Below are 56,101 nucleotides of genomic sequence, written 5' to 3'. Positions count from 1 at the left end.
CTGACGGACGTAGGCCCGCACCCGGGGCATGTGATCCAGGTAGTGGTGCTTGCCGTCGCGGTGCGACAGACGGGCAAATACGCCCAGGATGCGCAGGTTGCGCTGCAGCCCCATCCATTCGTAGTCGACGTGGAATCGGGCGAAGTCCTCCGGAACGGGCAGCCCTGCCGCCCGGGCGTATTCCCAGTAGCGGATGGCCCAGTCGAGCTGATGGGACTCGTCCCAGGAGGTGCGGGCGTCCATGGCCAGCGAGGCGATGTCATAGCTGATGGGGCCGGACAGGGCATCCTGGAAGTCGAGGACGCCGGGCGCGGGTGTCGGCCCGTCGGGACCGAGCATCAGGTTGGGCGAATGGAAGTCCCGGTGCACGAGGACGCGTGGCTGCGCAGTCGCCCGCTGAGTCAGCTGATCGAAGATGACCGCCAGCGCAGCCTCGGCCTTGACGTCGGGTTCGTAGCCCAGATGGGTGCGCAGATACCATTGGGGAAAGACCGCCAGTTCTTCGAGCAACCGGGCCTCGTCGTAGCACGGCAGGCCGTCGGCCGGGCATTGTTGCAGCGAGACCAGGGCACGCAGTGCGCCCCGGTAGTGCTGTTGCAGGGCGGCTTCGTCCTGTTTCAACCCGTCGAGCAAGGCATCGTAGAACGTGTGGGTCCCCAGATCGGACAGCACCAGAAAGCCCTGGTCGAGGTCCTGGGCCAGGATCCCGGGGACGCGCAGCCCGCCTTTGGCCAGCAGGCCGGCGATGCGGACGAACGGCTCGCAGTTCTCGTGGGGCGGCGGCGCGTCCATGACGATTCGCGTGCCCTCGGCGGCATTCAGTCGGAAATAGCGGCGAAAACTGGCGTCGCCCGAGACGGGGACGAGGCTGTCCAGGTTCAGGCGCAGCTGGTCGGCGTGGGCGCTCAGCCAGTGGCGCAGGGCCTCCAGGCGAAGATCTGGCGTAGGGGTAGGGGTCATGCGCGGAATTCGGGGTGGTTTTGGGTAAAAAAAGGTCAATCGGCCGGCGGAGCGAACGAGCGGACACGATAGGGCCCGGCTTCTCTATAATACTGGGTTGCTGATCGTCGCGGGTGGGCTGATCGGCCGTCTTCTCTTTCAACCAGTCTCTTTCAACCATTTCGGGGATCCGGGTCTTGGCGTATTGGATCGGTCGCATCATCTTTCTGGGTTTGTGCCTGTCGGCGCCGGCTTTCGCGGCACAGCCCTCGACGGATGCGGACGCACAGCCCTCGACGGATGGGGATGGTCTGCGGATGGTCGGCAGCCTGCGGCTGCATCCGGGCCTGAAAGACGACGCCCTGCCTTCGTTCCTGATCGGCGACGACCTGACCCGCGATGCTCAGGGACGCGTGATCCTGCGCGGCAACGCCCAGATCCGCCGGCTGGATTCCGTGATCAAGGGCGATCGCATTGATTATCTGCAGTCCACCGGCGAGGCCGACGTGCGCGGCAATGGCCTGATGATCCGCGGCGGCAACATCGTGCGCGGCCCGCACCTGCGCTACAACGTCGACACCGAGCAGGGGCTGATCGAGCAGCCGCGATTCTGGCTGGGCGGGACGGCCGGGGCAGGGCAGGCCGACGAGGCGGAAATCCTCACTCGCCAGCACATGCGTCTCAAGAACGTGCACTACAGCGGCTGGACGGGGCCCGATCCGGCCTGGTACATCGATTCCAGCAAGGTCGATCTGTACCTGGACGAGAACGAGGGGGTGGCGCGTCACGGCGTGCTGTATTTCAAGGGCACGCCGATTCTGTATTCGCCCTATCTGACGTTCCCGCTCAGCAAGGATCGCAAGAGCGGCTTTCTGCTGCCGACCTATGGCACCTCCAGCAACGGCGGCATCGAGATCACCACCCCTTATTACCTGAATCTGGCGCCGGACTATGACGCCACGCTGTATCCCCGTTTGCTGAGCAAGCGTGGCCTGCTGCTGGGCGCCGAGCTCCGTCACCTGGGCACCCGTTCCCATTCCGAACTGTTCGGCTCCTACATCATGCGCGACCGTGAGACGGGCAACAAGCGCTGGATGTATTCGGTCCAGCATACCCGGAACCTGGGCATGGGCTTCACCGCCTACCTGGATGCGCGCAAGGTTTCCGACGACAATTATTTCCGGGATTTCACCTCGTTCGGATTGACGGACACGGCCATCACCTACATGCCCAGCCAGGCGACGCTGTCGTGGTCGGACAACCGCTATCTGTCGGGCTATCTGCAGTACTACCACTACCAGACCCTGCAGGATCGCACCGGGTCCTTCCTGGCGCCGCCCTACGACACGCTGCCCAAGCTCAATTTCACCGCCCAGCGCTATGGCTGGCATGGCCTGGACGTCGTATCGGCGAACACGGTCGCGCGGTTCATGGCGCCGATCTACCGGGGCGACGCCTTTCCGGAACAGTCCGGCCGGCGCCTGATGCCCAATGGCACGCGCATGACCTCGTACACCACGATTGCGCGCCCCTTCGTGCTGCCCAGCGCCTATCTGACCCCCAAGGTCGGCCTGCACATGACCCGTTACGATACGGAGTGGTTTTCCGATACGCCGGGCATGGAGCAATTCGCGGGCCGGCCCCGCACGCAGTCGCGGATCCTGCCGATCGCCTCGGTGGACGCCGGCCTGACCATGGAACGCAATACGTCGCTGTTCGGCAATGCGGCCATCCAGACGCTGGAGCCGCGTGTGTACTACCTGTACGTGCCCTACCGGGATCAGTCGGATCTGCCCGTGTTCGACACGGGGCTGGCGACATTCAACTACCAGCAGGCCTTCGACGAGAATCTCTTCAGCGGCGGCTGGGACCGGATTGCCAACGCCAATCAGTTGACCGTGGGGCTGACCAGCCGCTGGCTGGATGCCGATACCGGGTTCGAGCGCCTGTCCCTGTCGTTCGCCCAGCGGTTCTATTTCGATGACCAGAAGGTCACGCTGCCCAGCGAAACCCCTCGTGCCGATACGGAATCGGATTACCTGATCGGGGTCAGGGCGGCGTTGACCGACAGGTTCTCGGTGTATTTCGACGGGATGTTCGACAACAAGACCCTGAACCGCAACCGGATCAGCAGCGGTGTGCGCTGGACCCCGAAGCGTCTGGCGACCGTGTCGCTGTCCTACCGCTACGAGCGGGACGTCAACAGCTACACCGATCCCTATGGCGTGCTGCCCTCGGGCGCCATCCCGGAGTCCCGCGAACAGGTCAGCCTGAGCACCCAGTGGCCGCTTTCCTCGCGCTGGTACGGGGTGGGACGGTATGATTATTCCCTGGCAGAAAGACGCAACACGCAGTCCATCCTGGGGCTGGAGTACCGGGGCGACGGCGGTTGGGCCGCGCGCGCGGTGTTGCAGCATTACGCCGTATCGACCGAAGAATCCAACACGGCACTCTTCCTGCAGCTGGAACTCACTGGCCTGGGCTCTCTGGGGACCGACCCCATGTCCATGCTGACCGATCGCGTCATCGGCTACCAGCCCGTGACGCCTCCCACGTCTGAAAAAACCGTTTTCGAGAGGTACGAATGATGTCTGGCTTGCGTCATCCCGCCCGCATCCTGTCGCTGGCCATCGCGCTCAGCGTCTGGATGTCCGCGTCCGTCCTGGCGGCCGGCAAGTCGTCGCGGCCGGCCCCCGCCGCTGGCCCGTCCGAACAATTCGTCGACGGCATTGCCGCCATCGTCGACAAGGAAGTCATCACCCTGGCCCAGGTCAAGGCCAAGGCCGTTCAGGTCCGGCGCCAGATGGAGCAGCAGCGCATCCCGGTGCCCGAGGCCCCCATCCTGCAGCGCCAGGTATTGCAGCAGATGATCAACGCCGCGCTGCAGAATCACGAGGCTCAGCGGGTCGGCGTCCGGGTGTCGGATGCCCAGGTCGAGCGGGCCGTGCAGTCCGTCGCCCAGCGCAACCGGATCACGGTCGAGCAGTTGCAGCGCGAGATCGGCCACGCCGGCATGAAATGGGAAGATTACCGCGCCGATCTGCGCAACCAGATCCAGGACGACATGTTGCGCCAGCGTTTTGTCGAGGATCGCATCCGGATCAGTGATAGCGACGTTGATGCCTTCCTGTCCATGAACGCCGGCAAGCCGATCGCCCTGCCGCCCACCGCGGCCCCCGCGCCCGCGCCTGAGCCGGCTCCCGCGCCGCGGCCGACCGGTCCCGAGCTGATCGAACTGGCGCAGATCCTGATCGAGGTCCCCGACTACGCGGCGGAAAGCGTCGTCGAGGAAAAACGCAAGAAGGCCGAGTCGATTCTGCGCAAGCTCAAGTCCGGTGCCAATTTCGCCGGAGTGGCCGCCGCCTCGTCGAACGGACCTCAGGCCCTGGAAGGGGGCAATATGGGCATCAGGCCGCTGAAGGACTGGCCCGACCTGTTCGCGAAGGCCATCGCGCGCACACCGCCCGGCGGTGTCAGCGGCATCCTGCAAAGCGGTCGTGGCTTCCACATTCTGAAGGTCCTGCGCCGGGGCTATGCCCAGCGCCCGGCGCCCAGGGCCGCCAAACGCCCCAAACCCGCGCCGGCCCCGGCGCCCACCCAGGTTCCCGCAGGGCCCATGATGGTCACGCAGATCCATGCGCGGCACATCCTGATCAAGACCTCCAAGATCGTGGACGATGCCAAGGCTCGCGCCACGCTCGAGGGGCTGCGCAACCGCATCGAGCACGGTGAGTCCTTTGCCGAACTGGCCAGGCGTTACTCCGAGGATGCTTCCGCGCCTCAGGGCGGCGATCTGGGCTGGCTCAATCCTGGCGAGACTGTGCCGGCCTTCGAGCAGGCCATGAATGCCTTGCAGGACGGTCAGGTGAGTCAACCGGTCAAGTCGCCGTTCGGCTGGCACCTGATCCAGGTCGAGGAGCGCAGGACCAAGGACATGGAAGACGAATTCCGCCGTATCCAGGCGCGCCGCGTGCTGATGGAACGCCGCATCGGGCCGGCTTACGAGGACTGGCTGGACCAGTTGCGCAGCCAGGCCTATATCGACAACCGCCTGGAAAAGGCGGCTGAGGGCGATCGCTGATGGCGCATCAGGCGCGCAAGCGTTTCGGCCAGCATTTTCTGGCCGATGCGGCCGTGGTGGATGCCATCGTGCGCGCCATCGATCCGCAGCCTGACGACCTCATGGTCGAGATCGGCCCGGGGCTGTCGGCGCTGACCGGACCGCTGCTGGACCGGCTGAACCGGTTGACCGCGGTCGAGCTCGATCGCGACCTGGCCGGCCGGTTGCGCGCCCGCTGGACGCCGGATCGTTTGCAGGTGGTCGAGGCTGATGCGCTGACGGTGGATTTCGGCGAATTGGCGTGCGCTGCCGACGCCGATCCGGGCCGGCCGGCGGATGCCGTCCGGCTGCGCGTGGTGGGTAATCTGCCCTACAACATTTCCAGTCCGTTGCTGTTCCATCTGCTGAGCTGGGCCAGCCGGATTCGTGATCAGCATTTCATGCTGCAACGTGAGATCATCGACCGCATGGTGGCCCGGCCCGGTGACAGCCAGTATGGGCGCCTGTCCGTCATGCTTCAGGCGCGCTACCGGATGACGCATTTGTTCGATGTGCCGCCCGAGGCGTTCGATCCGCCGCCCCGGGTGATGTCGGCCGTGGTGCGCATGCGCCCGCTGGCGCCCGAGAAACTGCGTCAGCCTCGGGATGCGCAGGTGTTCGAGCGGCTGGTGGCGCGGGTGTTCGAGCAGCGCCGCAAGATGATCCGGGGAAGCCTGGGCGCCTGGTCCGAATGGCTCGACTGGGACGCTCTGGGCGTGGTGCCGACGGCGCGCCCCCAGGAATTGTCGGTCGCGCAGTTCATGGACATGGCCGACGCCCTGTCGGCCGCCGGGGTGATACCCACCCCGTGAGCCATGGGACGAGGGCCCGCCGGCCTTGAACGCGCGCGCCGGCCGGGCGGGTTTCAGTCCTCGCGTCCGGCGCGCTGGATCAGTTCGATCTTGTAGCCGTCGGGATCCTGGACGAAAGCAATCACGGTGGAGCCGTGTTTCATGGGGCCGGCCTCGCGCACGACCAGGCCGCCGCGCGACTTGATGTTGGCGCAGGTGTCATAGGCGTCCTCGACTTCGATGGCGATGTGGCCGTAGCCGGTGCCGATCTCGTATTGGTCGGTGTCCCAGTTGTGGGTCAGTTCGATGACGGCGCCCTCGGCCTCATCCTGGTAACCGACGAAGGCCAGCGTGAATCCGCCTTCCGGGTAGTCTTTGCGGCGCAGCAGCCGCATGCCCAGCGTCTCTGTGTAGAACATCAGGGAACGGTCCAGGTTGCCGACGCGCAGCATGGTGTGTAGCAGGCGCATGATGAAATCCTCCGATCGCGCATTTGACCTACCATCATACGCATTTTTCAACGCCTGGCTGCGCCGGGAAGCAAAACAGCCGGCCGGGGCGGGAGCCCGGGAGGCGATGCCCGCGCGGCTGGCCGGCTCAGATCAGCGGCAGGGTGTCCGGCGGCTGTCGGCGCAGGGTATCCCGCGCCTCGCGGAAATCCGGACACAGGCGTTCGACCTCGCGCCAGAAGGCCGGACTGTGGTTCATTTCCTTCAGGTGGGCGATTTCGTGGGCGACCACATAGTCGATCAGTGCCGGCGCGAAATGAATCAGTCGCCAGTTCAGCCGGATGCGTTTCTGGCTGTTGCATGAGCCCCAGCGGCCCTGAGCGGAAGACAGGCTCCAGCCGAGGATGGATTGTCTCGCGCGCGCCAGGCAGTGGCGCAGGCGCCGGTCGAAATCGATCCGGGCCCGCTCTTGCAGCCAGGCCTGGGCGCGTTCCTGGATGCGGCCGGGGTCGGCGCTGTCGGGCAGGGGCAGGAACAGGCAGTCGCCCTCGGCCGGACTGCCCGGGTCGCCGGCGTAGCGGACGGGCCGGGCGCCATCCAGGCGCAGCTCGACGGCAATCCCCAGATAGGGGATGCGGCCGCCCGGACGCCACTGGCCTGCCTGCAGGGCCAGTTGTTCCAGGCGCCGGTCGCGGTCCTGGATCTTGTCCTGGATCCAGGCGGCCTTTTCCCGGATGGCGTCCTCAATCTGCGTGTAGGTGGCCCAGGCCGGTGCCCGGATCGTCAGCCCGGTATCCTGGATGTGCAATCCGATGGTCTTGCGGCGCACTCGGCGCAGCACATAGCCCAGCATCCCGCCGTCCAGTTCCAGCGTCCGCCAGCGCGCACCGGGCGGCAGGTCGGTGGGCGGGGCGGGAGGGAGCAGCGGTTTGGCAGCAGGGTGCGCGGGCTTCGAAGGAGCGTGAAGGGGGGATGGCGGACGCTCTGGCCGGGGGGTGGGCGCGGCGTCGCCGGCTTGTCCGGGGCGGCTCGCCGGAGCGGCGGTCGGCCAGTCGTCGGTGCTGAACAGATCGAGCTGATGGCGGTCAGCGGTTGGCATAGCGTTCGGGATTGAGACGTCGCATTTCGGCCTCGATCCAGTCGCGGACTGCATCGTTCAGGGAGGTCGGCGTATGGCCGTTCGGGTCGATGGCCGGGCCGAAGGACACCGTCACCAGCCCGGGGGTCTTCAGAAAGGCATTGCGTGGCCAGCATTCGCCGGCGTTGTGGGCGACCGGGATCACCGGTGTGCCAGTACGGCAGGCCAGCAGGGTGCCACCCTGCTTGTAGCGACCCACCTGCCCGGGCGCCACGCGCGTGCCTTCCGGAAACAGCACCGGCCAGCGGCCCTCCTCGAGGCGCCGGGTGCCGATTTTCACGACCTGATCAAAGGATTCCTTGCCCTTGGTGCGGTCGATGGGGATCATGCTGAGCAAGGCCAGGCTCCAGCCGAAAAAGGGCACCCGATGCAGTTCCTTTTTATAGACGAAAACCACATCGCGCGGCAGCTTGACCGCGAAATACAGGGTTTCCCAGGCGGACTGGTGCTTGGACAGGATGATGGCGGGCCCTGATGTCGGCAGGTGTTCCCAGCCTTGCGCCTGGTAGCGCATGCCGAGGATCCAGCGGGCGCCCCACAGCGCCATCCGGGGCCAGCCCAGGGTCAGCCGGTAGCGCCAGGCCAGGGGCAGGGGCGCCCACAGGACACAGCACAGGGCATAGGGGATCACGGTGACCACCAGGTAGACCATGTAGAGCGTGGAGCGCAGATAAGTCATGGCACGGCCTTGAGCAGAGTATCGGCCACGGTGGCCAGATCGTCGCGGACCTGCGTGCCGGCGGGGAGTTCACCGCTGGTGCCGGAGGTCTCCCAGGTCTTGCGGCCCTTGCCGGTCAGGACCAGCCAGGGCGCGCAGTGGCCGGCGGCCGCCGCGCGCAGGTCACGCAGGCTGTCCCCAACCAGCGGCACCCCGTCCAGATCCACGTCCAGCCGTTGGGCGATATCGCGCAGCATGCCGGGCAGCGGCTTGCGGCAGGCGCAGCCATCGTCCGGTCCGTGAGGACAGCAGAAGATGGCATCGATGCGCCCGCCCGCATCGGCCACCACCTGGCGCATCCGGGCATGGATCGCGCCCAGGGTCTCCATGGTGAACAGGCCCCGGGCGATGCCGGACTGGTTGGTCGCCACGACCACGCGCCAGCCGGCCTGGCTGAGGCGGCCGATGGCTTCGGGACTGCCCGGGATCGGCACCCACTCTTCAGGCGACTTGATGAACCGGTCGCTGTCATGGTTGATGACCCCGTCGCGGTCCAGGATGATGAGTTTCACCGGGCGAGCCTCGACAGATCGGCGACCTGATTCATCAGGCCGTGCAGGGATCGCAGCAGGGCCAGACGGTTGGCGCGGACGCGGGCGTCCTCGGCCATGACCATGACGTCGGTGAAGAACGCATCGACTGCGACCCTCGCCTGGGCCAGGGTGGCCATGCTGGTCGTGAAGTCGCCGCGATGCAACTGGGCGGTGGCCTCGGGCGCCAGGCGGGCGATGGTGTCGGCCAACTGGCGTTCGGCCGGTTCGGCCAGAAGCGCCGGGTCGAAATCCGGTTGCGTGTCGTCGGCTTTTTTCAGCAGGTTGCTGACGCGTTTGTTGGCGGCGGCCAGGGACTCGGCCTCGGGCAGCCGGGAGAACTGTTCGCAGGCCTGGACGCGCGCGGCGACCTGATGCAGCGGCGGGCGCAAGGCCAGGACCGCATCGATGGCCGAGCGGTCGAAGTCGGCCGCCAGCTGATTGCGGTAGCGCTCGTAGACGAAATCCAGCACGGCCTCGACCGTGCCTTCAGCCAGCGTGTCCGGGGGAAAGCCCGCGACGGCCTGCGCCAGCAGGGCCGCCAGACGCGCCGGCGTGTCCTGGCTGGGCTGCAGCTGACCGCCGGCCGTGAGCTGTTCGTAGGCGCTGATCAGGCCCAGGGCGGCGCGCCGCAGGCCATAGGGATCGCGTTCGCCCGTCGGCGCCAGGCCGATGCCCCAGATGCCGACCAGGGTCTCGGCGCGTTCGGCCATGAACAGGACGGCGGCCGTGAGCGTCGCGTCGGTGACGGGCTCGTCCAGACGGATGCGGTACTGGTCGCGCAGGGCGCGCACGACGTCGGGGGCCTCGCCGTCGTGGGCGGCGTAATAGGCGCCCATGATGCCTTGCAGTTCGGGGAATTCGCCCACCATCTGGGTGCCCAGATCGGCATGGGCCAGCTGGGCGGCGCGCGCGGCCGGTTCCGCCTGTCCGCCCAGCAGCGGCGCCAGCCAGCCGGCCAGCGCGCGCACTCGTTCGGTGCGCTGCCATTGAGAACCGAGTTTATTGTGATAGACGCTGTTGGCCAGGCCGGCCACCCGGTCGGCCAGCGGGGTCTTCAGGTCGGTCTGGTAGAAGAACTGCGCGTCGGCCAGGCGCGGGCGTACCACGCGCTGATTGCCCTGGATGATGTGGGCCGGATCGGCGGGCTGCATGTTGCTGACGATCAGGAAACGATGCGTCAGCGCGCCGGTCGCCGGATCGAACAGGGGGAAGTATTTCTGGTTCAGCCGCATCGTCAGGATCAGGCATTCGGGCGGCACGGCCAGAAAGCTTTCCTCGAAAGCGCCGACGTAGACGGTCGGATATTCGACCAGCGCGGTGACCTCATCGAGCAGGGCGTCGACCTCGGGATCCTGGCCGATGGTCGCGCCCAGCGTGGCGGAGGTCCCGGCCAGTTGCCGGGCGATCAGTGCGCGCCGCTCGGCAAAGGAAGGCACCACGCCGCCGTCGCCGGCCAGGCGGTCTGCCCAGGCGTCGGCGGATTCGACCGACAGGGGGCCGCTTTCGAGGAACCGATGCCCCCGCGTGATCCGGTCCGCTTGCAGTCCCAGCGTGGAGACCGGCACGATATCCGCGCCCCACAGGGCCAGCAGATGCTGGGCCGGGCGCACGAACTTGACGCTGGTGCGGCCATCGGCCAGCTGGTATTGCATGACTTTGGGAATGGGCAGGTGCGTGACGGCGTAGTCCAGGGCCTGTTGCAGGCCGTCGGTCAGCTGCGCGCCGGGCGCCGTGCCTTCGGCGTAGAGCACGTCCTGTTTGCCGTCGTGGCGGCGGGTCAGGTCTGCCGCGCCCAGGTGTCCCAGGCCCTTGGTCTGGAGCTTTTTCAGCAGGGCCGGTGTGGGCGCGCCCTGGGCATCCAGGCCGATGGCGGCGGGCATGAGCTTTTCGGCATAGGCCTGGTCCGGTGCCTGGCCCAGGACGGCGTCCAGCCGCACGGCCAGCCGCCGGGGCGTGGCGTAGGGGGTGCAGGGGCAGGGCTCGTCGAGCAGCCCGAGGGTGTCGAGCGTCTTGCGGATGCCTTCGGCGAAGGCCTGTCCCAGAGCGTCCAGCGCCTTGGGCGGGAGTTCCTCGGTGACCAGTTCGATGACCAGCGGACGTGCGTTCGGATTCATGCGCATGATCACGCGACCTCCCGCAGCATGGGGAAGCCCAGGCGTTCGCGCGCGTCGTAATAGGCCTGCGCCACGGCGCGCGACAGCGTGCGGATGCGGCCGATGTAGGTGGCGCGTTCGGTGACGCTGATGGCGCCGCGCGCATCAAGCAGGTTGAAGGTATGTGCGGCCTTGAGCGTGGCCTCGTAGGCGGGCAGGGCGAGCGGGACTTCGATCAGGCGCTTGGCTTCGGCCTCGTAATCGTTGAAATGAGCAAACAGCATGGCGGTGGAGGCGATTTCGAAGTTGTAGGCGGACTGCTCGACTTCGTTCTGGTGGAATACGTCCCGATAGTACACGGGCGTGCCGTCGGGGCCCCGGGTCCAGACGAGGTCGTAGACGGATTCCACGCCTTGCAGGTACATGGCCAGACGTTCCAGGCCGTAGGTGATCTCGCCCATGGTCGGGTTGCAATCCAGTCCGCCGACTTGCTGGAAGTAGGTGAACTGGGTGACTTCCATGCCGTTGAGCCAGACCTCCCAGCCCAGGCCCCAGGCGCCCAGGGTGGGGTTTTCCCAGTCGTCTTCGACGAAGCGGATGTCGTGCTGTCCGGGATCGATCCCCAGCGCGCGCAGGGAGCCGATATAAAGATCCAGGATGTCCAGCGGCGCCGGTTTGAGCACGACCTGGAACTGATAGTAGTGTTGCAGCCGGTTGGGGTTCTCGCCGTAGCGGCCGTCTTTGGGACGGCGCGAAGGCTGGACGTAGGCCGCGCGCCAGGGCTCGGGACCGATGGCGCGCAGGAAGGTAGCGGTATGGGAGGTGCCGGCCCCGACTTCCATGTCGTAAGGTTGCAGCAGGGCGCACCCCTGGCGATCCCAATATTGCTGGAGCGATAAAATCAGTTGTTGGAATGTGAGCATGACGTGGCGGGCTGTGCCCGCGATGGGTTTCTGTCGTCCGGGGGGACACGGTCTGGACCGTATCCGGAACGGCCATTTTATCCACTTCTCTTTTTTCGGAGAAAACATGAGTGATTGCCTCGATGTGCAGCGCCTGGACGGGGTGCTGGTCATACAGCTGAATCGGCCTCAGGCGCGCAATGCGATCAACCTGGAGACCGCTCAGGCACTGGCGGCGGCGCTGGACATGCTGGACAACGATCCGGAACTGCGTCTGGGCATCCTGACGGGATCGGGCGGGAACTTCTGCGCCGGCATGGATCTGAAGGCCTTTGCCGCAACCGGCCAGCGTCCCTATGTGGGCAAGCGCGGCTTTGCCGGGCTGTGCGAGCAGCCGCCCGCCAAACCGCTGATCGCTGCCGTCGAGGGCTACGCGCTGGCGGGCGGGTGCGAGCTGGTGCTGGCCTGCGATCTGGTCGTTGCCGCGCGTGACGCCCGGTTCGGGCTGCCCGAAGTCCGGCGCGGTCTGGTGCCGGGATCGGGCGGCATGCTGCGCCTGCCGTCGCGCATCCCCTATCACGTCGCCATGGAGGCCGTGCTGACGGGTGACATGTTCGATGCCGGGCGTCTGCATCAGCTGGGGATGGTCAACCGGCTGGCCGAGCCCGGCGCGGCTCTGGACGAGGCGCTGGCCCTGGCGCGCACCATCGCCGCCAATGGTCCGCTGGCGGTGCGCACGGCCAAGTCCATCGTCTCGCAATCGCGCAACTGGCGTCCGGAAGAAATGTTCGAGCGCCAGCGCCCGCTGGTGGCGCATATCTTCACCTCCGAAGACGCGCGCGAGGGCGCGACAGCCTTCGCCGAAAAGCGTCCGCCCGTCTGGAAAGGAAAATGATGGTCACAATCGCCGAGGACGACCTGATTCAGTCGATCGAGGATGCCGTTCAGTTCATCAGCATCTACCATCCGCTGGATTACATCCGGCATCTGGCGCGGGCCTACGACGTCGAGGAAAGCCCCGCGGCGCGCGACGCCATCGCCCAGATCCTGACCAATTCGCGCCTGTGCGCCGAGGGGCATCGCCCGATCTGTCAGGACACCGGCATCGTCAATGTCTTTCTCAAGGTCGGCATGGACGTGCGTTTCGACACGCGTCGCAGTCTTCAGGAACTGTGTGACGAAGGCGTGCGCCGGGGCTACACCAATCCCGATAATCCGCTGCGCGCTTCGGTGCTGGACGATCCGCTGTTCACGCGCCGCAATACACGCGACAACACGCCCTGTGTGCTGCACGTCGAACTGGTCCCCGGGAATACCGTGGATGCGCAGGTCGCGGCCAAGGGCGGCGGTTCGGAAAACAAGACCAAGTTCGCCATGCTCAACCCCAGCGAATCGCTGGTGGACTGGGTGCTCGAGACTGTGCCGCACATGGGCGCGGGCTGGTGTCCGCCCGGCATGTTGGGGATCGGTGTGGGCGGCACGGCGGAAAAGGCCATGCTCATGGCCAAGCAGTCGCTGATGCAGGACATCGACATGTACGAGCTGTTGCAGCGCGGCCCGCAGAACAGGCTCGAGGAACTGCGCATCGAGCTGTACCGCAAGGTCAATGCCCTGGGTATCGGCGCGCAGGGCCTGGGCGGGCTGACCACGGTGCTCGACATCAAGATCCTCACCTGTGCGACGCATGCCGCCTCCAAGCCGGTCGCCATGATCCCGAACTGTGCCGCCACGCGCCACGTGCATTTCACGCTGGATGGCCAAGGCCCGGCGGCGTTGCAGCCGCCCGCGCTGTCCGAATGGCCCGAAGTCCACTGGAAGCCCGACTACAAGGCCTCGCGCCAGGTGAACCTGGACACCCTGAGCCGCGAAGAGGTCGCTTCCTGGAAGCCTGGCGAGCGCCTGCTGCTGTCGGGGCGCATGCTGACGGGACGCGACGCGGCGCACAAGCGCATCCAGGACATGCTGGCGCGCGGAGAGTCCCTGCCGGTGGATTTCCGGGGGCGGGTCATCTACTACGTCGGTCCGGTCGATCCGGTGCGCGACGAGGTCGTCGGTCCGGCCGGGCCCACCACTTCCACGCGGATGGATGCGTTTACCGATATGATGTTGGGACAGACAGGTCTGTTGGCCATGATCGGCAAGGCCGAGCGCGGTCCCAAGGCGATCGAGGCCATCCGCCGTCACGGCTCGGCCTATCTGATGGCGGTGGGCGGCTCGGCGTACCTCGTGTCCAAGGCCATCCGTTCCGCCCGGGTGCTGGGGTTCGAGGATCTGGGCATGGAGGCCATCTATGAATTCGAGGTGCGTGACATGCCGGTGACGGTGGCTGTCGATGCCCAGGGCGTCTCGGTCCATCAGACCGGTCCACGCGAATGGCGCGAGCGGATTGCCGCGCGCGCCGTTCCGGCACAGGCTTGAGCGTCAGCTTGAAAACAAGGGGGTTCCATGCATGACACATTGATGCGTACCGCACTGTTCGTGCCGGCCAGCCGGGCGGACCGCATACCCAAGGCCGTTGCCAGCGGCGCCGATGCCGTGGTCGTCGATCTGGAGGATGCGGTTGCGCCCGAGGACAAGGCCGGCGCGCGCGACGCGCTGGCGCAGTATGCGGCGGCGCATCCCGGGGATCGCCTGTGGGTGCGCATCAACGACGGCTCGACCCCCTGGTTCGATGAGGATCTGGCCGTGTGCCGTTCACTGCCTTCGGTGGCCGGCATCCTGCTGCCCAAGGCCGAGGCGCCGGATCATGTCTATCGTGTCTCGGGCGCGGGCAAACCGTTGATTCCCGTGATCGAGTCGGCAGCGGGGCTGCAGGCGCTGGAGCGCATCGCCGAGGCGCATGGCGTGGTGCGGCTGTCTTTCGGCATCCTGGACCTGATGGTCGAATTCGGTACCCGGCCGGGGACCGATGCGGCCCGTTTCGTGCTGGACCAGACCCGGTTGCGGATCCTCGTGGCCAGCCGCATGCATGGGCTCAGGCCGCCGCTCGATTGTGTCCATCCGGACTTCACCGACCTGGAGGCCCTGGAACGATCGGCCGCTTTCGCGCGGGACATGGGGTTCGGCGGGATGCTGTGCATTCACCCCGCGCAGATTCCCGTGGTGCTGCGCGCCTACCAGCCGCTGCCCCAGGAAACCGACTGGGCGCGCCGGGTGATCGATCATGCCGATTCGACCGGTGAATACGCATTCCGCCTGGACGGCCGCATGGTCGATCTGCCTCTGATCGAACGGGCCCGGCGCATTCTCGAAGGCTCCACGTGAAGGCCTATCTGGATCTGGTCCGCTCGATTTTCGAGCAGGGTGCCTGGCGGGAAAACCGCACGGGCGTGCGCACCTTGAGCCTGCCGGGCGCCTGCCTGCGCTTCGATCTGCGCCAGGGCTTTCCCGCAGTCACCACCAAACGGCTGGCCTTCAAGTCGGCCATGGGCGAACTGGTCGGCTTTCTGCGCGCGGCCGACAGCGCGGCGGATTTTCGCGCGCTGGGCTGCCGGGTGTGGGATCAGAACGCCAACGAGAATCGCGCCTGGCTGGACAGTCCGTGGCGCGACGGGCCCGATGACCTGGGGCCCGTCTATGGGGTGCAATGGCGTCAGTGGCCGGCCTACAAGCTGCTGCCGGTCGAGGCCGCCGCGCGCATCGAGGCCGCGCAGGGTCAGGGCTATCGCATGATCGGCCAGGTCCTGGATCAGGACCGGCCGCACGTGCTGCTCTACAAGGCCGTGGATCAGTTGCGCGCCTGCCTGGACACCTTGATCCGCGATCCGGGCAGTCGGCGCATCCTGTTCCATGGCTGGAACTGGGCCCAGCTCGAAGAGATGGCCTTGCCGCCTTGCCATCTGCTCTACCAGTTCCTGGCCAATCCGACGACGCGCGAGCTGTCGCTGTGCCTGTACATTCGCAGCAACGATGTGGGGCTGGGCACGCCGTTCAATCTGGCCGAAGGCGCGGCACTGACGCATCTGGTGGCGCGGCTGACAGGCTATGAGCCGCGCTGGTTCACGTATTTTATTGGCGACGCGCATATCTACGAGACGCATGTGGACATGCTGCGCGAACAGCTCGATCGCGATCCCTTGCCGGCTCCCCGGCTGTGCCTGTCGGACCGCATTCCGGCGCATGCCGACACCGGCCGCTACGAGCCCGAATGGCTGGAGCGTCTGGAACCGGAGGATTTTGCGCTCGAAGACTACCGTCACCACCCGCCGTTGACGGCGCCGATGGCCGTCTGAATCGCGGCGCGGCGTTCAGCATCACGACGCAGCGGCCCGCATCGCGGCGTTCGGCATCGCGGCGCGGCAGCCTGCGTCACGACTCAGCGGTCAGCGATACGGCGTCCAGCGATGCGGCGGTCAGGCTGCGACGATCTCGATCGAGTGCGTGATCTCGGCCGTCTTTTCGAGCATGGCGATGGCCGAGCAGTATTTTGTGTGCGACAGCTCCACCGCGCGTTCCACGGCGGCGGCGGGCAGGTCGCGGCCCGTCACACGGAATGCGTAGTGGATCTTGGTGAAGACCTTGGGTTCGGTGTCGGCCCGCTCGGCCGTCAGGACAGCCTGGCAGCCCGTCACGGCATGGCGGCCGCGTTTCAGGATCAGCACCACATCATAGGCGGCGCAGCCACCGGCGCCGGCCAGCACGACTTCCATGGGCCGGGGCGCCAGATTGAGGCCGCCGCCATCCGGAGCGCCGTCCATCGCCAGGATGTGGCCGCTGCCGGTGCGGGTGATGAACAGCATGCCTTCGGGGCCTTGCCAGTCGAGGGTGCATTCCATGGAGGGTCTTTCCTGAGGATGAACACGGAAACCGGCGTGTTGCCTGTGCTGTGCGGACCAGATGTCCGCATTGCAACCAGGGGAATTTGAGCCTGATCTCCGGTCGTGGATTTATCATAGATCAAATCTGAGTCTACAATAACGGCCGCCAGAGCCCTGTTTCACGGGCTTTGCGCGTCTTTGACTTGCATCGGAAGCGCTGTGGATACCATTACCGTACTACTCCTGACCTTCATATTATCCGTCACCGGACTGGGTGTGTTCATCTGGTCGCTCAGGCGGAACATGTTCGACGACAATCCCGAAGCGGCCTCCGTGATTTTCTCGACTGGCGAAATCGGCCATGTCGAGGATCCCTCCGCCACGCCGGCGCAGCGGGCAGGGCTGCAGCAGGTCGTCACCGAAGGCGGCAAGGCCGTCGTCGATCCCTCCCTGGCGAGCAAGCTGAAAGCGGAACTCGCCGATCGTCTGGAGGCAGACCGGTCGACCGCCTACATCACTTTCACCTTTCTGTGCTGTGCCATTGTCTGGCTGGTGCTGGCCTCGGTCTTCGGCCTGATCAGTTCGATCAAGCTGCACAATCCCGAATTCCTGACGCAGTATGCCTGGCTCACGTTCGGCCGCACGCGCACGCTGCATCTGAACATGGTGGCCTACGGCTGGTGCCCGATGGCGGCCTTTGGCGTGGCCATCTGGATGCTGCCGCGCCTGCTCAAGACGCGTCTGTATGGCGGGCGTTTCGCGCTGCTCGGGTGCATGCTGTGGAATGCCGGCCTGATCGCCGGGCTGGGCAGTGTCGCCGTGGGCATCAACGCTGGCCTGGAATGGCTGGAGATCCCCTGGCAGATCAGCATCCTGCTGGTGCTGGGCGGCGCCCTGATCGCCCTGCCGCTGGTGTTCACGCTGCGCAACCGCAAGGCCAAGCATCTGTACGTATCGATCTGGTACATGGGCGCGGCGCTGTTCTGGTTCCCGGTACTGTATCTGGTGGGCAAGGCGCCCGGCGTGCACTTCGGCGTCGAGCAGGCCACCATGAACTGGTGGTTCGGCCATAACGTGCTGGGCCTGTACTACACCCCGATCGCGCTGGCCTCGGTATACTACTTCCTGCCCAAGATCATTGGCCGCCCGATCCAGTCCTACAATCTGTCGCTGATCGGTTTCTGGGCGCTGGCCTTTTTCTACGGTCAGGTCGGCGGCCACCACTTGGTGGGCGGCCCAGTGCCGCATTGGCTGATCACGCTGTCGATCGTCCAGTCGATGATGATGATCATCCCTGTGATGGCCTTCTCGGTGAACCAGCACCTGACGATGCGCGGCCAGTTCAGGACCATGTACTACTCGCCCACGCTGCGCTTCATCGTGGTGGGCGCCATGATGTACACCCTCAGTTCCATCGAGGGATCGTTCGAAGCCCTGCGCAGCATCAGCACGGTGGCGCACTTCACGCATTTCACCGTGGCCCATGCCCACCTCGGCCTGTACGCCTTTTTCTCCATCGTGATGTTCGGCGCCATTTATTTCGTGATGCCGCGCGTCATGTCCTGGGAATGGCCGCATCCGAAGCTCATCGTCCTGCACTTCTGGCTGGTGACGCTGGGCATCGGCATCTATTTTGTCAGCCTGACCATCGGCGGCTGGCTGCAGGGTCTGACGATGCTGGATGCGACCAGACCGTTCATGGATTCGGTGCGGATCACGATGCCCTATCTCGAGGGCCGCACGCTGGGCGGCGCCATGATGACCCTGGGCCATCTGGTATTCGCCGTGCACTTCGTGCTGATGGCGCTGCGCTATGGCACGAGCCGCGTCGGCCCCGCCTTGTTGCACAACCGGAAATCTATGCCTGAGCATCAGGCGATTGCAGGTGCCTGATCATGGAAAACGAATACAAACTCCTCAGCGGCGCGATGGTCACGCTCGCGCTGGCGACCGCCACGCTGGTCGTGCTGCCTTACATGCAGCTGTCCAGCGTGCAACCTTCCGAGGGTCTGAAGCCCTATACCGAGCAGCAACTGCGCGGGCGTCAGGTCTACATCTCGATGGGCTGCGTCTACTGTCATTCACAACAGCCGCGCAGCCAGTCCCAGGCGCCGGATTTTCAGCGTGGCTGGGGCCGCGCGCCGGTCGCGGGCGACTATTACTATGACAGTCCCCACCTGCTGGGCACCATGCGCACCGGGCCGGATCTGTTCAACATCGGCGCACGCCAGCCCAGCGTGGACTGGAACCTGGGCCACTTGTACGAGCCGCGCGCCTATACGCCCGGCAGCAACATGCCGTCCTTCCCCTTCATGTTCAAGCTCAAGGACAAGGCCGAAGCGGGCGACAAGGTCGTCAACCTGCCGCCGAGTTTCGCGCCGGCCGGCAAGGTCGTGGTCGCCACGCCCGATGCCCTGGATCTGGTGGCCTACCTGATCGGTCTGGATCACACCTATCCGGTCAAGCCCGGCGCCAAGCTGCCGGAACTGCCCCAGCAAGCCGGCGGCGAAGGAGCGAAGCAATGAGCGATCCCCAATTCAATCAGCAGAGCCGCGAGCAGCCCGAACCTCACGAGGGCAGCCGCCCGGTGCCCAAGATCGTGCTGACGGTCATCAGCCTGCTGCTGCTGTGGGCGGTGTACCACCTGTATTCCAGCTATAACCCGATGCCTGCTGATGTCGGGGACAACCGGGTCTCGGCGGATTTTGTCGTGCCGGCAACGGCGGATGGGGGGCAGCTCTACACGGCCAACTGCGTGGCCTGTCACCAGGCCGGCGGTGCCGGCGTGCCGGGGGTGTTCCCGCCGCTGTCCAAGTCCGAATGGGTGGATGCGGGCGATCCCGGTGTCATGATCCGCATCCTGCTGCATGGCATCCAGGGGCCGCTGACGGTCGAAGGCAACAAATACAACGGCGAAATGCCCAATTTCTCCAAGTTCTCCGATGAGGAGATTGCCGCCCTGGTGACCCATGTGCGTGCCAGTTTCGGCAACACCGCCTCGGCGACGGACGCCAAGAAGGTCGCGCAGGTCCGTGAGGAGACCAAGGGTCAGCAAGGCCCCTGGAAGGGCGACGAGGATCTGCGTCCTCTGCTGGCCAAGTAGTCGAGTCGGCCGGCGTGCGCTGGATTCTCGCGCTGGTGCTGGCCCTGGCGGCCGGCGTTGGATCGTTGTATGGCCTGACCGATGGCTTCACCGTCCTGACGGCCGAGGCCGCGCGACGGCAGGATGTCGCCCGATCCCCCCGGGCGATTCCCGCCGTCAGTGTGCTGGCTGGGGAGGATCGGGTCCTGGATCTGAGACGGGACCTGCGCCGTGACGGACGCGTCGCCATCGTCAATTTCTTCTATACGCGCTGCCTGTCGCTGTGCCTGGCGCAGGGATCCCTGACGGAGCGCCTGCAGCAGGCGATCGAGGCCAGCGGGCTGCAGCATCGCATCCGGCTGATCAGCATCAGCTTTGATCCGCGCGACCGCGCGCCGGATCTGAGCCGCTATGCCGCGCGCATGGGGGCCGATCCGGCGGTCTGGCAATTCATGTCCTTTGCCGAGCCTGCGCAGCGCGATGCCGCGCTGGCCCTGTTCGGCATCACGGTCGTGCCGGCGCCGCTGGGTGAATTCGAGCACAATGCGGCCTTTCATATTGTGACCGCCGATGGCCGTCTCGCCCGCGTCCTGAATCTGGATGAGCCCGGTCTGGCGCTCAAGGCGGCCGAGTCGCTGGCGCCGCCCGCTGTGCCCGGTCCGGCTACCGTGGCGCCGCCGCGTGAAAAGGGCGCGACATGAGCGCGGCGCCTCTCAAGCCGGCCTCGTCGGCCAGCCGGCTGTCGGACCGCCCTCTGGCAGGGCAGGACGCATGGCGGATGGCGCATTGGGGCGGGTGGCTTGCCGCCCTGGCGTGCCTGGGGCTGGCCGTGGTGCCGCGCGCTCAGCTGACGGCACTGATGAGCCTGCACATGCTGGTCCAGATTCCCCTGCTGGTGCTGGCGGGACTGTTTGCCGAACAGGCCTGGCGCGCACGGGACCGGACGGCGGACGTCGCTCCAGGGCCGCGTCCGGCCTGGTCCTATAATGAATATGGTGTTCCCGGTCTGCTGCTGGTCAGCCTGATCGGCGCGGGCTGGATGATTCCCAAGGCGCTGGATGATGCCTTGACGGACTGGCGCGTGGCGATGTTCAAATATCTGGGCCTGCCGCTGTGCGGCTGGATATTGCGGACGTCTCTGCGGCGCTCCAATCAGGTCATCAAGATTTTCTTTCTGGGTAATTTTTGCTGGATGAGCGCGATCGTGGGCATGACGTATCTGGATCAGCCCATCCGCCTGTGCAACGCCTATCTGCAGGACGACCAGGACTGGACGGGGCGGGGGCTGATCGCGCTGGCCATCATCCTGCCATCGTGCTGGCTGCTGGCCGAGCTCAAGCCGGTCTGGCATTTTCTCAATCGTTGAAAAAGGAGCTTCTCATGGAACAGGCGGCGGTGTATGCGGTGAGCGGCACGGGCCCGGCAGGCAGCAGGCAGGGCGGGCGCGCCGCGGCGCCCGCCTGGCGTCGCCGCGCCGGCCGCCTGGATGCGCTCCTGACCGAGGCGGGTCGCGCGCTGCGGGTGCTGGACGGCACGGTGTCCCACGAGCGGGCGAACCCGGCGGGGCCGGCCGCGGCTGATGATCCGGTGCTGTCCGATACGGCGGCCCGGCATGCCGCCGGCCTGATGCGGGTCAACCATGTGGGTGAAATCTGCGCCCAGGCGCTGTACCGGGGCCAGGCGCTGCTGTGCCGGGACGAGGGGATCCGCCGTGTCCTGTTGCAGGCCGCCGAGGAAGAAGTCGATCATCTGGCCTGGTGCCGGCAGCGGCTGGATGAGTTGCACAGCCACCCGAGTCTGCTCAATCCCCTGTGGTATGCCGGCTCCTTTGGCCTCGGCCTGGTGGCCAGCCGCGCCGGGATTCCCTACAACCTGGGCTTCATGGCCGAGACCGAGCGCCAGGTCGAGGAGCACCTGGAGGGGCACTTGAATACCCTGCCGGAGCAGGACAGCCGTTCGCGGAAGATCGTGACGCAGATGCGCGACGACGAGATCGGACACAGGACGACGGCCGAGGATCATGGCGCTGCGCCCTTGCCGGCTCCGGTGCGGGGCGCCATGCGCTTCATGTCCAGGGTCATGACCACCACGGCCTACCGGATCTGAGCGATCACGGATAGGGGGTTACCCTGGATTGATGCTCAAAAACAACGAAACAATGGGTATTGTCTATTGACAATAAATTTATCTTGCATTGCAGCAAGTCTTTTCTATATAATTTACTTATCGGATGTCGAAACACGATTGCAGAGGGAAAACCCTAGATCGTGATGGCTCGAAACCCTGGTTTCTCGCAGCCCGACATGCCCAGGTTGTCTCCTCCACCCTCCTCCTTTGGTGGATTTAGCCCAGGATCTTCGGATCTTGGGCTTTTTTTTTCCCGCGTCCGGCCATTTGAGTGTGTGACGTGGTCAGACGAACTTGCGAAAGGCCAGCACAGCATTGTTGCCGCCCATGCCAAAGGAATTGCTGATCGCCACCGACAGCGTCGGCACGCGACGGGCCTGGCCCGGCACATAATCCAGATCGCAATCCGGATCGCCCGCTTCATGGAACAGGGTGGGTGCGATGAGGCCCTGCTGCACGCTCAGCGCGGTCACTGCAGCCTCGACGGCCCCCGCCGCACCGATCATGTGGCCGACCGCGCCCTTGATGCTGCTCACGGGCAGACTGCGGGCGTGAGCGCCGAACACCTGCTTGATGGCCAGGGTCTCGATGCGGTCGCCGACATGGGTGCCGGTCGCGTGCGCATTGATATAGCCGACCTGGGCGGGGACCAGGCCGGCGTCATCCAGGCAGCGCTGCATGGCCAGGGCCTGGCCGATATGGTCCGGTCTCAAGGGATGGGTGCCGTCGTTGCTGACGCCGTAGCCGCAGATTTCGGCAATCGGCGTAGCGCCGCGCGCCAGGGCATGGCTGAGGGTTTCGAGCACCATCATGGCGGCGCCTTCGGAAAGCGCGAAACCGGCCCTGCGACGGCTGAACGGTCGGCAATTCCCCGTGTCCGGATCAGCCGGATCGGGGCTCAGGACGCGCAATTGTTCCCAGGCGGCGATGATGCTGGGGATCAAGATGGACTCTGCGCCACCGGCGATGGCCACGTCCAGATAGCCGTCACGGAGGCGGCGGAACGCCTCGCCGATGGCGACCGCGCCGGCCGAGCAGGCCGTTGCGTAGGTTTGCGCCTCGGCCATGGATTTCAACGTCTGGGCGATCAAGGCCGCGGCCGCATTGGGCATGGTGGCGGGGACCGCCAGAATGGGGCGTTTGGGGGTCAGGTGATGAAAGGCCTCGATGGCTTCGGTGAAGGTCGAGACGCCGCCGATGCCTGTGCCGTAGAACACGCCGGTACGGGTTTGCTGCCCGGCCGTCAGGTCCGCCTGGCCAAGGGCCTGGGTGGCGGCGTGTCTGGCCAGCAGCGTCGTCCGGTCCATCTGCCGTACCTGCATGGGATGCTCGCCGAAGGTCAGGTCCGCGTCGATATGGCCCACGCGCCGGCCCAGCGCCAGTCTGGGGTGATCCTTGATCCCGCATTGGCCCGCCATCAGTGCGTCGAATGCGGCCTGGGTCGAAAGCCCCACCGGGGTCGTCAGGCCCAGGCCTGTCACGACGACTCTTCTGTGCTTCATGATGATGATCCTGTAGTGTATCCCGGGACGGTGGCGTGGTGCCCGCCGTTTATGCCTGCCGCTGCTTCTGGCGCGCCTGCTGAGCCTCGACGGGATCCAGACCGGCCAACGCAGCCTCGCGCTGCTGCACACGGCTTGCCACGACTTGGGTATAGCTCACCAGTTCAGAGAGATTCTGCGGGAAGATGCCCAGGATTTCCTGCGCGCCGACTTCCGGATCCACGGGTACCATGTCGTCGGTTTCGATGTGGTAGCGGGATTCGATTTCCAGCAGAGTCTCGAGCACGGCGAGGGAGTCGAATTCGCTGGCGACGGCCGTGAACGGTTCGTCCTGGAGCAGGGGCTCCGGATCGCAGCGGCACACACTGGCAATGATCTCGGCCAGCTCGGTTCGCAAGACGGACGGGTCGGGCAGGGAAGGCATCTTGGAGGCGGGATTCGTCATCGGAAGCGTCGGTTCAAGGCCAGGGGTCAAAGAAGCAGCATACCAGTGAGGGCGGCTGCTCTCTATAGAGTGGAAGCGGCGGCGGGTGAATGGGGCGGCAGACGGATTCAGTGATAGGTGAACGTGACCGTGGCGGTGGCGCGGACCTTGCCTGCTTTCAGTTCTGAAGGCGCGCCCAGCCGGATGAATTGGGCGCCCAGCCGGAAGGACCACTGATCGGTCGGCAAGGCCCCCATGGGAATGCCCACGTCGCTGGTGGCAACGGCATGTTCGAAAGGCACGGTTTCACCGGATGGCATCTCGTACAGCACCTGGACGCCCACGCCCTTGGCGGCCGTATTGTCCGTGATCTGGTTGTTCAGTGTGCCGGGTGTCTGTGTTGCCAGGTTTGTCGTCGTCAGCGTGATGGACGGGGCCTCGTTGCGCACGGCATTGCAGCCGACCAGCAGGGTGGTCGAGATCATGCGCCCGACGTTGGTTGCCGCCAGTTGCCGGGTCGAGACGTCTGGCAGCGTCACGGTCAGTGCGTTGGGATTGGTGATGCCGCAGGTCGGTTGCGACACGGTGATGTCGTTGCGCAGACTGACCCTGTAGTACGTGGTGTTGGCGCCGCTTCCGCCACCGACGACCGCGCTTTGACCGAATACCTGGCCAGCGGAAATGGTGCCGGGCTGGATCGTTTCTCCTGTCGCGACGAGCTCGATCCGGGTACGCATGTTGCTGCCGTACGGGTTGGACGAATTGTTCATCGGATAGGACATCACGCCCGAGGAATACGTATTGGTGAATTGAGCCGGCGCAGTGACCTGACCGTCGCTGCTGATGTAATAGAAGACCCGGTAGCCGATTCCGGAAACCTGGGTCGGGTAGACATCGTTCATGCCCTGGACCGTGTTCCCATTGCCCCGAAAGAGCTCGATCACGCCCGAGGGACAGGCAATCAGCGGCGCTCCAGCGCCTACCTGCCCGCCTTCGAGGGTCGGCAGGGACACCTCGCCGGACAAGAGGATTTCGCCGGCAGCGGGTTGTGATGGAATGATGAAGGCGCTGTTGATCGGAATCTTGATCTGATATTTTGAGGGATCGTAACGCGAGTAGGAGGTGCCGGTCGTCGGACCGTTTCCCCCCGGGTTGACCTGACATGTCGTGGCGCGCGTGTCCAGCGGACCGGCCTGAACCACGCCGGCGCCGGTCAGGGCCAGGCCGAACGTGATGCCCAGGCCGGCCGCGGCCATGCCGATCCAGTGGCGCGCGCCGCTGTGTTTCTTTATCTGCATGTCAGTTCCTTGCCTGCCGCGAGGGCAGTGTTTTCACCGACGATGGTGTCGATGGTGAAGCTGCACTGGCGGCCCTCGCCCCATTTCACGGTAAAGCGCTCCTCGCCCTTGAGCCCGGTGAGCCAGACCCGTCCGACGGGACCGACGATGCCTCGCTGCTCGTCTTCGGTGTCGAATACGGCGGCGCCAAAGGGCAGTTCGGCGCGATCGGCACCGCGCAACACCACCAGTCGCGAGTAGCCCAGTTGCGTCTCGAATGTGGCCACCACGATGGCGCCGCGGGTGGGGACGACAGTCTGCACGTTGTTTTCCAGCGTGGCGTCCTGCCGATCGGGATCGGCGCGCAAGGATACCCGGTTCTCACGATAGGGCTGGGCATAAGGGATCAAGGCGCGTCCCTGGCCATTGGTGCGCACACCTGGGTAGTTCTCGACTTCGACGTTCTTGGCACCCGGCGCCTCCACGACGATGGCCGTCTCCCCAATGGATTGCCCCAACAGCACCCCTTCGTCATCCACGAAAAGCGCGCCGCTGAAATCCAGACTGGTGCTCGATGAATTCTTGGCATAGGCATGGCTCAGGTTGGCAACGCCGATGGGCGATGAATACCCGATCGAGCCGAACCCATGGCTGCCGTTGTTCTGTTCGCTGCCGGTCGTGACGCCTGCCTGCAAGGCATAGGTGACCGCGTAGTCGTCGGTCAATGCGCCGCTCAGGCTGACGTCCTGGCTGGTGCCCTGACTGTTGGTGCGGTTGACGCTGTAGCTGGCGCTGTGCGTGCCGCCCAGGGGGATGCTGAAGGTCAGCATCACGGCATGGTCGCGCGCCCCCCAGGGGCTGCGGTCCAGACTGTAGTTCAATGAGTAACCGATGCGTCCGATCGAGCTGGAAAAGGAAACCCGGGCATAGGTGGCGTTCTGCGGGGCATTCCGATACGAGATGCCGTAATAATTGAGCGACAGCGAGCCAAGGTCGCCCAGGCGTTGGGACATCGACAGCTGGTATTCGTGCTTGCGCGAGAACTCCGGCATGATGAGGATTTCATGATTGCGCTCACGCAGCGAGTCGTCTAGGCTGCGGTAGCCTTCGGAGTTGTAGCGATAGCCGGCCAGCGTGAAATCCGTGCCGCTGCTGAGGAAGGACTTGGCATACTGCACCCGCGCAGCCGCCCCTCGATGGGAAATGCCCTCTCTGTCTTTCGACCTCGAGGCGGTCACATCCAGCGAGATGGCTCCCAGGCTTTTCATATTGAAAGCCAGCCCGATGGCGCCGGCCTGATATGAATTCTGGGCGATGCTCAGCCCGCCATAAGCGGTCAGGCCCCATGGCAGCCCGTAGGCGAAGGTCGCTTGTCCCATCCAGGGAGATTCCGAATAGTCGTTGCGCCGGTATTCGCCAAAGGAGATGTTGTATTTCCAGATGCCTTCGCGCATCATCGTCGGCAGCGCGGAGTAGGGCTGGAAAAAGCGGGTCTTGCGGCCGTTCAGTTCCTCGACGACGACTTCGAGGTCGCCGCCGCCAGGGGTGGAATAGAGATCGTCGAATTCGAAGGGGCCCGCCGGCACGTAGGCGGTGTAGAGGACTCGTCCCGCCTGGCGTACGGTCACCTTGGCGTTGTCGGAGGCGATGCCGCGCACGATCGGGGCGTAGCCTCGCTGGCTGTCGGGCAACATGCCCATGTCGGATTGCAGCTGGATGCCCCGGATGCGCGAGGCATCGAAGATATTGCCGGGCGTGACCGAGTCCCCCAGCCGCAATTGCGCGCGCCATGGGTCGATGCTGCGTTCGGCGTAGAGTTCGGACCAGTCCCAGGTGGATTCGTTGCCGCTGTCGTAGTAGCTCGCGTTGCCGCGCAGCCGCCATGAGCCGATATTCAGGCCATTGCGTAAACTGATGAACGTCGTGGTGTTGCGCTCCGGACCGAGCCCGTCCGAGTGACGCGTGTGGTTGTAAGAAATGCGGTATGAGGACCAGAACCCGGCTTCCCCCGCGTTCCAGCGGTCTTGGGACACAAACCCGCGCGCCCGGCGGGTCATGGCCGCCTGCGGGATGGAGAGGTGGACGATGTTGCGGTCCTGGTCATAGGTGACGCGGCTCATGGGAATCTGAGCCAGGGCCTGGGTGCAGTCGCCCGCCTCCAGCGCCATCAGTTTGGGAAAAGCCTGGATGTTCACGCCCAGGTCTTCCAGCAGCGCACGCGTGATGCAGGGCTGCGCGTCGGGCTTGCCGAGGGCGGCGACGAACGACAGGTCATGCATGCCGATGGGGCTGCGGTTGAGCTGGATCTGCACGGATTTCATGCCGGGAAGCACACGGTCGGACATCGCGAAAACCGCCAGATCCACGCGTTCCTGGCCGTCCACCTGGTGCAGGAAACCGCTGTCGAACGAGGCCAGGGTTTGCGCTTCGGCGGACGAGACCAGCACGGCCGCGACCGACAGGCGCGACAGGTGGCCAAGCAGTTCCTGCGAGCGGATGCCGGCAGCAAGGCTCATTGGACCGTCCCGGTCACAGCCTGGCCTTCCTTCAGCAGAATGGCCGGCCATGATTCCGTGGCGCCATAGTCGTTGACCACGTGTGGTTGTGCTTCCAGGGAACCGCCCGCGGGACATCTGGCCAGGGGCACCCGGGTGCTTTCCAGCGGCATGGCGATCACGCCATTGGCGAACGACTTGGACCCGCCGGGTGTTTCGATCCAGGCAAAATTGACAGTGTAGGGGGAGGCATTGGCGATGTGGATCTCACAGCCCGCCAGGCTGTGCGTCAGTTGCCATGTCAGCTGGTCGCCGCCTCGTGCAGCGTCCTTGATCGCAGTGGGGCGATAGAACAGCTTGATGCGGGTGCGCATGGCCAGGGCGAGGCTGTTGGCCGTTGTTTCCGCCTTTTGCGGGATTTCGAGGATGTTGACCCAGTAATAAGACTCGCGATCCGGCGGGAAATCGGTGTCGACCCGGCTGATGTTCAGGCTGCGCTCCACGCCGCCGTCGAACCGGCTCAGTGGCGGCGTGATGAAGAACGGCGTCTTCATCTCTCCGGCCGGTCCCTCGATCCAGGCCTGGACCACGATCGGCTGAGACTCGATATTCCTGGCAAAGACGGAGACGTTGCGATCCTTTTCGTTCATGATGACGCGCGTCGAGGACAGCTGGACGGCAGCCTGAGAAATCGAGCAGGTCAGTGCGCCGGCCAGGGCGACGGGCAGCAGAAGTCGGATGAGAGGTCTCATGATTCGTTCGTACGTGCGGATAGGGCAGGGGCCATGAGAGGCCCTTGCGGAGATGCCGGAAGCATGGGCGGGCCAGGCAATCCTGCGCCTGGCCCGGAGGGAAGCCGTGTCGGCCTTCCCGGGAGAAAATTACGGATAGGTGACTTCGAAGATCGCCTTGCCGTTGGCCGGACCGGCCGTGACGGTGTCGAGGATGGCTTCGTAGTACGCCTTGAAGTTGAACTGGTTGGTGCCGGGTTGCAGGTTGTAGGTCACCCCCGTGCCGCCCACCGCGATGTTGTTGTTCGCGCTGTCGACCAGCGCAATGGCCACGCCCGAGGCGCCGGCGAGGTTCTCCAGGCTCAGCATGCGGTTGCTGACCACGGTGCCCGCGCCCGCCTTGAATGCAATGTTGGCCTTGGAGGCGACGGAGATGTCGCACTCGAGCAGCGAGATCGAGAAATCGGAACCGACGGAGTTCCGATCCCCGACAGCCGAGAATTCGTTTTTGGTGATGCTGCCCATCGGGACCGTCATGCTTGTGTTGGCGCCGGAGATCGAGCACGCGGATTCAGTGATAGAGCCCTGGAACGTGATCGTGCCAGAGTCGGCGGCCGAGGCGGAGCCAGCGGACATCACCAGGCCCACGGCCATCAGCGCACTACCGAGAACTTTATTCATTTGTAATTACCTTGTAAAAAATAAGTGTGGATTGAGGTGCCAACCCGCGAAATCGCAATCGAGCGAATGTGCTGAACGAGGCGCGCCATCCGCCTGCCAGAGGCGCCAAGCCTCCGGGCGGAGTGTCCGAGCAATCTGTTTCCGGGCCAGAAGATCATTCGGTGGACCAGAAAGCCGGGCAGGTGTGGACGCTGTCGGGCGCCATGCTGGTACTGAATGTCGGCCGCCATCCAGCGGACGAGAACCGACAGGGACCGTGCCAGTGCGGGATGCTTGCGCATCATGCGCAGGCAGGGAAGCGCCCACAGGCAGTAGCCGTGATACGTGGTGGAATCGAAACGTCTGGCGCAATAATTCGCGTCGTGAATCCAGTCCGTGACGGACATCAATCCTTGTCGGCGCAATTCATTGCATACGATCTTTTCGTCGTAATTGCCCCAGAAGCCTGGCTTGTTCATTGCATTTACTCGTTGAGTCGGCAGCCGCAGGCGTGGGTACGCTTGCGGTCCTTCCCAGGGGTGGAAAGACAGGCAGACTGTAGCAGCCTGTAAGGTATATGAGGAAATTTTTATGACAAGAGGTTTAATCCAAATCAATTCATTGATTTGGATCTTTATAAAACATCGATTTATGGCGTGCTGATTGTGGTTTTTCAGCAACCTCGAGGTCTCTGTGGTAGGGCTGAATCCTTTTGTGCCAATGCGCATTTGATTGGATGAAAGCGCAATAGACGAGGGTGCGCCGAGGGTGGGCAGGCCGGGTTGGAAGTCTGCCGATTCAAGGAGATAAATGCGCGGAGCGGGGTTGCATATACGCATGCAAAATCATGTAACATTCAGAAAATAATGGTTCTGCGGATATTTTGAATAGATCTTCGGATAACGTCTTTTTCATCGATTTGGAAAATGACGAAAGTTTCAAAATGTATTTTTAAGTATGGAATCGATTTTTGCATTCAGTCATTTTTAAAAAAATTAACTAAAACCATTTGGAGCGGGCTGGATTGAATCTCGCGGTTCCTGGTGGTATTTTCCTTGCCTTTCTTGCGTGGCTGGTTTCTCCTGTCACAAACGGCGGGACAGGCGGATCGGCGCTTTTTCCTGTTTTGTCCCATGTCCCTGGTGCCTATGCTCCCTCTCACCCCATCCGCCCCGGAATCCCGTCTGCCGCGCGTCTTGAGTCTCGGGCAGCTGTCCATGGTCGGCTTCGGCGCGGTGATCAGCTTTGGCCTGGTCTCGGGCACGGTCTTTCCGCTCGCGTTCTCGGGGCCCGCCGCCGTGTGGGCCTACCTGGCCGCCGTCATCGTGCTGATGCTGCTGGTCAGCTGCATGGCCGCGCTCACCATGGCCGGCCCGCGCCCCAGCTCGTTCAGTGAGGCGGTTGCGTGCCGGCTGGGCCGGGGGGCGGGCAGTTTCACGCGCGGGGCCTATTTCCTGACAGTGACCGCGATCATCGGTACCGAAATCGCCTTTCTGCCGTCTGTCCTCAGAGCCTGGATGCCGGGACTGCCGAACTGGCTGATCGGTCTTGGCGGCCTCAGCCTGCTGGCGCTGGTGGTCGGCCATGGCGCGCGGTCGTTTGCCCGGGTGGAGGCCGCGCTGTCCGTGATCAAGATCGGCGCGTTGCTCGGCCTGCTGGTGATGAGTGTGCGGGTCATCGGGGGCGAGGCGGATCTGGCGGGGTTGAGCGCAAGCTGGCTTCAGAGCATGCCGCTCGCGGATGCCGGCTCGCTGTGGGCCTCGTTCATCCTGGCGACGCTCGGTATCGTGGGGATCGAGTCCTTGTCGCTGGCCGCCCGCGAGACCGCCGCCGAGCCGGCGGTGCTGCGCGCGCGTCTGGTGACCGTGTCCCGATGGCTGGCCGTGCTGGTCTGGGTGACGGTTGCCCTCACCAGTCTGCTGATTCACACAGGGAACGTGTCGTTGCGGCTGTCGCCGGCGGAGTACCTGCTGACGTTTGTGTCGGTCCCGCACGCCCGGTCGTTGTTCAGTGTGCTGGTGGCCGTCACGGTGCTTTCCGTCGTCAATAGCCAGCTTTTCAGCGCGGCGCGCACGCTCTACGAGGCGGCCAGGGCGGGAGAGCTGCCCAGGCGTCTCGGCCGTCTCGATGCGGGCAGCCCCCGGGTGGCGACGCTGGCGGCTTTCCTGTGTTCGGCTGTCGTATTCATGGCAGCCGCGCACGACCTGCTCGATGTCTTCCGGCTCGCCACGGCGATCGCGACGACAGGCGCCTTGGCTGTCTGGGCGATGATTTTCATGGCGACCTGGCGCGGTCCCCGGGGTGATGAGGCCGGAGGATGTCAGCCGCTGGTGCGTGGCCAGGCGCTTCTGGGCCTGTTGGTTACGCTGCTGATGATGGTTTCGCTGCCGTTCATGGATTTTTTCGGTCCCGTGCAATGGATGTCCGGGGTGCCGGTGCTGCTGGTCCTGGGGGTCGGCGCGGCTCTGCTCGCTGCTTATCGGCGCCGGAAAACCGCCGTGGCTGCCTAGATCGCGCGGGTTTTATGTCACCGCGCGGGTGCTGGGTTCCCCGCCTCACTCATTGAGGGCGCCATGCGCCCAGGCGTTCGGACAGGCGGTCGGCGAGCTTGCGGATGGCATGTCCGGCGCGTTCTTCGAGTGCGGGATTGGCTTCCAGGGAGCGGATGCTGACGGCCACCCCGGCCACGGCTTCGGGATGATGCGAGTCGAAAACCGGCGCGCCAAAACAGTACATGCCGTCGCGTACCCCTTCGCGGTCGGTGGAATACTGCTGCCGCCGGATCTGTTGCAGTTCTGCGATGGCCGAGGCCGTGTCGCGCAGACCGTGGCGGGTCAGGGGCGCGGGCCAGCCGCCGGGCTGGTGGTCCAGCAGTTGCCGCGCACTGGCATCCGGCAGGGTGCTGAGCATGGCCAGCCCCGTGGCGGTATAGACAGCCGGCAGGCGCATGCCGGCGTGGAACCGCAGTCCCAGCGGATGTTTGCCATTACGGCAGGCGATATACACGACCTCGGTGCCGTCGCGCACCGACAAGGTGATGGTTTCTTCCGGCAGGACGCGCATGTCGTCCCAGGAGGCAAAGAATTCCTGGGTGATGTCCAGTCGCGTCAGAAAGGCATTGGCCCACATCATGACATGCGGGCCGAGCGTCATCTGGCCGCCGTCCAGCCGCGTGATCAGATTCAGGTGCTCCAGGGTGGTGCACAGACCATGCAGACTGCTTTTGGGCAGTTGCAGAGTTCTGGCCAGCTCGGCCAGCGTGACGGGATGGCCGGTGCGGGCCAGAAGATCCAGCACGGAGGAGGCGCGGGCAACGGCGGGTGCGAGGATTTTTTGAGCTTGCATGCAACAGACCATGAGAGGGGAGGCGCGTCGACCCGTCGCGGACGGGCGTCGCCCGGAGGACGGCGGGGGCCGAATCGTCACGAGTCGGTTCAGCGCGTGACAGGGGAGGCAGGGCGTCACAGCGGATTGACGCCTGACGCGACGGCCCGTTATGATCAAGGCGTTCATTCCATAAAACAGCGTTCATTATATTGAACGATTAACCGGGGCGCAAGGATGTTGAAACTGAATAAACCCGATCTGCTGCGTCAGCAGGCCTATCTCAATGGCCGCTGGTGCGATGCGGATTCCGCTGAAACCATCGCCGTCACCAATCCGGCAACCGGGGAACTGCTGGGGACGGTCCCCCGCATGGGCGCGGCGGAAACGCGCCGGGCCATCGAGGGGGCGCAGGCGGCCTGGGCCGCCTGGCGGGCGATGACCGCCAAGGAGCGCGCCGCCATCCTGCGGCGCTGGTTCGATCTGATGACTGCGCATACGCAGGACCTGGCCCTGATCATGACGGCCGAACAGGGCAAGCCCTTGAGCGAGTCGCGGGGCGAGATCGCCTACGGCGCCGCGTTCCTGGAGTGGTTCGCCGAAGAAGGCAAGCGGGCCTATGGCGATGTGATCCCCTCGTTCGCCAAGGATCGCCGGATCGTGGTCACCAAAGAGCCCATCGGCGTCTGCGCCGCCATCACCCCCTGGAATTTCCCTTCCTCCATGATCACCCGCAAGGCCGGCGCCGCACTGGCGGCGGGCTGCCCGCTGGTGGTCAAGCCGGCGGAACAGACGCCGTTCTCCGCGCTGGCACTGGCCGTGCTGGCCGAGGAAGCCGGGGTGCCGGCGGGCGTGTTCTCCGTGCTGACCGGAGATGCCCCGGCCATCGGCGGCGAGATGACATCGAGCCCGCTCGTGCGCAAGGTCTCCTTCACCGGCTCGACCGAGGTCGGGCGTTTGCTGATGGGCCAGTGCGCCCCCTCGATCAAGAAACTCTCCCTGGAACTGGGCGGCAATGCGCCTTTCATCGTGTTCGACGATGCCGACCTGGATGCCGCCGTGGAGGGCGCCATCGCCAGCAAATACCGCAACGCAGGGCAGACCTGCGTGTGCACCAACCGATTCTACGTTCAGGACGCGGTCTATGACGCCTTCAGCCGCAAGCTGGTGCAGGCGGTCGGCAAGCTGCGGGTCGGCAACGGGATGGAGGACGGCGTCACGCAGGGACCGCTGATCGATGAGGCGGCCGTGACCAAGGTCAAGGAGCACATTGCCGATGCCGTCGCGCAGGGGGGGCGCATTCTGGTCGGGGGGCAGCCTCACGCATTGGGGCACACTTTTTTCGAGCCGACGGTGGTGGCCGATGCGCTGCCCACGATGAAATTCGCCCGGGAGGAAACCTTTGGTCCCCTGGCACCTCTGTTCCGTTTCAGCGACGATGCCGACGTCATCCGCATGGCAAACGAGACGGAATATGGTCTGGCCGCCTATTTCTACAGCCGTGACATCGGTCGCGTCTGGCGGGTCGCCGAGGCACTGGAATATGGCATGGTGGGCATCAACACCGGACTGATTTCCAATGAGGCCGTGCCCTTTGGCGGGGTCAAGCAGTCCGGTCTGGGGCGCGAGGGGTCTCATTACGGCCTGGACGACTATCTGGTCGTCAAGTATCTGTGCATGGGCGGGCTGTGAGCCGTTGGCCGTCCAGGGCGGCGGCCTTGCTCGTCCACCGCGCCGCCCTTTTGTTGCATTTGTATCCGCTGCGCCGCACCACGAGTTACAAAATTGGTCGATAATCTCGTTTTGCCTGAACGGGGTTTAATTGAACGCCTCCAACTTGTCCGCAACGCTGAGCTGGCCCCTCATCGGGATCGTGGCTTTCATGGTCGGTGGCCTGATCGTGGTGTCGGAGCGCTGGCACGTTCGCCTGACGGGCGATACGGACATGCACAAGCCACAGGCCATGCACGCCCGTGCGGCTCCGCGTGTCGGCGGGCTGGCGGTGGTGGCCGGCAGTCTGGCCGGCCTGCTGGTTCTGGGGCCCAGCAACATGACGCTGACCTGGCTGTGGCCGGCCTTGTTCGTTTCCGCGCTGCCGGTGTTCGTGGCCGGTCTGCTCGAGGACATCACCAAGGACATCGGTTCCGGCAAACGCCTGCTGGCGGCTTTCGTCTCGGCCGCGATCGCCTGGTGGCTGCTCGGCGGCGTATCGCGCGTGGGCGTGTCGTGGGCCGACACCCTGTTGTCGACCTGGCCGATCATCTCGCTGCTGTTCACCATGGTGGCGGTCGGTGGCTGCACACACGCGCTGAACATCATCGATGGCATGAATGGTCTGGCGGGCATGATCGCCACCCTCATGGCGGTGTCGCTCGCCCTGGTCGCTTGGCAGGTCCAGGACATTCCCATTTTCCTCATCGCCACGTCGCTGGCCTCGGCAACCCTCGGTTTCCTGGTCTGGAACTTCCCCTTTGGCCGCGTTTTCCTGGGTGATGGCGGGGCGTATTTCGTCGGCTTCATGCTGGCCGAGCTGGCCGTGCAACTGGTCGTGCGCAATCCCGGCGTGTCGCCCTTCTATGCGCTGGCCGTGCTGTTCTACCCTGTCTTCGAGACGATGTTTTCCATCTGGCGGCGCAAATTCAAGCGCGGTGTGCCGGTCGATCAGCCGGACGCGCTGCATCTGCATCAACTGGTCTTCCGCCGCCTGGTGCGCATCACGTTCAGCCGCGACAGCCGCCATGCGCTGCCGGCGCTGTGCAATGCGATGACTTCGCCCTATCTGTGGGTGCTGGCCCTGATCGGGCTGGTGCCGGCCACGCTCTGGTGGGACAACGCCTGGATTTTGTGCCTCAGCATGGGCGCCTTCGCCGGGGCCTATATCTGGCTGTACATCCGTCTCGTGACCTGGCGGCGGCCGCGCTGGCTGCTGCTGCCCTCGGTGGGCCGCAGCGCGCGGCACGATTAAAATTTCATCCTGATCAATCGGCGTCGATGCCGTGGAGAACCAAATGAACATTCAGGACGTCCGTCTGGCCGTCGTCGGCCTGGGATATGTGGGCCTGCCGCTGGCGGTCGAATTCGGCAAGCACCGCGATGTGCTGGGTTTCGACATCAATACGCGCCGCATCGAGGAACTGCGCGCCGGCCGCGATCACACGCTGGAGGTCGATGGACCGGAACTCGCCCTGGCCGCCAAGCTGCGCTATTCGGCCGATCCTGCCGAGCTGGCGAGCGCCAATGTGTTCATCGTCACAGTTCCTACGCCCATCGACGAGTACAAGCAGCCGGACCTGACGCCGCTGGAGCGCGCCAGCGAGACCATCGGCCGCATCCTCAAGCGCGGCGATATCGTCATCTATGAATCCACGGTCTATCCCGGGGCGACCGAAGAGGTCTGCGTGCCGGTGCTCGAGCGCATTTCGGGCCTGAAATTCAACGTCGATTTCTACGCGGGTTACAGCCCCGAACGCATCAACCCGGGTGACAAGCAGCATCGCGTCTCCACCATCCGCAAGGTCACCTCGGGCTCCACGCCCGAAGTCGCCGATTTGGTTGACGCGCTCTACCGACAGATCATCACGGCCGGGACGCACAAGGCGCCCTCGATCAAGGTCGCCGAGGCGGCCAAGGTCATCGAGAATACCCAGCGCGATGTGAACATCGCCCTGATCAACGAGCTGGCACTGATCTTCAATCGCCTGGGCATCGACACGCTGGATGTGTTGCAGGCCGCCGGCACCAAATGGAATTTCCTGCCCTTCCGGCCCGGGCTGGTCGGCGGACATTGCATCGGTGTCGATCCGTACTACCTGACCCACAAGGCGCAGTCGATCGGTTATCACCCCGAAATCATCCTGGCGGGCCGTCGCCTGAACGACTCCATGGGGGGTTATGTGGTGTCCCAGCTGGTCAAGGCCATGACCAAGCGCCGCATCCAGGTGCAGGGTTCGCGTGTGCTGGTGATGGGGCTGACGTTCAAGGAAAACTGCCCCGATCTGCGCAACACCCGGGTGGTGGATATCGTGCGCGAACTGGGTGAATACAGCATCGAAGTGGATGTCTACGATCCCTGGGTCGATCCCGCCGAGGCACAGCACGAATATGGCCTGACGCCGGTTTCCAAACCTGCCGAGGGCGCGTATGACGGCATCATCCTGGCGGTGGCGCACGAACAGTTCGCCGCCATGGGCGCCGCCGCGCTGCGCGCATTGGGCAAGCCCGAGCACGTGCTGTACGACCTGAAATACGTACTCGCCGCGGGCGAGTCCGATCTGCGTCTCTGAGGCCGGACATGACTTCACGCTTTGAATCCCTTCAGACCGCATTGCGCGCGCAGCCCCGCACCTGGCTGGTGACGGGCTGCGCCGGTTTCATCGGCTCCAATCTGCTGGAGGCCCTGCTGGGTCTGGGGCAGAGCGTGGTCGGCCTGGATAATTTTTCGACCGGCTACCCGCACAATCTGGATGAGGTCGAATCCCGTGTGGGGGCCGAGGCATGGGCGCGCTTTCGTTTCATCGAGGGCGACATCCGCGACCTGGACACCTGCGCGCAGGCGGTCAGGGGCGTGCGTCACGTGCTGCATCAGGCGGCGCTGGGCTCTGTGCCGCGTTCGCTGAACGACCCGCTGACCACCAATGCGGTCAACGTGGGGGGGCAGCTCAACATGCTGGTGGCGGCGCGTGATGCGCAGGTCGAATCCTTTGTCTATGCCGCCTCCAGTTCGACCTATGGCGATCATCCGGGCCTGCCCAAGGTCGAGGACCTGATCGGCAAGCCGCTGTCGCCGTATGCGGTCACCAAGTACGTCAACGAACTGTACGCCGATGTCTTCGCCCGCGCCTATGGCGTCAAGGCCGTCGGCCTGCGCTATTTCAATGTGTTCGGCCAGCGTCAGGACCCGGACGGCGCCTATGCCGCCGTGATCCCGAAATGGGTGTCGTCCATGATCCGCGACCAGGAGGTCGTGATCAATGGCGACGGTGAGACCAGCCGTGATTTCTGCTACATCGACAATGTCGTTCAGGCCAACCTGCTGGCGTCCCTGGCCGGCCCCGAGGGCGTCAATCAGGTCTACAACGTGGCCTTCAATGCACGGACTTCGCTCAATCAGTTGTTCGAGCACCTGCGCGACATCCTGGGGCGCAACGGCGTGACCTATGCGCGCGCGCCCCGTCATGCCGATTTCCGGGCGGGCGATGTGCGCCATTCCCAGGCCGACATCGGCAAGGCGCGCAACCTGCTGGGCTATGACCCACAGTTCGACATCCTGTGCGGCCTGGAAGTCGCCATGCCCTGGTATGTCCGGTTTCTCAGCTGACCATGATGCGCGGGTCTGAGGCGTGACCGGGAGCCTGTCGTGATCGCGCCGCTCAAGCGCCGGATGGCGGGGCTGCACGCGGATCATCGTCGCATCGCCCTGGGGGCGGCCCGCGTTGCTTTTTTCCTGTTGATGGGCAAGGCTGTGGGCGCGGTCAAGGAAATGGCGGTGGCTTACCGCTACGGCGTCAGCGATGCCGTGGATGCCTATCAGTTCACGCTGACGATCGCCAACTGGCTGCCGGTGACGCTGGTCGGCGCCTGCTCGGTGGTGCTGATCCCGGCGCTGGTGCGCAGCCGCCAGGGCGAGTCGGCCCTGCATGGCCGGTTTCTGGGCGAGCTGCAAGGCTGGGCCTGGCTGCTGGGCGCGGCCGTCGCCGTCCTGTTGGGGCTGGCCTGGCCATTCGTGCTGGATGTGGCGGGGCAGGGCCTCTCGCCGACCGTGCGTGACATGAGCCTGCTGCTGATCCTGGGTTTCGCGCCCGCTGCTCTCTTCACGATCTGGACGGGACTGGGCGCCGCGCGCCTGCGGGCGCACGAACGCCACATCAATACCTTGCTCGACAGCGTGCCCGCGCTGTCGATCCTGGTCTGTGTGCTGGCCGCGCCCGCCGGTGCCGGCGTCCTGCCACTGCTCTGGGGGACCTTGCTGGGCTACGCGATCCAGGCCGTCTGGCAGCACCTCCTGGCGCAGCGCGCCGATCATGTGCAGGCGCCGCCGCGCCTGAGCCGCAGCGCGCCGCAATGGTCCAGCCTGGCCGCCGCTGCCGGCATCATGCTGGTGGGGCAACTGGCCATGAGCTTCGTCGGCCCCATCGATCAGTACACGGCCGCTCAACTGGGCGACAACGCCAATGCGACCCTGGGCTATGCGACGCGGCTGCTGTCGCTGATGATCGGGCTGGGAGCCGCCTCGGTCGGCCGCGCGGCGCTGCCCGTGCTGGCCGATATTCAAGGCCGCGGCGATGCGGCGCATGCTCGCGCGATGGCCTTGAAATGGTCGTTCGCGCTGCTGGTGATCGGCGCCATCGTGGTGCTGATCGGCTGGTGGCTGGCGCCGTGGCTGGTGTCGCTGCTGTTCGAGCGCGGCGCTTTCACGGCGCAGGACACGGTCGCGGTGGCGCATGTCCTGCGCTGGGGCATGCTGCAATTGCCCTTTTATTTCGGCGTGCTGATTCTGGTGCAACTGCTGGCCAGCCAGAACCGCTACGGCTGGATGGCCGCCATCGCCGTGCTGAATTTCTGCGTCAAGGCCTGGATGAATACGGCCCTGGCGCCGTCCATGGGGACGGCGGGCATCATGCTGGCGACGGCGCTCATGTACGCCCTGTCCTATGTCTGCTATCTGGGGCTGGCCGGGCGTGCGGTTCCCCTGAAGGGGGCGGCGTCATGAGCCTGACGGATCGTTCTGGACACAGCGGCGCGTGCGGGCCGCAAGACGGCCGTTGCGCGGATGCCGACGCCGTCGATCTGATGATCGTGATCCATTCGCTGCGTGGTGGCGGCGCCGAGCGGGTAGCCGTGGATCTGGCCGCGGGCTGGCTGGCCAGAGGCTGCCGGGTGATGCTCGTGACCCAGACGGATGACCGTCAGGATGCCTATCCCTTGCCCGAAGGCGTGCGACGTCATGCCCTGGGCCTGGCCGGCGACAGCGCAGGTCCGGTGGGCGCCCTGTGGGGCAACCTCCTGCGGGTCCGGGCGCTGCGCCGGCTGGTGCGGCGTCATCGGCCGGCGGTCGTGCTGGGCATGATGACCCGGGGCTCCGTGTTGGCCGTTCTGGCCGCACGCGGCCGCAGCCGTGTGATCGCCACCGAGCATGCGCATCCGCCCAGCCTGCCGCTGCCCGCATTCTGGGAACGGCTGCGCCGCTGGACGTATCCGCGGGCCGACGCGGTCATTGCCTTGACCCGGGGGACCGCGCAGTGGCTCGATGCGCACCTGCCCGGCGTCCACGCGCAGGTGATCCCGAATGCGGTCCGCTGGCCCTTGGTCGAGGGCCAGCCGGTGGTGGAACCGTCCCGCGCACCGGGACGTCACCGGCTGCTGGCTGTGGGCCGCCTGCATCCGGTCAAGGGCTTCGATCACCTGTTGCGGGCCTTCGCCCAGCTGGCCGGGCCGTTTCCCGATTGGGATCTGGTCATTCTGGGCGAAGGCGAGCAGCGGTCGGCGCTGGAAGCCCTGCGTGACGAGTTGGGTCTGGACAGTCGCGTCAGTCTGCCGGGGCGCGTCGGCAACATGGCCGTCTGGTATGGCGCCGCCGATCTGTATGTGCTCAGTTCGCAGGCCGAAGGCCTGTCGAATACGCTCATCGAGGCCATGGCCTGCGGCTTGCCGTGCGTGGCCACCGATTGTGACACGGGCCCCAGGGAAATCATTCGCGAGGGTCTGGATGGCGTGCTGGTCCGGCCCGTCGACGATCCCGACGCGCTGGCGGCGGGGCTCGCCCGGTTGATGGCCGATGCCGGGTTGCGGTCGCGGCTGGCGGGCCGGGCCGTCGACGCCCGCGACCGCTTCGGCACCGCGCGCATCATGGCCCTGTGGGAGCAGGTGTTCCAGGGCGAGAGGGTCTGCTAGATGAAGCGCCTGTTTCTCGTCAGCTCCATGCATGGAGGCGGCGCCGAGCGGGTTGCCGCCACCCTGGCCAACGCCTGGGCGCGGCGTGGCGATGAGGTCACCCTGGTGTGCTGCTATTCCGGTCGAGGACGCTGCGACCAGACGCTGGATCCAGGGGTGCGCCTGTTGTGGCTGGCGGACCGGGTTCGTGGCCCGGCCTGGCTGCGGCCCCTGGCCAAGCTCGCCGCCTTGCGGCGGTTGGCGCGCGAATGCCGGCCCGACCAGGTGCTGTCTTTTCTCACCAACGTCAACGTGTCGGCGCTGCTGGCGCTGCGCGGCACGGGGTTGCCCGTCGTCGTCGGCGAGCGTACCGATCCGGCTCACAGCGTCAATCTGGAATCCAGCCTGCGCTGGCTGCGGCGCTGGACCTACCCCTGGGCGCGCCGTGTCGCCGTGCAGACCCGGCGCAGCGCGTCCCATCTGCTGCAGGTGGCGCCGGGTGTGCGCCGTGTGGCGGTCATCCCCAATCCGCTTCCCGACGGCCTGCCCGGCTGCCGGACGCATGAGCCCGTCGGACCCCGCCATACGCTGGCCGCCCTGGGGCGCTTCAATCATGTCAAGCAGTTCGACCGTTTGATCGAATGTTTTGCCACGCTGGCCCCGCAGTGTCCGGACTGGGACTTGTGCATCTGGGGGGACGGTGCCCAGCTCGAGGCATGCCGGACCCGCGTCCGGGCGTTGGGACTGGAATCCCGCATCCGGCTGCCCGGCTTCAGCCGGACCCCCTGGGAGGACCTGGCCGCGGCGCATGCCTTTGTGCTGAATTCCCGCGTCGAGGGCTTCCCGAATGCTCTGCTCGAGGCCATGGCGCTGGGGCTGCCTTGCGTGGCAACGGACTGCCCCTCCGGCCCGTCCGAGCTGACGCTGGGCGGCCGGCTGGCGGAACTGGTGCCTCTGGATGATGAACCGGCGCTGGCCCGGGCCCTGTGCCGGGTGATGTGCGCTGATCCGGACGAACGCGAGGTCCGGGGCCGCGCAGCGTCCGAATCGGTCCGTGCCCGTTATGGTCTGGACGCCGTTCTGCGGGCCTGGGATGATGCCTGGACAGAGACGGACGGGATGCTCGGTGCCGAGCGCGAGGACGACGCCTCCCGGACGCGCCCCTGATGGCCCTGTGGGCCGAGGATATGCCATGAATGAAAACGAAGCGGGCCTGCCCGCCATTTCCGAACCAGCCGCCGGACAGGTGTCGGGGGCGGAGACCGCGCCCCTGCGGGTCATCCATGTGATTTCAGGTCTGCTGCATGGCGGCGCCGAGACCGTGCTGTTGCGCCTGACGACAGCGCCGGGCGGCACAGTTCAGCATACCGTGGTGTCCATGCGCGGCGAGGGTGTCATGGGCGCGCGGCTGCGCGAGGCGGGTGTCGAGGTGGTCTGCCTGGACATGCAGGGCTGGGCCGGGAACATCCGGGGGGTGTGGCGGCTGATCCGGCTGTTGCGCGCGCGCCGTCCCGATGTGGTGCAGACCTGGATGTATCATGCCGACCTGATCGCCGGTCTGGCGGCGCGTCTGGCCGGTATTCGCGCCGTGGCCTGGGGCGTGCGCAATTCGGGGGTCAGCCTGGGCGAGAGCAGCCGCTCCTCCCGCATGGCGGCCTGGGTTTGCGCGCGCGTGTCGAGCTGGGTGCCGGGGGTGATCATCGCTTGCGCCCGCAAGGCCGCCGAGGTCCATCGGGCCTGGGGCTATCGTGCTGACCGGATGCTGGTCGTGCCCAATGGCTACGATCTGGATGTCTGGCATCCGGATGCGTCGGGCGCGGCCGAACTGCGCGCCCGCTGGGGCGTGTCCGAGGGCGCGCCGTTGCTGGGCAGCGTGGCGCGCTGGAATCCCCTCAAGGACCATGAGAATCTGCTGGCGGCATTGGCCTTGTCCGTGCGTGCCCATCCGGACCTGCGCTGTGTGCTGATCGGGCTGGGCATGTCGCGCGACAACGCGGATCTGATCGCCATGGCGCGGCATTATGGCCTGCTCGATCATTTGATCTTTCTCGGCCGTCGCGACGATGTGCCCGAGTTGATGCGGGTGCTGGACATTCATGTGTTGTCGAGCAAGGCCGAAGGATTTCCCAATGTGGTTTCCGAGGCGATGGCCTCCGGCGTGGCCTGCGTGGTGACCGACGTGGGCGATGCGGCCGATATCGTGGGCGAGCATGGTTGGGTCGTGCCGCCAGGCGATGCGTCGGCGCTGTCGGTGGCCATCGGTCAGGCGGTGGCGGCTGTGCGCGCTCCGGCATGGCCGGCGCGCCGTGATGCGGCACGGGCCTCCGTCGAGCAGCGTTTCAGCTTGCGGGCCATGACAGATCGGTATGAGATCGTCTGGCGCCGGCTGGCGGCGGATTTTCCCACCGCCGGAACAGAGCGCAGGACAGGCGGTTCGGCCAAGGCCGGGGCGTGCGATCCGGCGGGGGGGGCGGCCTCCGTGGCGGCAGCGGGCGAGGCGGGGACTGCGACGGCGGCAGGCACGACGGCGCATGGATCGGACGCCCCCCGGCTGCTGTTCTTCATCACCAATCCGGCGTTTCTGGTGTCGCATCGGCTGCCGGTCGCCCTGGCCGCCCGCGATGCGGGCTATGAGGTGCATGTGGCCTCCATGGGCGGTCCGGCCGTGGCGCAGCTCGAGGCGCTGGGCCTGACGCATCATGCGCTGCCGCTGTCGCGCACCAGCATGCGGCCCTGGACCGAGGCGCGCAGCTTGTGGGCGATCTGGCGCCTGTTTCGTCGGCTGCGGCCCAACCTCGTGCATGCCGTTACGCTCAAGTCCGTGCTGTACGGCGGTATTGTCAGCCGCCTGGCCGGGGTGCCCGCCTACGTCGCGGCCATTTCCGGCCTGGGCTATGTCTTCATCCAGGGATCCGGACGGCGTGACGTGCTGCGGCGTCTGGCCCTGATCCTGTATCGCCTGGCGCTGGGGCATCCGAACAGCCGGGTGATTCTTCAGAATACGGCGGACCGCGATGTGCTGGAACAGGCTGGCGCCATTCGCTCCGGTCAGGCCGTGCTGCTGCGCGGCTCGGGTGTCGATCTGGACCACTATGCGCCTGCCCCCTGGCCGCCGGGTCCCGTGACGGTGGCGTTGGCCGCCCGATTGCTGCGTGACAAGGGGGTCGATGAATTCGTGGAGGCGGCCCGCCTGTCGTCCGCGCGGGGAGATGGCTTGCGCTGGCGTCTCGCGGGCAGTCTGGATCTCGAAAATCCGGCCTCGGTCAGACCGGAGACCTTGCGGGCCTGGCAGGCGGAAGGCGTGATCGAATACGTCGGTGAATGCGCGGATGTGGCGGGCTTTTACGCGCAGGCGCACATCGTGACGCTGCCGTCCTATCGCGAGGGCCTGCCCAAGTCCCTGATCGAGGCGGCTGCTTGTGGCCGGCCGGTGGTGACGACGGACGTGCCGGGGTGCCGGGATGCGATCGAGCCCGGGGTCAGCGGTGTGCTGGTGCCGCCCCGGAATGCGCAGGCGCTGGCGGATGCGGTCGCGACGCTGGCGGGGGACGAGGCGCTGCGGATTCGCATGGGCGATGCGGGCCGGGCGCTGGCCGAACGCGATTTCGGCCTGGACGGGATCGTCCGGTCACACCTGGATATTTACCGGGACCTGGCGCCTCCAGGCCGTTAAGTTCTATCGAGTCGCTACGGTGTTGTTTGGCAGACCCCGCCTTCCATTTGAGGCGGGGTCTGTTTTTTTGCGAAGAAGATCCGTGTTTCCCAACGCAGCTGGAGGCTGCCCGATCCTACACTCATGCCGGGGCACGTTTCGTTGCGTTGAGTGTCATTACGGCAGGCGGCGGTCAGTCTGTCTGATTCAGGAATTTCGCACAGGAGCCGATCAGACGACGGCGGTTGACGTCCGCGCGAACCACATCAGAACGGCAGTTCCCGCCCCGGCAGCAACGCGGTGATGGCTGCGCGGAACTCGTCCTGGATCCGCGTCAGCGCCTCGGGCGTATCGCCTTCGAAGCGCAGTACCACCACCGGGGTCGTGTTCGAGGCGCGCGCCAGGCCGAAGCCATCCGGATATTCGGCGCGGATGCCATCGATGATGACGCGGTCGGTGGCGCCGGGAAAGCAGCCCTCGGTCTGCAGGCGACGAATGAATTCATGCGGCTCGCCTTCGGCCATGGGCAGCTTCAGTTCGGGGGTGGAGATCCCCTGAGGCAGAGACTCGAGCGTGGCGCTCGGGTCATCGCTGCGCGACAGGATTTCCAGCAGGCGCGCGCCGGCATAGAGGCCGTCGTCGAATCCATGCCAGCGCTCCTTGAAGAAAATATGTCCGCTCATCTCGCCGGCCAGGGGCGCGCCGGTCTCGGCCAGGCGGGCCTTGATCAGTGAGTGTCCGGTCTGCGACATCAGCGGTGTGCCGCCGGCCTCCTGGATGGTCCGGCTCAGGTGGCGGCTGCATTTGACGTCGAAAATGATGGCGGCACCCGGCACGCGTTGCAGGATGTCGCGGGCGAACAGGATCATCTGGCGGTCGGGCCAGATGATCTGCTCCGAGCGGGTGACCACGCCCAGGCGGTCGGCATCGCCGTCGAAGGCCAGCCCCAGCTCGCAATCGGTGTCGCGCAGGTGGTCGATCAGATCTTGCAGGTTGGCCGGATCGGCGGGGTCGGGGTGATGGTTGGGGAACTGGCCGTCGACCTCGCAATACAGTTCATCGACCGTACAGCCCAGCGCCCGGAACAAGCGGGCCGCGGCCACGCCGCCCACCCCGTTGCCGCAGTCGATGGCAATGCGCATGGGACGCGCCAGCCGGACATGGTCCGTGATCTCGCGGATGTAGGTCTCCACCATGTCGTTGGCGACATTCTGGCCCGGGGTCGTGCCCGAGGGCGCCTGGATGCCGTCCATGGCCTGGCGCAGGGCCTGAATGTCATCGCCGTGGAGGGTGCGCCCCGCCATCATCATCTTGAATCCGTTGTAGTCGGGCGGATTGTGACTGCCGGTGACGGCGACCCCCGAGCCGCTGCCCTCATGATGTGCGGCGTAATACACCAGAGGCGTGTGCGCCAGGCCCAGGTCCACCGTGTCGATCCCGCCCGCGTGCAGGCCGGACTTGAGGGCCTGGGCCAGTCCGGGGCTGCTCAGGCGTCCGTCGTAGCCGACTGCCAGACTGCGCACGCCTTCGCGCCGGGCCCGGGCGGCCAGGGCCAGCCCCAGGCGGTGGGCGAAAAGCTCATTGAGCTGCGTGGGCACAGTGCCGCGGATGTCATAGGCCTTGAAGACGGCGGGGGGCAGGGGATGGTTCATGGCAGTGGGATGGGGAATGACTCGGCTGCAGTCATTATCGCCGATTACAATCAAAGGCTCTTTCCCTCGAAAGACGCCTTTCATCGCTGGACCGCTGGATTATGAAAACCATGGATCATCTGGATGCTTTGCGCGCGACGGTCGGCGCCGCGCAGGTGCTGACCGGCGCGGATGCGCTGCCCTGGGAAACCGACTGGCGCGACCGCTATCACGGCCGGTCGCTGGCGGTCGTGCGGCCCGGTACGGTCGACGAGGTGTCCGCCGTCGTGCGCCAGTGCGCGCAGGCGGGGTTGCCCGTGATTCCTCAAGGGGGCAATACCGGCCTGTGCGGCGGCGCGACCCCCGATGATTCCGGCCGCGCGGTGATTCTTTCGTTGCAGCGTCTGAACAGGATCCGCGGCATCGACACCGACAATGACACGATGGAAGTCGAGGCCGGCTGCATCCTGCAGTCCGTGCAACAGGCCGCACGCGAGGCCGGCCGGCTGTTTCCGCTCAGCCTGGCGGCCGAGGGCAGTTGCACCATCGGCGGCAACCTGGCCACCAATGCGGGCGGCACGCAGGTGCTGCGCTATGGCAACATGCGCGAACTGACCCTGGGACTGGAGGTGGTGACGGCGCAGGGCGACATCTGGCATGGCCTGCGCGGTCTGCGCAAGGACAACACCGGCTATGCTCTGCGCGACCTGTTCATCGGCAGCGAGGGCACCCTGGGCATCATCACGGCGGCGACCCTCAAGTTGCATCCGCTGCCGGTCGCACGCTGCACCGCGTTGCTGGCGCTGGATTCGATCGGGTCGGCCGTGGCCATGTTGAGCCGGGCCCGTTCCGGTCTGGGCGCTTCGCTGACCGGGTTCGAGTTGATGGCCGGCGATTGCCTGCAGGACGTGGTGCGGTGTTTTCCGCAGCAGCGCCTGCCTTTCGAGGGGCCGTCGGCCGCCATGCCCTGGTACGCGTTGCTGGAGCTGTCGGACAGCGAGTCCGAGGCCCACGCCCGTGAGCGCTTCGAGGTCGTGGTGGGCGAGGCCATCGAGGCGGGCATCGTGCTGGATGCGGTGATTGCCGAATCCATGGCGCAAAGCCATGCCCTCTGGCATCTGCGCGAGAGCATCCCCCTGGCGGAAAAGGAATCGGGCAAGAGCATCAAGCACGACGTCTCGATTCCGGTCTCCCGCATGGCGGCGTTCGTCCTGGATACCAATGCCGCGCTGCAGGCTGCCTTTCCGGGGATCCGCCACGTGATTTTCGGGCATCTGGGCGATGGCAACCTGCATTACAACGTCGCGCGTGGCGCGGACTGGGACGAAGGCCAGTTGCTGGCGCGTCAGGATGCCGTCTACGAACTGGTGCATGACCGCGTGCATGCCGTGGGCGGATCGATCAGCGCGGAACACGGCGTGGGACAGCTCAAGCGCGATGTGCTGCCGCGCTACAAGGATCCGGTCGAAATGGCGTTGATGCATCACATCAAGGCGGCGCTGGACCCCCGGGGCCTCATGAATCCGGGCAAGGTGCTTGCCGGATGAGCGCGGCCGCCGCTCGGCCGCCTGGTGCGCCAGGCCGCGTCGGGCGGGCCATGCCGGGTCGAGCCGTGTCCGGATTCCAGGCTATGATGGCGCCGGTTTTCATTTTTTTGGGAAGCTGTCCTGATGACCATTCAGCGTATTGAACCCGGCGTTCGCATGAGCGAGGCCGTCATCCATGGCAACACGGTCTACCTTTCGGGCCAGGTGGGTCACGAGGGCGATGACATCCAGACCCAGACGCGCACGGCGCTGGCCGAAGTCGATCGCGTGCTGGCCAAGGTCGGCAGCCACAAGTCTCGTATCCTCCAGGCCACCATCTGGCTGGCCGACATCGCTGACTTCGAAGTCATGAATCCGGTCTGGGAGGCCTGGATCGATCCGGCCAATCCGCCGGCGCGCGCCACGGGCGAGGCCCGTCTGGCTGCGCCAGGCCTGAAATTCGAAGTCATCGTCGTCGCCGCGCTCGGCGATTGAGCGCTACGGCGGGATGCGGCCTGGCGCGTCCTGGTCGCATCCCTTGAGCAGGGTCAGCGTTTCTGGCAACCGGGACAGAAGTAGGTTGCGCGCTGGCCCTGGACAATGCGCCGGATCGGCGTGGCGCAGCGCGGACAAGGCTGGCCGTCGCGCTCATAGACGGTTGCGTGCAGCGTGAAATACGCCCCTGGAGCGCCCTGTGCGTTGACATAGTCGCGCAGGGTGCTGCCGCCCGATTCCAGCGCCCGACCCAGTGTCTGCAGGATGGCCGCGTGCAGCCGGACGCTGCGCGGGCGCGACAGGCGCGCGCCCGGCAGACGCGGGTCGATGCCGGCCAGGAACAGCGACTCCGACGCGTAGATATTGCCCACGCCCACGACGATCCGGCCGCCCAGCAGCAGTTGCTTGACGGATTGGCGGCGGCCTTGCAGTCCCGCATGCAGGATCGCGGGGGTGAAGGCCGGGTCGAAGGGCTCGATGCCCAGTCCGGCCAGCAGCGGATGGGTTGCGAGAGGCCCGGCCTCGGCCGGATGCCACAGGACGGCGCCAAAGCGGCGCGGATCGTGCAGCAGAAAGCGGGCATCGTCGAACCGCCATTCCACATGATCGTGCTTGCGTAGCGGCTCATCCATCGGCACCCGCCGCAGCGAGCCCGACATGCCCAGATGCACGATCTGTGTGCCATGCGGAAAGCGGATCAGCAGGTATTTGCCCCGGCGTTCGCAGGCCAGGACCTCGGTGTCGCGCAGCAGGTCGGGCAGTCCGGCCGGGACCGGCCAGCGCAAGCGGGATTCGTGCACGATCAGGTCGCGCAGGACGCGGCCGGGCATAACCGTGGCAATTCCACGACGGGTTGTTTCGACTTCTGGCAGTTCCGGCATGACGGGGTGATAACATCCTCTTTCGATGACGCAATTTTGCCACCAGACGCGGTCCTTCCTGCGTTCCGGCGATGGTTACCGCCAATGAGATTCCCCGTTTCCGTGATGCCCGTGGTGCTGGCCCTGGCCGCCGCACACGAAACGGCATGGGCTGCTCCCCCCGCAGCCGCGCCGGCCGAGCCGGTCGAGTCCATCCACCTGCGTAGCGGCAAGCCGCCCGCCGTCAATCTCACGCCCGAATTGCTGTATCGCCTGCTGGTGGCCGAGTTGTCGGCTCAGAACGAGCAGTACGATGACGCTGCGCAACAGCTGCTTTCCCTGGCGCGCGACACGCTCGACCCCCGGCTGGCCCGCCGCGCTTTCCAGATGGCCATGACCGGGCGCAATCTGGCGCTGGCGCTGCGCACGGCCCGCGAATGGGCCGCCCTGGATCCATCCAATCCCGAGGCCGTGGCCGCTTCCCTGGCGCTGTCGGCTTCCAGCGGGCAGACCGACGGGCTGGCGCGGACCCTGTCGCGCCGCATCGCTTCGGCCAGCGACCAGGATCGGGCGATCGTCCAGGCGGTCGGGATCGTCTCGAAGATGACGGACAAGCGTCTGGCCCTGGACGTCCTGGAAAAAACCCTGGCGAATGTGTCCGGGACATCGGTATTGGCCCGGCTGGCGCTGTCCGATGCGGCCTGGGCCGCTGGCGAGCCCGTCCGTGCCGTCGATGAGGCCCGCCGCGCCCAGGCCCTGGACCCGACGTCTCAGGATGCGGCCCAGCGCGTGCTGGAATACGGGTTGCGGGTCGAACCCATGCGCGCCATCAAGGACACCTATGCTTTTCTCGATCGCCATCCCGACCAGCGCGGTCTCCAGCTGCTACTGGTCAGCCGCCTGACCGGGCTGGGATCGTACGATGAGGCCCTGAGCCTGCTGGACCGCATGCGCCGGCGCACGCCGGAAGACTTCGCGTTGCTCTATACCGAGGCCGAGGTCAATGCCCGGGCGGGCCGCTACGATGCCGCAAAGAACCTGCTGAACCAGTACATCACGATTCAGCAGCAGCGGCGCCAGTCCCTGCACGACGGCGCCACCAACGCGCAGGCCGACGTGTCCGACGCGCGCCTGCTGCTGGTGCAGATCGCCGAGCGTCAGAACGATCTGCACGAGGCCATCCACCAGTTGCGCAGTATCGACGAGCCGACGCTGATCTTCCAGGCGCGCACGCATGAGGCCGTGCTGTACGGCAAGATGGGCGATCTGAACCGGGCGCGGGCGATCCTGGACGCCATCAAGCCCGCCGACCGCCGCGAACGGGTGGTGACCCGCCTGACCCTGGCGACCATCTACCGGGACGCGGGGCGCACCGATCAGGCGGTCGAACTGCTCAAAGCCGCCGACCTGGAGATGCCCGATACGTCGGAGATCAAATATGATCTGGGCATGCTGCTGCTTCAGCAGGGCAAGACGGCAGAATTCGAGGCCCTGATGCGCCGCGTGATCGAGCTCGATTCCGAGAACGCCAACGCCTACAATTCGCTGGGCTATACCTTCGTCGAGCAGAATCGCAACCTCGACGAGGCGCGCGGTCTGCTGGAGCGGGCGCTCGAGCTCGATCCTGAAAGCGCCTACGTCCTGGACAGCGTGGGCTGGTATCTGTTCCGCATCCGTGATTACCAGGGCGCGCTGGAATACCTGCGCCGGTCCTACGATCAATTGCCTTCGGCCGATGTGGCCGCGCATCTGGGCGAGACGTTGTGGGAACTGGGCCGCCGCGACGAGGCGCGCCGGATCTGGGCCGAAGGCCACAAGGCCGATCCTGACAATGAGGCCCTGAAGGAAACACTGAATCGTCTGGGGGTTCGCCTGCCATGAGCTCGCATCAACGCATGACCTTTGTGCTCCCGTCTTGGCGGCGCGTCCTTGGGATCGCTGCCGTTTTCAGGCGGCTGCGACCCGTCTGGCTGACGCTGATGCTGACCGGCCTGCTGGCCGCCTGCGCCACGCCTGCGCGGATCGGCGGGCAGGGAGCCGCCTTCGAGCGGCAGGGTCGCTTCGCCGTCAATCTGCAACCCCTGGGGGCCGCACCCTATGCCGCGCAAGGCGGATTCTCCTGGCGGGACGACGGACAGGTCCTGCGCCTGGATCTGGTGTCGCCGATGGGCAGCATCCTGGCGCAAATCCGGGTCGAACCGGGCCGGTCCACGCTCGAGCGCAGCGACGGCAGCCGTGATACGGCGGCCACCCCCGACGCTTTGCTGGCCCTGGTGTGGGGGCGTGCCATGCCGGTTTCGGGACTGCGTTACTGGATACGCGGCCTGAGCGCGCCCGGACTCGTCGTCGATGCCAGGCACGACGATCAGGATCGTCTGGCGTCGTTGCGCCAGGATGGCTGGGAAGTCCGCCTGTCGGACTACGATGATCAGGGGCCCGGACGCGTGCGCCTGTCGCGCCGGGACGATCAGGGTCAATGGCGTCTGCAATGGATCGTGGACCGGCCCTAGGGTCGTCGACGCGCATGGCGGTCCTGTACGATGTGCCGGCTCCGGCCAAGCTCAACCTGTTCCTGCATGTCGTCGGACGGCGTCCGGATGGCTACCATCTATTGCAGACCGTCTTTCGCTTTGTGGATCTGTGCGACAGCCTTGATTTCGAGTCCACGGCCGATGGCGTGCTGGCGCGCGAAGGCGAGGGCCTGGCGAGCCTGCCTGCCGATCAGGATCTGGTGCTGCGCGCCGCCTGCGCGCTGCAGCGGGTCACGGGGGCCCGACAGGGCGCGCGCATCCGCTACCGCAAACGGATCCCGGCCGGCGGCGGCCTGGGCGGCGGATCCAGCGATGCCGCCACGACGCTGATCGCGTTGAACCGCCTGTGGGGTACCGGCCTGACGCGCGCCGAGCTCATGCGCCTGGCTCTGCCGTTGGGCGCCGATGTGCCGGTCTTTGTCTTTGGCCGCGCCGCTTTCGCTCAGGGAATCGGTGAGCAGCTGACGGCGGTGGATCTGCCCGAGCGAACCTACTGGATCGTGCGGCCGCAGGCGCATGTCGCCACCGCGGATGTTTTTCGGGCGTCCGATTTGACAAGAAATTCCCGATCGGTAAAAATTACGGACTTTACTGAATGGCAGACAGGGCCGCGCGATAGGCGGGCCGCCGGGTTGTTTCAGAGCAAAAAACCTCTTGATGAGGATGGCGTTCTGGGATGCGATGGCGGGGCGTTTTTCGGTCGCAACGACCTGGAGGCCGTGGTCTTTCGACAGCATCCGGATATCGCCGCGCTCGTGCAGGTGATGCGGGGCGCGGGGGTCGAAATCCGCATGACTGGTTCGGGTTCGTGCCTGTTCGCGGAGTTCCCTGACGCCGCCCGGGCCAGGATGCATCGGGATCAAATAATCAGTAAAATGGAAGACCCGCCCGATGCGGCGATCCAAGGGTCCTGGATATGTCAGGGTCTGGGTGATCACCCTTTGCTGGATTGGGTCGATGATTGAATTATTGGGGAATCGCCAAGCTGGTTAAGGCACCGGATTTTGATTCCGGCATGCGAAGGTTCGAATCCTTCTTCCCCAGCCATCCTTTCCGCGCCAGCGCGCATGCTATCAGGCTGTTGAATCCGCCACCTCCTACGGGAAGGCTGACAACAGCCTTGTCATTTGACAGATTGGTTCGACACCATGGCACAAGACAGATTCATGATTTTCACCGGCACGGCCAATCCCCGACTGGCCGTCGATGTCGTGAATCACCTCGACATGTCCCTGGGCAAGATGACCGTGGGCCGTTTTTCCGATGGTGAGGTCATGGTCGAGATCAACGAAAACGTTCGCGGCAAGGACGTCTTCGTGCTCCAGCCCACCTGTGCGCCGACCAATGACAATCTGATGGAAATCATGGTGATGGTCGATGCCCTGCGCCGCGCCTCCGCGCGCAACATCACCGCCGCCATCCCCTATTTCGGCTATGCCCGCCAGGATCGCCGGCCGCGCTCGGCCCGCGTGTCGATCTCGGCCAAGGTCGTGGCCAACATGCTGCAGGTCGTGGGCGTGGACCGGGTGCTGACCATGGACCTGCACGCAGACCAGATCCAGGGCTTTTTCGACATCCCCGTGGACAACATCTACGCCGGGCCGATTCTGCTGGGTGACATCTGGAGCCGCAATTTCCAGAACCTGGTGGTCGTGTCGCCCGATATCGGCGGTGTGGTGCGCGCCCGGGCGCTGGCCAAGCAGCTCGAATCCGACCTGGCCATCATCGACAAGCGCCGCCCGCGGGCCAATGTGTCCGAGGTCATGAACATCATTGGCGACGTCAATGGCCGTACCTGCCTGATCATGGACGACATGGTCGACACCGCCGGCACGCTGTGCAAGGCCGCACAGGCCTTGAAGGACCGGGGCGCGGGCTCCGTGTATGCCTATTGCACGCATCCCGTGCTGTCGGGCGAGGCCATCAAGCGCATCCACGAGTCGGCGCTGGATGAACTGGTCGTCACCGACACCATTCCGCTGAACGAAGAGGCCCGCGCCTGCCCCAAGATCCGCCAGTTGTCCTGCGCCTCCCTGTTGGGCGAGACCATTCTGCGCATTTCGACGGCCGAATCGGTCAGCTCGCTGTTCGCCGACTGACGGCGACGAGGCAAGATTCATGGCCCCGCGCTGGTCGCGGCGCGGGGTGTTTCGCAGCTTCGGCTGCTTTGTTGTCAGGGGCCTTTCAAGGCCCTCGTTTTGGAGTTTTCCATGAAATTCACCGCCACTTCGCGTAGCGTCCAGGGTTCGAGTGCGAGCCGCCGCCTGCGCCGCGCCGGCCGGGTTCCCGCCATTGTCTATGGCGGCAAGTCCGCGCCTGCCAACATCGAGCTCGACCACAACGAGATCTATCACGCCCTGAACAAGGAAGAATTCCACGCTTCCATCCTGGACATGGTCCTGGACGGCAAGACCGAGCCGGTCCTGGTGCGTGCCACGCAATGGCACCCCTACAAGCCCCTGGTCCTGCACGTCGACTTCCAGCGCGTGGACGCCTCCCAGGCCGTCACCACCCGGGTGCCGGTGCACTATCTGAACGCCGACGTCTGCCCCGCCGTCAAGATGGCCGGTCAGATCGTCACCCACGGTCCCGCCGAGCTCGACATCACCTGCCTGCCGGCCAACCTGCCGCAATTCATCGAAGTCGATCTCGGCGGTCTGGTGGGCAATGCCCGCGTGCACCTGTCGGACGTCACGCTGCCCAAGGGCGTCAAGTTCGTGCCCCACGGCGAGGATACCGATCCGCTGCTGGCTCAGGCGTCCGCGCCCAAGGGCACGACCTCGGACGATGCCGACTCCGCCGCTGACGCCGCCGACGCTTCGGCCGAAGAATAAGCGCGGTTTCAAAAGACCCAGCAAAACCCCCGTCCGGCCCCAGGGCCGGCGGGGGTTTTGTCGTATCATGGGGACTTTTCGGATCCCCCCCTCCCGATGACGACAGCGCCCATCCGCCTCATCGTGGGGCTGGGCAACCCCGGCCCCGAATACGAAACCACACGCCACAACGCCGGATTCTGGCTGGCCGATCATTTCGCCGATGACCTGCGGGCTGATTTCACCCTCGAAAAGCCGTTTTCCGGCTGGGTCGCGCGCGCGCGTCACGCAGGCCAGGCGGTGGTTCTGGCCAAGCCGTCCACTTTCATGAACAAGTCCGGCCAGGCCGTCGGCGCGCTGGCGCGTTTCTACAAGCTGCGGCCCGAGGAGATCCTCGTCCTGCACGATGAGCTGGACCTGCTGCCGGGGGCCGTCAAGCTCAAGTTCGGCGGCGGTCATGCCGGGCACAACGGGTTGCGGGACATCCAGTCCGTGCTGGGCACGCCCGGATTCTGGCGTTTGCGCATCGGCATCGGCCATCCGCGCAGCCTCGGACTGGCCCAGCAGGTGGTCAATTTCGTCCTGCATCCGCCGCGCAAGGACGACATGCCCGGAATCGAGGACGTCATCAACCGCTGCCGCATCGTGCTGCCGCAGCTGCTGGACGGCGCTTTCGATCGCGCCACCGAACGCCTGCACCAGGCCAACCACGCCTGAGCGGCCGGCCATGTCCTTGTTCCAGCGCCCCGCGGATCTGCCCACCATGGGCCAGGAAATCGTCGATTTCCTGCGTTTCGTCGTGCGTCCGCGCCCCGGACCTCGCCTGGGCGGCCGGCGCGCCGGGGCCTGCATCCAGACGGATCTGAGCTTGAACGCGCCCTGGTGGCGGCTGGCCCATTGGGCCGTCTTGCTGTGGCTGGTGAATCTGTTCGTGTTCGCCCCGATGGCGCTGTCGGCCGCCGACGCCACGGGCGCGCAGCATCGGCTGGACCTGCAGAACCTGCCCTGGATGACGGCGCTGATCTGGGCGCCGATCATCGAGGAGTTCACCTTTCGTTATGCCTTGCGCCGCCCGGCAATGCTGTGGTGGTTTGTTCCGTTCATGGCGTCCATCCTGGCCCAGGGCGCTGGCGCGGCCTCGGGGCTCATGGCCGCCGCCGCCGTGCTGCTGGCGCTGGCGCCGGCCTGGTATCCGGCTGGTCATCGCTGGCATGCCGGCTGGCGGCTTTCCTGGCGCGGCCGGCGTCTGGCGCGGCGCGCCTATCCCTGGCTCTTTCATGCCGTGGCGCTGATCTTTGCCGCCGTGCACCTGTTCAATTTCCGCTTCAACGGCATGTCGCTGGTGCTGTTGCCGCTGCTGGTCCTGCCGCAGTGGGTCACCGGACTGGTGCTGGGCTGGATGCGCGTGCGCCGGGGCATCGGCGCCTCGATCGTCCTGCATGCATTCTTCAACAGCGGGCCGTTGGTGCTGATCGGCCTGGTGCTGTACCTGGACCCGCAACTGGCAGTGGGATAGTGGGGCGGATGCGTCGGGCCCTGCGGGTACAATAGCGCCTTGATTTCCATCCCCCTTTTCTTTCAGGTTCCCCATGGCACTGCAATGCGGCATCGTTGGCTTGCCCAACGTCGGCAAATCCACCCTGTTCAACGCGCTGACCAAGGCCGGTATCGCGGCTGAGAACTATCCGTTCTGCACCATCGAGCCCAATGTCGGTGTGGTCGAGGTTCCGGACCCGCGTCTGGCCCGGCTGGCCGCCATCGTCAGCCCCGAGCGCGTCGTGCCCGCCGTGGTCGAGTTCGTCGACATTGCCGGGCTGGTGGCGGGCGCGTCCAAGGGTGAGGGCCTGGGCAACCAGTTCCTGGCCAACATCCGCGAGACCGATGCCATCGTTCATGTCGTACGCTGTTTCGAGGACGAGAACGTCGTTCACGTCGCCGGCCGTGTCGATCCCGTGTCCGACATCGAGGTCATCAACACCGAACTGGCCCTGGCCGACCTGGCGACCGCCGACAAGGCCCTGCAAAAAAACCGCAAGCTGGCCAATTCCGGCGACAAGGAAGCCATCCGCCTGGTGGCCCTGCTGGAGCGCATCATCGCCGTCCTGGATCAGGGCAAGTCTGTGCGCGGCCTGGGCCTGGATGAAGACGAGCTGGCGCTGGTCAAGGGCTATTGCTTCATCACCGCCAAGCGCGCCATGTATGTCGCCAACGTCAGGGACGACGGCTTCCAGGACAACCCTCACCTGAAGGCGGTGCAGGATTACGCGGCGGCGGAGCACGCCCCGGTGGTGGCCGCCTGCGCCGCGATCGAGGCCGAGATCGCCGATCTGGACGACGAGGACAAGACGGTCTTCCTGGAAGACATGGGCATGAGCGAGCCGGGCCTGGACCGCGTCATCCGCGCGGGCTACCAGCTGCTGGGCTTGCAGACCTATTTCACGGCGGGCGTCAAGGAAGTCCGCGCCTGGACGATTCCTGTCGGCGCCACCGCGCCCCAGGCCGCCGGCGTCATCCACACCGATTTCGAACGCGGCTTCATCCGCGCCCAGACTATCGGTTTCGACGATTTCATCGCCTGCAAGGGCGAGCATGGGGCAAAGGACGCGGGCAAGATGCGGGCCGAAGGCAAGGAATATGTCGTGAAGGACGGGGATGTGATGAATTTCCTGTTCAACGTCTGACG

At 65.6% G+C, this 56,101-nt stretch carries 50 protein-coding genes, 1 tRNA gene and 1 pseudogene (1 of these 52 cut by a window edge); 34 read left to right on the top strand and 18 right to left on the bottom strand.

Translation table 11 applies throughout. The features are described 5' to 3' along the window. A protein-coding gene (locus tag ACK5JE_RS10490) for an aminoglycoside phosphotransferase family protein (RefSeq protein ID WP_416801651.1) crosses the window boundary here: on the bottom strand, positions 1 to 960 show its 5' portion. Its footprint begins 90 nt before the window's first position; 960 of the gene's 1,050 nt are visible here — the first part of the coding sequence; the start codon lies at positions 958 to 960; the stop codon falls past the left edge of the window. Positions 961 to 1,136: 176 nt separating this feature from the next. Here ACK5JE_RS10490 and ACK5JE_RS10485 point away from each other — a divergent pair, with 176 nt between their 5' ends. The 3 genes from ACK5JE_RS10485 to rsmA are packed head-to-tail and all read left to right on the top strand — an operon-like array spanning position 1,137 to position 5,850. Next, complete coding sequence (locus ACK5JE_RS10485; RefSeq protein WP_416801650.1) at positions 1,137 to 3,527, top strand: LPS-assembly protein LptD; 2,391 nt, start codon at positions 1,137 to 1,139, stop codon at positions 3,525 to 3,527. Further along, positions 3,524 to 5,020 carry a peptidylprolyl isomerase gene (locus ACK5JE_RS10480; protein ID WP_416801649.1) on the top strand — a complete coding sequence of 499 codons (1,497 nt, stop codon included), beginning with the start codon at positions 3,524 to 3,526 and terminating at the stop codon, positions 5,018 to 5,020. Before ACK5JE_RS10485 ends, ACK5JE_RS10480 begins: the two co-directional genes overlap by 4 nt. After that, positions 5,017 to 5,850: a 16S rRNA (adenine(1518)-N(6)/adenine(1519)-N(6))-dimethyltransferase RsmA gene (gene rsmA / locus ACK5JE_RS10475; RefSeq protein ID WP_416801668.1), complete on the top strand. Its 834-nt coding sequence runs from the start codon at positions 5,017 to 5,019 to the stop codon at positions 5,848 to 5,850. The genes ACK5JE_RS10480 and rsmA overlap by 4 nt, the downstream gene beginning before the upstream one ends. A gap of 53 nt (positions 5,851 to 5,903) precedes the next feature. On the opposite strand, the gene gloA is transcribed toward rsmA, so the two are convergent. The 6 genes from gloA to glyQ form a co-directional block, all read right to left on the bottom strand. After that, entirely contained in the window at positions 5,904 to 6,299 is a 396-nt protein-coding gene (gene gloA / locus ACK5JE_RS10470; RefSeq protein ID WP_416801648.1) for a lactoylglutathione lyase, read from the bottom strand. A gap of 127 nt (positions 6,300 to 6,426) precedes the next feature. Next, positions 6,427 to 7,377, bottom strand: a complete 951-nt coding sequence (locus tag ACK5JE_RS10465; protein ID WP_416801647.1) for a M48 family metallopeptidase — start codon at positions 7,375 to 7,377, stop codon at positions 6,427 to 6,429. After that, positions 7,364 to 8,095, bottom strand: coding sequence for a lysophospholipid acyltransferase family protein (locus ACK5JE_RS10460; protein ID WP_416801646.1), 732 nt, complete (start codon positions 8,093 to 8,095; stop codon positions 7,364 to 7,366). Before ACK5JE_RS10460 ends, ACK5JE_RS10465 begins: the two co-directional genes overlap by 14 nt. Then, positions 8,092 to 8,646, bottom strand: coding sequence for a D-glycero-beta-D-manno-heptose 1,7-bisphosphate 7-phosphatase (gene gmhB / locus ACK5JE_RS10455; RefSeq protein ID WP_416801645.1), 555 nt, complete (start codon positions 8,644 to 8,646; stop codon positions 8,092 to 8,094). The genes ACK5JE_RS10460 and gmhB overlap by 4 nt, the downstream gene beginning before the upstream one ends. Continuing rightward, positions 8,643 to 10,781: a glycine--tRNA ligase subunit beta gene (gene glyS, locus ACK5JE_RS10450; protein ID WP_416801644.1), complete on the bottom strand. Its 2,139-nt coding sequence runs from the start codon at positions 10,779 to 10,781 to the stop codon at positions 8,643 to 8,645. Before glyS ends, gmhB begins: the two co-directional genes overlap by 4 nt. A gap of 8 nt (positions 10,782 to 10,789) precedes the next feature. Then, on the bottom strand, positions 10,790 to 11,683 hold the full coding sequence (gene glyQ / locus ACK5JE_RS10445) for a glycine--tRNA ligase subunit alpha (protein WP_416801643.1): 894 nt from the start codon (positions 11,681 to 11,683) through the stop codon (positions 10,790 to 10,792). 106 nt (positions 11,684 to 11,789) lie between these two features. On the opposite strand from glyQ, the gene ACK5JE_RS10440 reads away from it, so the two are divergent. Genes ACK5JE_RS10440 through ACK5JE_RS10425 form a run of 4 tightly spaced genes read left to right on the top strand, consistent with a single transcriptional unit; the run spans position 11,790 to position 15,894 of the window. Next, complete coding sequence (locus tag ACK5JE_RS10440) at positions 11,790 to 12,557, top strand: crotonase/enoyl-CoA hydratase family protein (protein ID WP_416801642.1); 768 nt, start codon at positions 11,790 to 11,792, stop codon at positions 12,555 to 12,557. Next, positions 12,554 to 14,080 carry a fumarate hydratase gene (locus ACK5JE_RS10435; protein ID WP_416801641.1) on the top strand — a complete coding sequence of 509 codons (1,527 nt, stop codon included), beginning with the start codon at positions 12,554 to 12,556 and terminating at the stop codon, positions 14,078 to 14,080. Before ACK5JE_RS10440 ends, ACK5JE_RS10435 begins: the two co-directional genes overlap by 4 nt. Before the next feature lie 42 nt (positions 14,081 to 14,122). Then, the gene (locus ACK5JE_RS10430) at positions 14,123 to 14,926 is read left to right on the top strand and encodes an HpcH/HpaI aldolase/citrate lyase family protein (protein WP_416801640.1); all 804 of its coding nucleotides are present in this window, start codon (positions 14,123 to 14,125) and stop codon (positions 14,924 to 14,926) included. Continuing rightward, positions 14,923 to 15,894 (top strand): thymidylate synthase, encoded by a 972-nt coding sequence (locus ACK5JE_RS10425; RefSeq protein WP_416801639.1) that lies wholly within the window; start codon positions 14,923 to 14,925, stop codon positions 15,892 to 15,894. The genes ACK5JE_RS10430 and ACK5JE_RS10425 overlap by 4 nt, the downstream gene beginning before the upstream one ends. Positions 15,895 to 16,014: 120 nt before the next feature. On the opposite strand, the gene ACK5JE_RS10420 is transcribed toward ACK5JE_RS10425, so the two are convergent. Then, on the bottom strand, positions 16,015 to 16,437 hold the full coding sequence (locus ACK5JE_RS10420; protein ID WP_416801638.1) for an OsmC family protein: 423 nt from the start codon (positions 16,435 to 16,437) through the stop codon (positions 16,015 to 16,017). 201 nt (positions 16,438 to 16,638) lie between these two features. Here ACK5JE_RS10420 and ACK5JE_RS10415 point away from each other — a divergent pair, with 201 nt between their 5' ends. The 6 genes from ACK5JE_RS10415 to coq7 are packed head-to-tail and all read left to right on the top strand — an operon-like array spanning position 16,639 to position 21,607. Further along, positions 16,639 to 18,312 (top strand): cbb3-type cytochrome c oxidase subunit I, encoded by a 1,674-nt coding sequence (locus tag ACK5JE_RS10415; protein WP_416801637.1) that lies wholly within the window; start codon positions 16,639 to 16,641, stop codon positions 18,310 to 18,312. 2 nt (positions 18,313 to 18,314) lie between these two features. Then, complete coding sequence (locus ACK5JE_RS10410) at positions 18,315 to 18,944, top strand: cbb3-type cytochrome c oxidase subunit II (protein ID WP_416801636.1); 630 nt, start codon at positions 18,315 to 18,317, stop codon at positions 18,942 to 18,944. Next, complete coding sequence (locus ACK5JE_RS10405; protein ID WP_416801635.1) at positions 18,941 to 19,522, top strand: c-type cytochrome; 582 nt, start codon at positions 18,941 to 18,943, stop codon at positions 19,520 to 19,522. The genes ACK5JE_RS10410 and ACK5JE_RS10405 overlap by 4 nt, the downstream gene beginning before the upstream one ends. Positions 19,523 to 19,536: 14 nt before the next feature. Further along, positions 19,537 to 20,202, top strand: a complete 666-nt coding sequence (locus ACK5JE_RS10400; RefSeq protein ID WP_416801634.1) for an SCO family protein — start codon at positions 19,537 to 19,539, stop codon at positions 20,200 to 20,202. Continuing rightward, the gene (locus ACK5JE_RS10395; RefSeq protein WP_416801633.1) at positions 20,199 to 20,867 is read left to right on the top strand and encodes a hypothetical protein; all 669 of its coding nucleotides are present in this window, start codon (positions 20,199 to 20,201) and stop codon (positions 20,865 to 20,867) included. Before ACK5JE_RS10400 ends, ACK5JE_RS10395 begins: the two co-directional genes overlap by 4 nt. Before the next feature lie 14 nt (positions 20,868 to 20,881). Next, positions 20,882 to 21,607 (top strand): 2-polyprenyl-3-methyl-6-methoxy-1,4-benzoquinone monooxygenase, encoded by a 726-nt coding sequence (gene coq7 / locus ACK5JE_RS10390; protein ID WP_416801632.1) that lies wholly within the window; start codon positions 20,882 to 20,884, stop codon positions 21,605 to 21,607. Positions 21,608 to 21,912: 305 nt separating this feature from the next. Here coq7 and ACK5JE_RS10385 read toward each other — a convergent pair whose 3' ends face one another. From ACK5JE_RS10385 to ACK5JE_RS10355, 7 genes are all read right to left on the bottom strand, one after another. Then, the gene (locus ACK5JE_RS10385) at positions 21,913 to 23,130 is read right to left on the bottom strand and encodes a beta-ketoacyl-[acyl-carrier-protein] synthase family protein (RefSeq protein ID WP_416801631.1); all 1,218 of its coding nucleotides are present in this window, start codon (positions 23,128 to 23,130) and stop codon (positions 21,913 to 21,915) included. Positions 23,131 to 23,179: 49 nt separating this feature from the next. After that, positions 23,180 to 23,575: a phosphopantetheine-binding protein gene (locus tag ACK5JE_RS10380; RefSeq protein ID WP_416801630.1), complete on the bottom strand. Its 396-nt coding sequence runs from the start codon at positions 23,573 to 23,575 to the stop codon at positions 23,180 to 23,182. A gap of 107 nt (positions 23,576 to 23,682) precedes the next feature. Continuing rightward, entirely contained in the window at positions 23,683 to 24,852 is a 1,170-nt protein-coding gene (locus ACK5JE_RS10375; protein ID WP_416801629.1) for a fimbrial protein, read from the bottom strand. Continuing rightward, entirely contained in the window at positions 24,843 to 27,347 is a 2,505-nt protein-coding gene (locus ACK5JE_RS10370) for a fimbria/pilus outer membrane usher protein (RefSeq protein WP_416801628.1), read from the bottom strand. The genes ACK5JE_RS10375 and ACK5JE_RS10370 overlap by 10 nt, the downstream gene beginning before the upstream one ends. Beyond that, the gene (locus ACK5JE_RS10365) at positions 27,344 to 28,078 is read right to left on the bottom strand and encodes a molecular chaperone (RefSeq protein WP_416801627.1); all 735 of its coding nucleotides are present in this window, start codon (positions 28,076 to 28,078) and stop codon (positions 27,344 to 27,346) included. Before ACK5JE_RS10365 ends, ACK5JE_RS10370 begins: the two co-directional genes overlap by 4 nt. A gap of 129 nt (positions 28,079 to 28,207) precedes the next feature. Next, entirely contained in the window at positions 28,208 to 28,738 is a 531-nt protein-coding gene (locus ACK5JE_RS10360; protein ID WP_416801626.1) for a fimbrial protein, read from the bottom strand. Further along, positions 28,735 to 29,556 (bottom strand): hypothetical protein, encoded by an 822-nt coding sequence (locus ACK5JE_RS10355; RefSeq protein WP_416801625.1) that lies wholly within the window; start codon positions 29,554 to 29,556, stop codon positions 28,735 to 28,737. Before ACK5JE_RS10355 ends, ACK5JE_RS10360 begins: the two co-directional genes overlap by 4 nt. Before the next feature lie 309 nt (positions 29,557 to 29,865). On the opposite strand from ACK5JE_RS10355, the gene ACK5JE_RS10350 reads away from it, so the two are divergent. Then, complete coding sequence (locus ACK5JE_RS10350) at positions 29,866 to 31,227, top strand: amino acid permease (RefSeq protein ID WP_416801624.1); 1,362 nt, start codon at positions 29,866 to 29,868, stop codon at positions 31,225 to 31,227. 49 nt (positions 31,228 to 31,276) lie between these two features. On the opposite strand, the gene ACK5JE_RS10345 is transcribed toward ACK5JE_RS10350, so the two are convergent. Then, positions 31,277 to 32,062, bottom strand: a complete 786-nt coding sequence (locus tag ACK5JE_RS10345; protein WP_416801623.1) for an IclR family transcriptional regulator — start codon at positions 32,060 to 32,062, stop codon at positions 31,277 to 31,279. A 216-nt stretch (positions 32,063 to 32,278) separates the two neighbouring features. Here ACK5JE_RS10345 and gabD point away from each other — a divergent pair, with 216 nt between their 5' ends. From gabD to ACK5JE_RS10300, 9 genes and pseudogenes are all read left to right on the top strand, one after another. Further along, positions 32,279 to 33,733, top strand: coding sequence for an NADP-dependent succinate-semialdehyde dehydrogenase (gabD, locus tag ACK5JE_RS10340; protein ID WP_416801622.1), 1,455 nt, complete (start codon positions 32,279 to 32,281; stop codon positions 33,731 to 33,733). Between the two features lie 190 nt (positions 33,734 to 33,923). Beyond that, entirely contained in the window at positions 33,924 to 35,006 is a 1,083-nt protein-coding gene (locus ACK5JE_RS10335) for an MraY family glycosyltransferase (RefSeq protein WP_416801667.1), read from the top strand. Between the two features lie 43 nt (positions 35,007 to 35,049). Continuing rightward, positions 35,050 to 36,324 (top strand): Vi polysaccharide biosynthesis UDP-N-acetylglucosamine C-6 dehydrogenase TviB, encoded by a 1,275-nt coding sequence (gene tviB / locus ACK5JE_RS10330; RefSeq protein WP_416801621.1) that lies wholly within the window; start codon positions 35,050 to 35,052, stop codon positions 36,322 to 36,324. A gap of 8 nt (positions 36,325 to 36,332) precedes the next feature. Further along, positions 36,333 to 37,358 carry an SDR family oxidoreductase gene (locus ACK5JE_RS10325; RefSeq protein ID WP_416801620.1) on the top strand — a complete coding sequence of 342 codons (1,026 nt, stop codon included), beginning with the start codon at positions 36,333 to 36,335 and terminating at the stop codon, positions 37,356 to 37,358. Between the two features lie 42 nt (positions 37,359 to 37,400). Beyond that, complete coding sequence (gene murJ / locus ACK5JE_RS10320; RefSeq protein WP_416801666.1) at positions 37,401 to 38,750, top strand: murein biosynthesis integral membrane protein MurJ; 1,350 nt, start codon at positions 37,401 to 37,403, stop codon at positions 38,748 to 38,750. Positions 38,751 to 38,830: 80 nt separating this feature from the next. Beyond that, on the top strand, positions 38,831 to 39,931 hold the full coding sequence (locus ACK5JE_RS10315) for a glycosyltransferase family 4 protein (RefSeq protein ID WP_416801665.1): 1,101 nt from the start codon (positions 38,831 to 38,833) through the stop codon (positions 39,929 to 39,931). Continuing rightward, positions 39,932 to 41,077, top strand: a complete 1,146-nt coding sequence (locus ACK5JE_RS10310; protein WP_416801619.1) for a glycosyltransferase family 4 protein — start codon at positions 39,932 to 39,934, stop codon at positions 41,075 to 41,077. Continuing rightward, positions 40,974 to 42,167: pseudogene (locus ACK5JE_RS10305) on the top strand (glycosyltransferase); the annotation flags it as partial. The gene ACK5JE_RS10310 and the pseudogene ACK5JE_RS10305, both read left to right, overlap by 104 nt. A gap of 294 nt (positions 42,168 to 42,461) precedes the next feature. Continuing rightward, the gene (locus ACK5JE_RS10300; RefSeq protein WP_416801664.1) at positions 42,462 to 43,583 is read left to right on the top strand and encodes a glycosyltransferase family 4 protein; all 1,122 of its coding nucleotides are present in this window, start codon (positions 42,462 to 42,464) and stop codon (positions 43,581 to 43,583) included. A gap of 245 nt (positions 43,584 to 43,828) precedes the next feature. On the opposite strand, the gene ACK5JE_RS10295 is transcribed toward ACK5JE_RS10300, so the two are convergent. Beyond that, on the bottom strand, positions 43,829 to 45,214 hold the full coding sequence (locus tag ACK5JE_RS10295) for a phosphomannomutase/phosphoglucomutase (RefSeq protein WP_416801618.1): 1,386 nt from the start codon (positions 45,212 to 45,214) through the stop codon (positions 43,829 to 43,831). 110 nt (positions 45,215 to 45,324) lie between these two features. Between ACK5JE_RS10295 and ACK5JE_RS10290 the strand changes: the two genes are divergently transcribed. After that, positions 45,325 to 46,740 carry an FAD-binding oxidoreductase gene (locus ACK5JE_RS10290; RefSeq protein WP_416801617.1) on the top strand — a complete coding sequence of 472 codons (1,416 nt, stop codon included), beginning with the start codon at positions 45,325 to 45,327 and terminating at the stop codon, positions 46,738 to 46,740. 123 nt (positions 46,741 to 46,863) lie between these two features. Continuing rightward, positions 46,864 to 47,214, top strand: coding sequence for a RidA family protein (locus ACK5JE_RS10285; RefSeq protein ID WP_416801616.1), 351 nt, complete (start codon positions 46,864 to 46,866; stop codon positions 47,212 to 47,214). Between the two features lie 53 nt (positions 47,215 to 47,267). Here the strand turns inward: ACK5JE_RS10285 and mutM are convergent, their stop codons facing one another. Then, on the bottom strand, positions 47,268 to 48,095 hold the full coding sequence (mutM, locus tag ACK5JE_RS10280) for a bifunctional DNA-formamidopyrimidine glycosylase/DNA-(apurinic or apyrimidinic site) lyase (RefSeq protein WP_416801615.1): 828 nt from the start codon (positions 48,093 to 48,095) through the stop codon (positions 47,268 to 47,270). Positions 48,096 to 48,179: 84 nt separating this feature from the next. Between mutM and ACK5JE_RS10275 the strand changes: the two genes are divergently transcribed. The 9 genes from ACK5JE_RS10275 (at position 48,180) to ychF (ending at position 56,099) form a co-directional block, all read left to right on the top strand. After that, positions 48,180 to 49,955, top strand: coding sequence for a tetratricopeptide repeat protein (locus tag ACK5JE_RS10275; protein ID WP_416801614.1), 1,776 nt, complete (start codon positions 48,180 to 48,182; stop codon positions 49,953 to 49,955). 14 nt (positions 49,956 to 49,969) lie between these two features. Beyond that, the gene (locus tag ACK5JE_RS10270; RefSeq protein WP_416801613.1) at positions 49,970 to 50,584 is read left to right on the top strand and encodes an outer membrane lipoprotein LolB; all 615 of its coding nucleotides are present in this window, start codon (positions 49,970 to 49,972) and stop codon (positions 50,582 to 50,584) included. Between the two features lie 14 nt (positions 50,585 to 50,598). Next, on the top strand, positions 50,599 to 51,570 hold the full coding sequence (gene ispE / locus ACK5JE_RS10265; RefSeq protein WP_416801612.1) for a 4-(cytidine 5'-diphospho)-2-C-methyl-D-erythritol kinase: 972 nt from the start codon (positions 50,599 to 50,601) through the stop codon (positions 51,568 to 51,570). Between the two features lie 5 nt (positions 51,571 to 51,575). Beyond that, positions 51,576 to 51,652, top strand: a tRNA-Gln gene (locus ACK5JE_RS10260). 101 nt (positions 51,653 to 51,753) lie between these two features. Further along, positions 51,754 to 52,704, top strand: a complete 951-nt coding sequence (locus ACK5JE_RS10255) for a ribose-phosphate pyrophosphokinase (protein WP_416801611.1) — start codon at positions 51,754 to 51,756, stop codon at positions 52,702 to 52,704. Between the two features lie 111 nt (positions 52,705 to 52,815). Continuing rightward, on the top strand, positions 52,816 to 53,439 hold the full coding sequence (locus ACK5JE_RS10250) for a 50S ribosomal protein L25/general stress protein Ctc (protein WP_416801610.1): 624 nt from the start codon (positions 52,816 to 52,818) through the stop codon (positions 53,437 to 53,439). A 96-nt stretch (positions 53,440 to 53,535) separates the two neighbouring features. Then, a complete protein-coding gene (gene pth, locus ACK5JE_RS10245; protein ID WP_416801609.1) occupies positions 53,536 to 54,135 on the top strand; it encodes an aminoacyl-tRNA hydrolase in 600 nt (199 codons plus the stop codon). Between the two features lie 10 nt (positions 54,136 to 54,145). After that, positions 54,146 to 54,934 carry a type II CAAX prenyl endopeptidase Rce1 family protein gene (locus tag ACK5JE_RS10240; RefSeq protein ID WP_416801608.1) on the top strand — a complete coding sequence of 263 codons (789 nt, stop codon included), beginning with the start codon at positions 54,146 to 54,148 and terminating at the stop codon, positions 54,932 to 54,934. 73 nt (positions 54,935 to 55,007) lie between these two features. Then, entirely contained in the window at positions 55,008 to 56,099 is a 1,092-nt protein-coding gene (gene ychF, locus ACK5JE_RS10235; RefSeq protein WP_416801607.1) for a redox-regulated ATPase YchF, read from the top strand. The last annotated feature ends 2 nt before the right edge of the window (positions 56,100 to 56,101 follow it).

Source organism: Castellaniella sp., assembly GCF_047971665.1.
GTDB lineage: Bacteria > Pseudomonadota > Gammaproteobacteria > Burkholderiales > Burkholderiaceae_B > Castellaniella.
This window is presented reverse-complemented; position numbering and strand designations above follow the sequence as displayed.

Bases quoted from the DNA above. Each gene is read 5' to 3' on its own strand.
- ACK5JE_RS10465 (WP_416801647.1), bottom strand. From the start codon at position 7,377: ATGCCAACCGCTGACCGCCATCAGCTCGATCTGTTCAGCACCGACGAC.
- ispE (WP_416801612.1), top strand. From the start codon at position 50,599: ATGGCGGTCCTGTACGATGTGCCGGCTCCGGCCAAGCTCAACCTGTTC.
- pth (WP_416801609.1), top strand. From the start codon at position 53,536: ATGACGACAGCGCCCATCCGCCTCATCGTGGGGCTGGGCAACCCCGGC.
- ACK5JE_RS10275 (WP_416801614.1), top strand. From the start codon at position 48,180: ATGAGATTCCCCGTTTCCGTGATGCCCGTGGTGCTGGCCCTGGCCGCC.
- ACK5JE_RS10250 (WP_416801610.1), top strand. From the start codon at position 52,816: ATGAAATTCACCGCCACTTCGCGTAGCGTCCAGGGTTCGAGTGCGAGC.
- ACK5JE_RS10480 (WP_416801649.1), top strand. From the start codon at position 3,524: ATGATGTCTGGCTTGCGTCATCCCGCCCGCATCCTGTCGCTGGCCATC.
- coq7 (WP_416801632.1), top strand. From the start codon at position 20,882: ATGGAACAGGCGGCGGTGTATGCGGTGAGCGGCACGGGCCCGGCAGGC.
- gloA (WP_416801648.1), bottom strand. From the start codon at position 6,299: ATGCGCCTGCTACACACCATGCTGCGCGTCGGCAACCTGGACCGTTCC.
- ACK5JE_RS10255 (WP_416801611.1), top strand. From the start codon at position 51,754: ATGGCACAAGACAGATTCATGATTTTCACCGGCACGGCCAATCCCCGA.
- ACK5JE_RS10440 (WP_416801642.1), top strand. From the start codon at position 11,790: ATGAGTGATTGCCTCGATGTGCAGCGCCTGGACGGGGTGCTGGTCATA.
- mutM (WP_416801615.1), bottom strand. From the start codon at position 48,095: ATGCCGGAACTGCCAGAAGTCGAAACAACCCGTCGTGGAATTGCCACG.
- gabD (WP_416801622.1), top strand. From the start codon at position 32,279: ATGTTGAAACTGAATAAACCCGATCTGCTGCGTCAGCAGGCCTATCTC.
- ACK5JE_RS10290 (WP_416801617.1), top strand. From the start codon at position 45,325: ATGGATCATCTGGATGCTTTGCGCGCGACGGTCGGCGCCGCGCAGGTG.
- ACK5JE_RS10435 (WP_416801641.1), top strand. From the start codon at position 12,554: ATGATGGTCACAATCGCCGAGGACGACCTGATTCAGTCGATCGAGGAT.
- ACK5JE_RS10355 (WP_416801625.1), bottom strand. From the start codon at position 29,556: ATGCGTATATGCAACCCCGCTCCGCGCATTTATCTCCTTGAATCGGCA.
- ychF (WP_416801607.1), top strand. From the start codon at position 55,008: ATGGCACTGCAATGCGGCATCGTTGGCTTGCCCAACGTCGGCAAATCC.
- ACK5JE_RS10430 (WP_416801640.1), top strand. From the start codon at position 14,123: ATGCGTACCGCACTGTTCGTGCCGGCCAGCCGGGCGGACCGCATACCC.
- ACK5JE_RS10270 (WP_416801613.1), top strand. From the start codon at position 49,970: ATGACCTTTGTGCTCCCGTCTTGGCGGCGCGTCCTTGGGATCGCTGCC.
- ACK5JE_RS10395 (WP_416801633.1), top strand. From the start codon at position 20,199: ATGAGCGCGGCGCCTCTCAAGCCGGCCTCGTCGGCCAGCCGGCTGTCG.
- ACK5JE_RS10405 (WP_416801635.1), top strand. From the start codon at position 18,941: ATGAGCGATCCCCAATTCAATCAGCAGAGCCGCGAGCAGCCCGAACCT.
- ACK5JE_RS10335 (WP_416801667.1), top strand. From the start codon at position 33,924: ATGGTCGGTGGCCTGATCGTGGTGTCGGAGCGCTGGCACGTTCGCCTG.
- ACK5JE_RS10295 (WP_416801618.1), bottom strand. From the start codon at position 45,214: ATGAACCATCCCCTGCCCCCCGCCGTCTTCAAGGCCTATGACATCCGC.
- ACK5JE_RS10360 (WP_416801626.1), bottom strand. From the start codon at position 28,738: ATGAATAAAGTTCTCGGTAGTGCGCTGATGGCCGTGGGCCTGGTGATG.
- ACK5JE_RS10310 (WP_416801619.1), top strand. From the start codon at position 39,932: ATGAAGCGCCTGTTTCTCGTCAGCTCCATGCATGGAGGCGGCGCCGAG.
- ACK5JE_RS10370 (WP_416801628.1), bottom strand. From the start codon at position 27,347: ATGAGCCTTGCTGCCGGCATCCGCTCGCAGGAACTGCTTGGCCACCTG.
- ACK5JE_RS10325 (WP_416801620.1), top strand. From the start codon at position 36,333: ATGACTTCACGCTTTGAATCCCTTCAGACCGCATTGCGCGCGCAGCCC.
- ACK5JE_RS10240 (WP_416801608.1), top strand. From the start codon at position 54,146: ATGTCCTTGTTCCAGCGCCCCGCGGATCTGCCCACCATGGGCCAGGAA.
- ACK5JE_RS10350 (WP_416801624.1), top strand. From the start codon at position 29,866: ATGCTCCCTCTCACCCCATCCGCCCCGGAATCCCGTCTGCCGCGCGTC.
- glyQ (WP_416801643.1), bottom strand. From the start codon at position 11,683: ATGCTCACATTCCAACAACTGATTTTATCGCTCCAGCAATATTGGGAT.
- ACK5JE_RS10385 (WP_416801631.1), bottom strand. From the start codon at position 23,130: ATGAAGCACAGAAGAGTCGTCGTGACAGGCCTGGGCCTGACGACCCCG.
- ACK5JE_RS10365 (WP_416801627.1), bottom strand. From the start codon at position 28,078: ATGAGACCTCTCATCCGACTTCTGCTGCCCGTCGCCCTGGCCGGCGCA.
- ACK5JE_RS10420 (WP_416801638.1), bottom strand. From the start codon at position 16,437: ATGGAATGCACCCTCGACTGGCAAGGCCCCGAAGGCATGCTGTTCATC.
- ACK5JE_RS10315 (WP_416801665.1), top strand. From the start codon at position 38,831: ATGATCGTGATCCATTCGCTGCGTGGTGGCGGCGCCGAGCGGGTAGCC.
- ACK5JE_RS10410 (WP_416801636.1), top strand. From the start codon at position 18,315: ATGGAAAACGAATACAAACTCCTCAGCGGCGCGATGGTCACGCTCGCG.
- glyS (WP_416801644.1), bottom strand. From the start codon at position 10,781: ATGAATCCGAACGCACGTCCGCTGGTCATCGAACTGGTCACCGAGGAA.
- ACK5JE_RS10285 (WP_416801616.1), top strand. From the start codon at position 46,864: ATGACCATTCAGCGTATTGAACCCGGCGTTCGCATGAGCGAGGCCGTC.
- ACK5JE_RS10380 (WP_416801630.1), bottom strand. From the start codon at position 23,575: ATGACGAATCCCGCCTCCAAGATGCCTTCCCTGCCCGACCCGTCCGTC.
- ACK5JE_RS10375 (WP_416801629.1), bottom strand. From the start codon at position 24,852: ATGCAGATAAAGAAACACAGCGGCGCGCGCCACTGGATCGGCATGGCC.
- ACK5JE_RS10345 (WP_416801623.1), bottom strand. From the start codon at position 32,062: ATGCAAGCTCAAAAAATCCTCGCACCCGCCGTTGCCCGCGCCTCCTCC.
- tviB (WP_416801621.1), top strand. From the start codon at position 35,050: ATGAACATTCAGGACGTCCGTCTGGCCGTCGTCGGCCTGGGATATGTG.
- ACK5JE_RS10460 (WP_416801646.1), bottom strand. From the start codon at position 8,095: ATGACTTATCTGCGCTCCACGCTCTACATGGTCTACCTGGTGGTCACC.